Origin of the sequence: Stutzerimonas stutzeri, from assembly GCF_024448955.1 — a bacterium.
Classification (GTDB): Bacteria; Pseudomonadota; Gammaproteobacteria; order Pseudomonadales; family Pseudomonadaceae; genus Stutzerimonas; species Stutzerimonas stutzeri_AQ.
The window spans coordinates 56,810-113,638 of sequence record NZ_JAMOIH010000012.1 but is presented as its reverse complement, the minus strand read 5'-3'; the positions used below and the strand labels follow the sequence as shown (position 1 = coordinate 113,638).

Annotated in this window: 50 protein-coding genes and 1 riboswitch (1 of these 51 running past the window's edge); of the genes, 27 read left to right on the top strand and 23 right to left on the bottom strand. The window is 60.8% G+C overall.

The features are described from left to right. Positions 1-102: 102 nt before the first annotated feature. Positions 103-1,794, bottom strand: coding sequence for an extracellular catalytic domain type 1 short-chain-length polyhydroxyalkanoate depolymerase (locus NA645_RS14070; RefSeq protein WP_256049394.1), 1,692 nt, complete (start codon positions 1,792-1,794; stop codon positions 103-105). Between the two features lie 372 nt (positions 1,795-2,166). On the opposite strand from NA645_RS14070, the gene NA645_RS14065 reads away from it, so the two are divergent. Further along, positions 2,167-2,766: an exopolysaccharide biosynthesis protein gene (locus tag NA645_RS14065; RefSeq protein ID WP_256049393.1), complete on the top strand. Its 600-nt coding sequence runs from the start codon at positions 2,167-2,169 to the stop codon at positions 2,764-2,766. Between the two features lie 39 nt (positions 2,767-2,805). On the opposite strand, the gene NA645_RS14060 is transcribed toward NA645_RS14065, so the two are convergent. Next, the gene (locus NA645_RS14060) at positions 2,806-3,984 is read right to left on the bottom strand and encodes a DUF1615 domain-containing protein (protein ID WP_256049392.1); all 1,179 of its coding nucleotides are present in this window, start codon (positions 3,982-3,984) and stop codon (positions 2,806-2,808) included. Between the two features lie 247 nt (positions 3,985-4,231). Here NA645_RS14060 and NA645_RS14055 point away from each other — a divergent pair, with 247 nt between their 5' ends. Together NA645_RS14055 and NA645_RS14050 are read left to right on the top strand one after the other, a co-directional pair. Further along, a complete protein-coding gene (locus tag NA645_RS14055; protein WP_256049391.1) occupies positions 4,232-5,194 on the top strand; it encodes a hypothetical protein in 963 nt (320 codons plus the stop codon). 48 nt (positions 5,195-5,242) lie between these two features. Beyond that, the gene (locus NA645_RS14050) at positions 5,243-6,085 is read left to right on the top strand and encodes an AraC family transcriptional regulator (protein WP_256049390.1); all 843 of its coding nucleotides are present in this window, start codon (positions 5,243-5,245) and stop codon (positions 6,083-6,085) included. Between the two features lie 3 nt (positions 6,086-6,088). Here the strand turns inward: NA645_RS14050 and NA645_RS14045 are convergent, their stop codons facing one another. Next, on the bottom strand, positions 6,089-6,676 hold the full coding sequence (locus tag NA645_RS14045) for a LysE family translocator (RefSeq protein ID WP_131651650.1): 588 nt from the start codon (positions 6,674-6,676) through the stop codon (positions 6,089-6,091). A 311-nt stretch (positions 6,677-6,987) separates the two neighbouring features. Between NA645_RS14045 and NA645_RS14040 the strand changes: the two genes are divergently transcribed. From NA645_RS14040 to NA645_RS14030, 3 genes are all read left to right on the top strand, one after another. Further along, positions 6,988-7,656, top strand: a complete 669-nt coding sequence (locus tag NA645_RS14040) for an HAD family hydrolase (RefSeq protein ID WP_256049389.1) — start codon at positions 6,988-6,990, stop codon at positions 7,654-7,656. Between the two features lie 91 nt (positions 7,657-7,747). After that, positions 7,748-9,022, top strand: coding sequence for a DUF2254 domain-containing protein (locus NA645_RS14035; RefSeq protein ID WP_256049388.1), 1,275 nt, complete (start codon positions 7,748-7,750; stop codon positions 9,020-9,022). A 244-nt stretch (positions 9,023-9,266) separates the two neighbouring features. Next, a complete protein-coding gene (locus NA645_RS14030; RefSeq protein WP_256049387.1) occupies positions 9,267-10,670 on the top strand; it encodes a DegQ family serine endoprotease in 1,404 nt (467 codons plus the stop codon). Between the two features lie 102 nt (positions 10,671-10,772). On the opposite strand, the gene NA645_RS14025 is transcribed toward NA645_RS14030, so the two are convergent. Continuing rightward, on the bottom strand, positions 10,773-11,030 hold the full coding sequence (locus NA645_RS14025; protein ID WP_181104329.1) for a DUF1272 domain-containing protein: 258 nt from the start codon (positions 11,028-11,030) through the stop codon (positions 10,773-10,775). Positions 11,031-11,227: 197 nt separating this feature from the next. On the opposite strand from NA645_RS14025, the gene NA645_RS14020 reads away from it, so the two are divergent. Together NA645_RS14020 and NA645_RS14015 are read left to right on the top strand one after the other, a co-directional pair. Then, on the top strand, positions 11,228-14,341 hold the full coding sequence (locus tag NA645_RS14020; protein ID WP_256049386.1) for an ATP-binding protein: 3,114 nt from the start codon (positions 11,228-11,230) through the stop codon (positions 14,339-14,341). A 168-nt stretch (positions 14,342-14,509) separates the two neighbouring features. Then, positions 14,510-14,607, top strand: a riboswitch (glycine riboswitch). Between the two features lie 161 nt (positions 14,608-14,768). After that, positions 14,769-16,034, top strand: a complete 1,266-nt coding sequence (locus NA645_RS14015; protein ID WP_256049385.1) for a D-amino acid dehydrogenase — start codon at positions 14,769-14,771, stop codon at positions 16,032-16,034. 33 nt (positions 16,035-16,067) lie between these two features. On the opposite strand, the gene NA645_RS14010 is transcribed toward NA645_RS14015, so the two are convergent. From NA645_RS14010 to NA645_RS14000, 3 genes are all read right to left on the bottom strand, one after another. Then, on the bottom strand, positions 16,068-16,409 hold the full coding sequence (locus NA645_RS14010) for an FKBP-type peptidyl-prolyl cis-trans isomerase (RefSeq protein WP_131651643.1): 342 nt from the start codon (positions 16,407-16,409) through the stop codon (positions 16,068-16,070). A gap of 113 nt (positions 16,410-16,522) precedes the next feature. Further along, on the bottom strand, positions 16,523-16,822 hold the full coding sequence (locus NA645_RS14005) for a GNAT family N-acetyltransferase (protein ID WP_256049384.1): 300 nt from the start codon (positions 16,820-16,822) through the stop codon (positions 16,523-16,525). 78 nt (positions 16,823-16,900) lie between these two features. After that, on the bottom strand, positions 16,901-17,212 hold the full coding sequence (locus NA645_RS14000) for a hypothetical protein (protein ID WP_256049383.1): 312 nt from the start codon (positions 17,210-17,212) through the stop codon (positions 16,901-16,903). A gap of 252 nt (positions 17,213-17,464) precedes the next feature. On the opposite strand from NA645_RS14000, the gene NA645_RS13995 reads away from it, so the two are divergent. The 7 genes from NA645_RS13995 to NA645_RS13965 all read left to right on the top strand — a co-directional run bounded on the left by NA645_RS13995 (position 17,465) and on the right by NA645_RS13965 (position 25,850). Next, positions 17,465-18,652 carry an acetyl-CoA C-acyltransferase family protein gene (locus NA645_RS13995; protein WP_256049382.1) on the top strand — a complete coding sequence of 396 codons (1,188 nt, stop codon included), beginning with the start codon at positions 17,465-17,467 and terminating at the stop codon, positions 18,650-18,652. Positions 18,653-18,772: 120 nt separating this feature from the next. Next, positions 18,773-19,681: a chemotaxis protein CheV gene (locus tag NA645_RS13990; RefSeq protein ID WP_256049381.1), complete on the top strand. Its 909-nt coding sequence runs from the start codon at positions 18,773-18,775 to the stop codon at positions 19,679-19,681. 248 nt (positions 19,682-19,929) lie between these two features. Next, entirely contained in the window at positions 19,930-21,849 is a 1,920-nt protein-coding gene (locus NA645_RS13985; RefSeq protein WP_256049380.1) for a methyl-accepting chemotaxis protein, read from the top strand. Positions 21,850-21,978: 129 nt separating this feature from the next. Continuing rightward, a complete protein-coding gene (locus NA645_RS13980; protein ID WP_256049379.1) occupies positions 21,979-24,342 on the top strand; it encodes a DNA polymerase II in 2,364 nt (787 codons plus the stop codon). A 125-nt stretch (positions 24,343-24,467) separates the two neighbouring features. Beyond that, entirely contained in the window at positions 24,468-24,869 is a 402-nt protein-coding gene (locus tag NA645_RS13975) for an MbcA/ParS/Xre antitoxin family protein (protein ID WP_256049378.1), read from the top strand. After that, positions 24,869-25,549: an RES family NAD+ phosphorylase gene (locus tag NA645_RS13970; protein ID WP_256049377.1), complete on the top strand. Its 681-nt coding sequence runs from the start codon at positions 24,869-24,871 to the stop codon at positions 25,547-25,549. Before NA645_RS13975 ends, NA645_RS13970 begins: the two co-directional genes overlap by 1 nt. Before the next feature lie 91 nt (positions 25,550-25,640). Beyond that, on the top strand, positions 25,641-25,850 hold the full coding sequence (locus tag NA645_RS13965) for a DUF3079 domain-containing protein (protein WP_256049376.1): 210 nt from the start codon (positions 25,641-25,643) through the stop codon (positions 25,848-25,850). 32 nt (positions 25,851-25,882) lie between these two features. Here NA645_RS13965 and NA645_RS13960 read toward each other — a convergent pair whose 3' ends face one another. From NA645_RS13960 to NA645_RS13935, 6 genes are read right to left on the bottom strand one after another with little or no spacing between them, the layout of a single operon-like run. After that, positions 25,883-27,847 carry a response regulator gene (locus NA645_RS13960; RefSeq protein WP_256049375.1) on the bottom strand — a complete coding sequence of 655 codons (1,965 nt, stop codon included), beginning with the start codon at positions 27,845-27,847 and terminating at the stop codon, positions 25,883-25,885. Continuing rightward, complete coding sequence (locus tag NA645_RS13955; protein WP_423836464.1) at positions 27,837-28,709, bottom strand: sensor histidine kinase; 873 nt, start codon at positions 28,707-28,709, stop codon at positions 27,837-27,839. The genes NA645_RS13960 and NA645_RS13955 overlap by 11 nt, the downstream gene beginning before the upstream one ends. After that, complete coding sequence (locus NA645_RS13950; protein ID WP_256049440.1) at positions 28,702-29,712, bottom strand: ATP-binding protein; 1,011 nt, start codon at positions 29,710-29,712, stop codon at positions 28,702-28,704. Before NA645_RS13950 ends, NA645_RS13955 begins: the two co-directional genes overlap by 8 nt. Continuing rightward, entirely contained in the window at positions 29,709-30,113 is a 405-nt protein-coding gene (locus NA645_RS13945; RefSeq protein WP_256049374.1) for an ATP-binding protein, read from the bottom strand. Before NA645_RS13945 ends, NA645_RS13950 begins: the two co-directional genes overlap by 4 nt. After that, entirely contained in the window at positions 30,110-30,472 is a 363-nt protein-coding gene (locus NA645_RS13940; protein ID WP_256049373.1) for an STAS domain-containing protein, read from the bottom strand. The genes NA645_RS13945 and NA645_RS13940 overlap by 4 nt, the downstream gene beginning before the upstream one ends. After that, positions 30,472-31,323 carry an STAS domain-containing protein gene (locus tag NA645_RS13935; RefSeq protein ID WP_256049372.1) on the bottom strand — a complete coding sequence of 284 codons (852 nt, stop codon included), beginning with the start codon at positions 31,321-31,323 and terminating at the stop codon, positions 30,472-30,474. Before NA645_RS13935 ends, NA645_RS13940 begins: the two co-directional genes overlap by 1 nt. Positions 31,324-31,780: 457 nt before the next feature. On the opposite strand from NA645_RS13935, the gene NA645_RS13930 reads away from it, so the two are divergent. Then, positions 31,781-33,901: a putative bifunctional diguanylate cyclase/phosphodiesterase gene (locus tag NA645_RS13930; RefSeq protein WP_256049371.1), complete on the top strand. Its 2,121-nt coding sequence runs from the start codon at positions 31,781-31,783 to the stop codon at positions 33,899-33,901. 52 nt (positions 33,902-33,953) lie between these two features. Here the strand turns inward: NA645_RS13930 and NA645_RS13925 are convergent, their stop codons facing one another. Both NA645_RS13925 and NA645_RS13920 read right to left on the bottom strand, forming a co-directional pair. Then, a complete protein-coding gene (locus NA645_RS13925; RefSeq protein ID WP_256049370.1) occupies positions 33,954-34,628 on the bottom strand; it encodes a TIGR04211 family SH3 domain-containing protein in 675 nt (224 codons plus the stop codon). Positions 34,629-34,923: 295 nt separating this feature from the next. Further along, positions 34,924-35,232, bottom strand: a complete 309-nt coding sequence (locus tag NA645_RS13920) for a hypothetical protein (protein ID WP_256049369.1) — start codon at positions 35,230-35,232, stop codon at positions 34,924-34,926. A gap of 298 nt (positions 35,233-35,530) precedes the next feature. Between NA645_RS13920 and NA645_RS13915 the strand changes: the two genes are divergently transcribed. Continuing rightward, on the top strand, positions 35,531-35,857 hold the full coding sequence (locus NA645_RS13915; protein WP_256049368.1) for a hypothetical protein: 327 nt from the start codon (positions 35,531-35,533) through the stop codon (positions 35,855-35,857). Positions 35,858-35,888: 31 nt separating this feature from the next. On the opposite strand, the gene NA645_RS13910 is transcribed toward NA645_RS13915, so the two are convergent. The 4 genes from NA645_RS13910 to nirB all read right to left on the bottom strand — a co-directional run bounded on the left by NA645_RS13910 (position 35,889) and on the right by nirB (position 41,676). Beyond that, positions 35,889-37,610: a bifunctional protein-serine/threonine kinase/phosphatase gene (locus NA645_RS13910; RefSeq protein ID WP_256049367.1), complete on the bottom strand. Its 1,722-nt coding sequence runs from the start codon at positions 37,608-37,610 to the stop codon at positions 35,889-35,891. 235 nt (positions 37,611-37,845) lie between these two features. Beyond that, complete coding sequence (locus NA645_RS13905; protein ID WP_256049366.1) at positions 37,846-38,661, bottom strand: formate/nitrite transporter family protein; 816 nt, start codon at positions 38,659-38,661, stop codon at positions 37,846-37,848. A gap of 79 nt (positions 38,662-38,740) precedes the next feature. Further along, entirely contained in the window at positions 38,741-39,118 is a 378-nt protein-coding gene (gene nirD / locus NA645_RS13900) for a nitrite reductase small subunit NirD (protein ID WP_256049365.1), read from the bottom strand. Further along, positions 39,118-41,676 carry a nitrite reductase large subunit NirB gene (gene nirB / locus NA645_RS13895; RefSeq protein WP_256049364.1) on the bottom strand — a complete coding sequence of 853 codons (2,559 nt, stop codon included), beginning with the start codon at positions 41,674-41,676 and terminating at the stop codon, positions 39,118-39,120. Before nirB ends, nirD begins: the two co-directional genes overlap by 1 nt. A 635-nt stretch (positions 41,677-42,311) precedes the next feature. Between nirB and NA645_RS13890 the strand changes: the two genes are divergently transcribed. Both NA645_RS13890 and NA645_RS13885 read left to right on the top strand, forming a co-directional pair. Continuing rightward, positions 42,312-43,136 carry an aldo/keto reductase gene (locus NA645_RS13890; protein ID WP_336605266.1) on the top strand — a complete coding sequence of 275 codons (825 nt, stop codon included), beginning with the start codon at positions 42,312-42,314 and terminating at the stop codon, positions 43,134-43,136. A 176-nt stretch (positions 43,137-43,312) separates the two neighbouring features. Then, complete coding sequence (locus NA645_RS13885) at positions 43,313-44,659, top strand: esterase-like activity of phytase family protein (RefSeq protein WP_256049362.1); 1,347 nt, start codon at positions 43,313-43,315, stop codon at positions 44,657-44,659. 192 nt (positions 44,660-44,851) lie between these two features. Here the strand turns inward: NA645_RS13885 and NA645_RS13880 are convergent, their stop codons facing one another. Both NA645_RS13880 and NA645_RS13875 read right to left on the bottom strand, forming a co-directional pair. Continuing rightward, positions 44,852-45,886 (bottom strand): NADP-dependent oxidoreductase, encoded by a 1,035-nt coding sequence (locus NA645_RS13880; protein ID WP_256049361.1) that lies wholly within the window; start codon positions 45,884-45,886, stop codon positions 44,852-44,854. A 561-nt stretch (positions 45,887-46,447) separates the two neighbouring features. Next, a complete protein-coding gene (locus tag NA645_RS13875; protein WP_256049360.1) occupies positions 46,448-46,810 on the bottom strand; it encodes a hypothetical protein in 363 nt (120 codons plus the stop codon). A gap of 421 nt (positions 46,811-47,231) precedes the next feature. On the opposite strand from NA645_RS13875, the gene rfbD reads away from it, so the two are divergent. Continuing rightward, positions 47,232-49,313: a dTDP-4-dehydrorhamnose reductase gene (gene rfbD, locus NA645_RS13870; protein ID WP_256049359.1), complete on the top strand. Its 2,082-nt coding sequence runs from the start codon at positions 47,232-47,234 to the stop codon at positions 49,311-49,313. A 113-nt stretch (positions 49,314-49,426) separates the two neighbouring features. Then, complete coding sequence (locus NA645_RS13865; RefSeq protein ID WP_256049358.1) at positions 49,427-50,590, top strand: NAD(P)-dependent oxidoreductase; 1,164 nt, start codon at positions 49,427-49,429, stop codon at positions 50,588-50,590. A 45-nt stretch (positions 50,591-50,635) separates the two neighbouring features. On the opposite strand, the gene NA645_RS13860 is transcribed toward NA645_RS13865, so the two are convergent. Together NA645_RS13860 and NA645_RS13855 are read right to left on the bottom strand one after the other, a co-directional pair. After that, positions 50,636-50,830 carry a hypothetical protein gene (locus NA645_RS13860; RefSeq protein WP_256049357.1) on the bottom strand — a complete coding sequence of 65 codons (195 nt, stop codon included), beginning with the start codon at positions 50,828-50,830 and terminating at the stop codon, positions 50,636-50,638. A gap of 234 nt (positions 50,831-51,064) precedes the next feature. Beyond that, positions 51,065-51,433, bottom strand: coding sequence for a YgaP-like transmembrane domain (locus NA645_RS13855; RefSeq protein ID WP_256049356.1), 369 nt, complete (start codon positions 51,431-51,433; stop codon positions 51,065-51,067). A 153-nt stretch (positions 51,434-51,586) separates the two neighbouring features. On the opposite strand from NA645_RS13855, the gene NA645_RS13850 reads away from it, so the two are divergent. The 6 genes from NA645_RS13850 to NA645_RS13825 form a co-directional block, all read left to right on the top strand. After that, positions 51,587-52,495 (top strand): LysR substrate-binding domain-containing protein, encoded by a 909-nt coding sequence (locus tag NA645_RS13850; RefSeq protein WP_256049355.1) that lies wholly within the window; start codon positions 51,587-51,589, stop codon positions 52,493-52,495. A gap of 108 nt (positions 52,496-52,603) precedes the next feature. Beyond that, positions 52,604-53,527, top strand: coding sequence for a hydroxymethylglutaryl-CoA lyase (locus NA645_RS13845; protein ID WP_256049354.1), 924 nt, complete (start codon positions 52,604-52,606; stop codon positions 53,525-53,527). A 27-nt stretch (positions 53,528-53,554) separates the two neighbouring features. Then, positions 53,555-54,736, top strand: a complete 1,182-nt coding sequence (locus tag NA645_RS13840; RefSeq protein ID WP_256049353.1) for a CaiB/BaiF CoA transferase family protein — start codon at positions 53,555-53,557, stop codon at positions 54,734-54,736. A gap of 28 nt (positions 54,737-54,764) precedes the next feature. Beyond that, complete coding sequence (locus NA645_RS13835) at positions 54,765-55,289, top strand: gamma carbonic anhydrase family protein (protein WP_256049352.1); 525 nt, start codon at positions 54,765-54,767, stop codon at positions 55,287-55,289. Between the two features lie 105 nt (positions 55,290-55,394). Then, entirely contained in the window at positions 55,395-56,678 is a 1,284-nt protein-coding gene (locus tag NA645_RS13830; RefSeq protein WP_423836582.1) for an OprD family porin, read from the top strand. A gap of 46 nt (positions 56,679-56,724) precedes the next feature. Continuing rightward, positions 56,725-56,829, top strand: partial view of an MBL fold metallo-hydrolase gene (locus NA645_RS13825; protein WP_256049351.1) — the beginning only. 837 nt of this gene lie beyond the right edge of the window; 105 of the gene's 942 nt are visible here — the first part of the coding sequence; the start codon lies at positions 56,725-56,727; its stop codon lies beyond the right edge, outside the window.

The window sequence follows — 56,829 nt, the reverse complement described above, 5'->3', positions numbered from 1 at the left end:
AGGATTTGGCCTGTACGTTAAAGTTCAAAAGCTATTCTTGTTGCGGATGGCTGGCCACGTACCGTCCATGGCATCGCGGCCAGCCAGTTTCAGCGAGGTTTGTTACGGGCATTGGCCCGCTTCGTATAGACCTGGGCTGGATTCGCGAACCCAGGCATTACTGCCCGATATCTGACCCAGCGCGTCGTCACCACCGTGGGTGTAATACCCCATTTGGTAGTAGGCCCGGCCGGCTGACAAATGCTGAAGATTGGTGCTGTACCAGTCTTGGCAAGTGTGTCCGTCGTTCCCGCCTTCGCCAGCACGACAGGCTTCCGGTTCTGCGGCATACCACGTGCCCGGCTCGCCCTGGTACAGCTTGACTGACGTCCAGGTATCGAAGGAGCCACCGATGTCCTGCCGGTCGGTCAGCGACAGCGCACGCAGGCTGGAAATACCTCCGGCGACGGCACGGCCGGCGCTGATATGAGCGTTGGGCGACGCGCTGGCAACCTCGCAGGTCGCGGTCGGCGCATTGGGGTCGAACACCGAAACAGTGCGGGTCCGGGTGACGGTATTGCTATCCGTATCGGTCACTTCATAGGTGCAGCTGTAGTCGCCAACGGTGTTGGTATCTACGCTGGAGCAGTCGGCCGTAACCGTGAGGTCGCCATCTTCGCGGTCGGAGGCCGTAGCGCCCGGATCGATGAAGGACTGGCCCAGTGCGACTTTCAGCGGGTTGTCACCCAGCACGTTGATCGTCGGCGTACCGTTCTCGCCGCCGCCATCACGGGCGTGGCGACTGAAGAAGTCCCAGATGATGTCCGGATAGCTCGGGCCGGCGCGGACCGCCCAAGGGCCTTCGCTGCCGTTGGCTCCGCCGACCCAGTAATGTCCGTGGTTGGTATCGGTGGTGTTGGCCGTGTTCTGCGGGCCGTTGAAGAACACCGTCTCGACGATGGAGCGCCCGGTGCCGGACCCGTAGCGGGTGTGCTGGCAGTTGAAGTTGTTCTGATGGTAGGGGTTGCAGGCGGCCTGGCTCTGCTGGGCCTTGGCTGGTGTGTCGTGACTGGTGCCGCCGAATACTTTCAGATGGGCGTCGCGAAGGTTGCGGCCGGCTGGCTGGATGACGGTGCAGTCATTGTTGCTCTGCAGCACCATCAGCGGGATCGCGTAGGTGTCGTTAAGCTCCGCCCGCATGTCGTTGGCGACCTGGTCGACGTTGTGAAACGTCGCATAGCCGGGGCACTGACCGGACAACGAAACCGATGCGGCATCTTCACCGTACGGCAGACCGGCGGCGCTCGCCGCGGCGGCCCAGTACTCGTTATGCGTCGTCGCCGCCACGACCGCCATCGCGCCGCCAGACGACAGGCCGGTGATGAATCGCCGGTTGGTGTCGATGCTGTGCTGCGCCTCGACCGCCTGGGCGATTCTCACCAGATCCTGCGGCTCGCCTGCACCTTCATGCTGGTGCTGGTCGAACCAGAAGCCCCAGCAGTTCTGGTTGCGCAGGCCGTCGTAGCTGGTGATGAATGGCGTCACCAGAATGAAGCCATACTGGTCCGCCGCCGCCTTCAAACCCCACTCGTCGAGTGCATTGGCCTGGGTCTGGCGGCAACCGTGGAGCGCCATCACCATGGGTGCTGGTGTTGAGAGCCCGCTAGGGACATATACCTGATACTGGCGCTCCCGCGAACCGGGGTGACTGCCGGCCGGTAGCGAAGCGGAGGTGACGGTGCCCGCCTGTGCGGGCGTTACGGCGGTATTCAGGGCGATCGCTGCGGTGATCGCAAGCAAACCTCGGATCTTCATAGCTTTTCCTTCCATCTTGTTTTTGTAAGGAATCGCGCGGACGGAACATCCCGCAGCGAAGCGGGCCATGCGCATGTTGTGCCATGAACAGAAATCTTTGGAAAAACAAGGTGTTGCTATGCCCGCATCACGAGCGCGGCGAGCATGTTCCAGCAATCTGGACATCGATGGGAGCCGCCCCATGCGCGGATGGCCGATCTAGAGCCCGTCAGGCCATTTCATGGTCCGTCCGGATTTCCAGACACCGTCCGCTACGCTGGACAATTCAGCGCTAAGGCAACGAGCGGAAATATCCTGACAGCCAATGCCTTTTGAAAACGGCAGGGTTTATGAAACCTTACGGTGACATCTACGTAACGCAGAGAACCTTCTATGACTGAGGCCAAGCAGAACGGGCAGGCGGGTCTGGAGCAGGTGATCGACGGGATCATCGAGCTTGGCAAGAAGCAGGACAACGTCGCCATCAGCGAGATTCAGGACAGCCTCGGACGCCGTAGCTTCGGACCCTTTCTGTTCGTTCCGGCAATCATCGAAATCAGCCCGGTCGGCGGGATACCCGGCCTGCCGACGGTGCTGGCTCTGATCGTTGCGCTGTTCTCGATTCAGATGCTGATGGGGCGCGACCATTTCTGGATGCCGGCTTTCCTCGCCAAGCGCACGGTTAGCGGCGCGAAGCTCGACAAGGGCCTGAACAAGGTGCGCCGGGTCGTGCGATGGCTGGACAAGATCAGCCGCGCACGCCTCGGTTGGGCCGTCCGCAAGGGGTTTCTGCGCCTGATCGCGGTGCTTTGCGTGTTGCTCGCTACTTCGGTTCCGCCGCTGGAGTTGATGCCGTTTGCCAGCACGGCGCCATTCGCGGCGATCGCGCTGTTCGGCCTCGGTATCACCACGCGGGATGGATTACTGGTGATCCTGGGACTGATCGTCACAGTCGGCGCGTTCGTACTGGTCGGCATGGGGCTGCTGGGCTGAGCATGGCCACGACAATCCGATGTGCCGCGCTCGCATGCCTCAATTACGCGCGCGCCTCATACAGGCCAGGTGCCGGTCGTTGACCCGGTTGGCAAACCAGGCGGTGGTCAGGTTGCGGGTGATTTTCGGACTCTCGAGACGGATGCCCGGAAGCACCGCTCGTGGCAGCGGTTTGCCTGCGCGCTTCTCCGCTAGCTCGAACACGCGTTCGTAGAGCCGAGTTTTTTCGAAGCCGTGGGTATCGCCACGTTCCAGCGCGTTGCGTATCGCGGTTTCGCTCATGTCGAGTTTGCCCGCCAGTGAGCGCACCGCCGTCTCGGTCTGTCCAACCTTGCTAGAGCCGTGAATGATGAGGTCACCGTCGAGGGCCAGCTTGATGCCGCTGGCCCGCGCCACCGCATTCTGGAACGCGGCGTTGCGGCTGGCGTACCAGCCGGCATTGAAGTCGGCGAAGCGATAGAGCGGCTGCGTGTAGCTGGTGGGATAGTCCAGCAGGTGCGCGATCCCGAAGTACATGCCGCCACGCCGCGTGAACACTTCGTCGCGGATCGAGCCCTTGCGCTCGTAGGGATATTCCCTGCGGCGCGCTTCGGCGAAGGCGATGCTGACCTGCATCGGCCCGCCGGTCTTGACCGGGTTGAGTGTGCCGAACAATTCTTTGCCAAGCGGCACAATTCCGATGAAATCATCGAATATCGCACTCAGCTGTTCTTCCGTGCGCACTGCATCCAGGCGCTCGTTGTAGGTCTTTCCGTTGGGCGAGCGTACATCCAGCGCAGCATTCACTACGAAGCGCGGAACATGCAGGCGGGCGGCCCGGCGATAAATTTCTTCCCGCGAAATCTTGGCCAGACCGGGCACCGGAGGCGTGGCCTGAAAAGTGGACTCCTGCACGGTGACGGCGAGCACTGCACAGAGATTTTCATCGCTCGGCGGAATCTCCAGCGCATCGAATGCGGCGTAGATGTCGGTGGCCCAGCCTTGGCGATCCGGAATGTCGCCGGGCATCAACCGAACGATCTTCGCCCGTATCGCCTCGGGACGCTGGGTAGGTGTTTCCGGCTGCTGGCTGCCGCAGCCGGCCAGGCTCAACAGTACGACGCTGCCAATAACGGCGAGCGCCCTATGCAAGGCTGCGGTATCGACCCGCCGCACAAGTGCGGTTAGGGGTTCGATGCCAGCTGAAGCCTGCCGGTGAATAAGAAGGTGGAAAGCCATGCCGTTCCGTTTGTCTCGTGCTGTGGGGCTTGGACAATAAAACAGACGAAGCTGCTGACAAAGCTGCGCCGCAAAGGAAGTTTCCTACCAGCCGCTGAGGTTATCCTGAACCCGGCGGTGCGGCCCGCTAGGCATGCTGGCTCTGATTTCAGTCAGGTTTCTGCCGGAACTTGCCCTGTGCGCGTTGTCCCAACCTGACAGATCCGTCCGCACGCCGTGCCCGCACCCGTGCCAATAGAGCGTATTCATGAGCGAAAAGAACTTCGATACTCGGCGGCTTGAGCGCTACGGCAGCGATACCTGCGAGTACCTGCTGGCGATCATCACCGATGAGGACCATGCCTCTCTTGTGGAACTGGACGACGGTGGAACCGGCTGGCAGTCCACGCTGCGTCACGATCGAATCTACCGCGAGGTAGATCCTCATACCGGCCGGCCTCGTTATCGCTTCGAGGACATACCAGAGGATCAGGGCGGTCAGTATCGGCTGATCAGCCAGATCGCCGAAGGCGGGCGGGGCGCCGAGTTTTCCGAGCTCGTGATGTTCGGCAAACGCCTTGTGACCTTCGATGATCGTACTGGCCTTGTCTGCGAGATCCGTGATCAACGCCAGCTGGTGCCGCGGCAGATTCTGATGACTGGCAGCGGTGATGAGGCATTCAAAGGTTTCAAGAGTGAATGGGCGACGCTTTGGAATGATCGACTCGTCGTCGGCAGCCATGGTAAACGGCCGACTGAAGAGTGGGTGAAAATGCTCGACCGCAACTATGGCGTGCGCAGCGTCGACTGGGCTGAGCGCTACCAGCGCATCCGCGATGCGCTCGGAGTAGGGCCGGAGGGCTACGTCATTCACGAGGCGGTCGAATGGCATCCTTATCGCCGCGAATGGCTGTTCTTCCCTCGCAAGATTTCCACCTCGCCGTTCGATCAGGCGATCGACGAATGCGAATGCGGCGCCAATACCCTGATTATTGCCAACGAAGACTTCAGCGAAATTCGTACCGTGCAGGTAGGCGACTGCAATCCCGAACGCGGTATTTCTTCGTTCAAGATCCTGCCGGGGCATCCCGACGAATGCATCGGACTCAAAAGCGTAGAGATCGGCGACCGCACCGAAAGCTACCTGTTCTGCTTCAACCTCGACGGTGAAGTCTTGCAGGACGACATATTCATCGGTGATTACAAATGCGAAGGGTTAGAAATTCTCTGAACTCCGGCTACGCTGATGCTTCCCGAACCAGCTGCAACAGACCTGATCATGAGCCTGCCGAACCGAACGTCCATAGCACCCGCTTCCCAGTTCTGGCGGGACGCGGCGCTGCCGTTTATCGAAGCACGCACCGTAGCTGACGGACGCCGCGTCTGCTACGCCCGACACAGCCACGAAACCTTTTCCATCGGTTTGATCGATAGCGGCAGTAGCACCTATATCAACCGCCATCACCAGTGCCGTCTCGATGCAGGAACGCTGGTATTGATGAACCCGGGCGATGTTCATGCCTGCAATCCGATCGAGAACCAGCCCTGGGCGTATCGCATGCTGTACGTCGATGCCGGTTGGTTGGCTGGTCTGCAGGACGACCTGGGCATGGGCGGCACCGGCTTTCGCCGCTTCTCACCCATCCTGACGCGCGATCCGCTGCTCCAGACGGGGTTTCGCCATTTACATGGTGTCTTGACCGATGAGCTTGCCGAACTTTCACACAAGCACCGCGCCGCGGTGGAGTTCTTCAGCACGCTGCATGAGCGGCTGCGGCTGGACGGGGCCGCGCCGGTGAGCGACTCGAAGTTGCGGCGAGCTGCTGAGCTAATCGCTGACAATTATCAACGCCCGCTCAAGCTTGACGAGATCAGCCATGCGGCCGGGGTGTCTCCGTCGAGCCTGATCCGCTCATTCAAGAAACACTTCGGGATGACTCCGCATGCGTATCTGACCAATCGCCGCGTGCAGTTCGCCCGTGCCGAACTGCGACGTGGCATACCGATCGCCGAGGCGGCGCTGGCGGCGGGTTTTGCCGATCAGGCACATCTGCAGCGTGCTTTCAAACAGTTGCTGGCGGCCACTCCCGGGCACTATCGCTGTCTGCGTCGCGCTCGGTAGCGATCAAAACAACAGCAGATAAGCTGCGCAGCCCGCCAGTAGCGCGGCCATGATGCGGTTGAACAATCGCACCCGCGCGGCGTTGTTCAGGTAGTGCTGCAAAAAGGTCCCGGCATAGGCCCAGCAGGCCAGCGAGGCGTAACAGATCACGAAATAGATCGCCGCAAAGCGCCACACCGAGGGCGCATCGCCGGCCGCCGCGAATAAACCCATTCCAGCCACCGAGGCCAACCAGGCCTTGGGGTTGAGCCATTGCATCGCTGCGCCATAAAGCATGCTGGGGCGCACGGCCGGTTTGTCAGCGTTCAGACTCCCATCGTCGGTAGCCAGCCGAAACGCCATGTACAACAGAAACGCGACGCCGGCCAGCCGGATCGACTGGGTCAACCAGGGCCAGCGCAACAGCAGTTCGCTCAGCCCGAGGCCGATCAACAGCAGCAATAGGGTGAAGCCGATGGTCGCGCCACTGACGTGGCGCATGGCCTGACGCAGACCGAACTGCGCACCGGCACTGAGGGCGACGATATTGACCGGGCCGGGCGAGATGGAAGAGGCCAGCGCAAAGGCCGCCATGGACAGCAACAGACTCATCGGTAACTCCTAATTCACGCAGAGATGTCAGTGCGAAGGCTAGGGGTGGGCGTAGCGCTGGTATTGAACGAAATGCGCACGGTGCTCGGATGGTGGTGACTGGCGCGGCGAAGGGCGTGCTGCAAGCACATTTGGCCCGGCTACCGGGCGCCGGTCGTCATTGGGCTCTGCGCCGGTGCGGATTTGCTGGCATGCGCAACAGCAATGGTTGCGACGCGCAATTGCCATCGAAGCGGCGTAAAACTCGGCATGCTTGGCGCAGTCCAAGCTGGCGCGGCGCTATTGCCGCGCGTCAACCACCAGGAGATCCGATGGCCACTATCGACCTGCTGATCAGCGATTGCGATGGCGTGATCGTCGACAGCGAGATCATCAGCCACCGCGTGTTGTTCGAGGCGTTGAGCCTCCATGTGCCGGCGGACCAGCTGATTGAGGCATTGGATGGGACGTTCGGCCTGACGGTGCCGAGCATCATCGACCTCATCGAAAAGCGCTTCGATTTGAAGTTGCCGAAGACTTTCGATGACGATCTGCGGCGTCACAGCGAAAAAGCGGTAGCCGAGCAAGTCCAGGCCATCCCGGGCGTACGTGACGCACTGCTTGCCATCGATCTGCCGCTTGCGGTGGCGTCCAACAGCCGTCTGCACAATGTCGAGTCGTCGCTGCACCGCGCCGGACTGACCGAGCGGGTTGCCGGGAATATCTTCTGCGCCGAAATGGTGGCTTCGCCGAAGCCCGCGCCGGATGTCTATCTGCTGGCCGCCGAGCGCATGGGCGTCGCGCCGGGGCACTGTCTGGTCGTCGAGGACAGCCCGACCGGTGTCCTGGCCGCGCGCACTGCGGGCATGCAGGTGATCGGCTTTACCGGCGCGAGCCATATTCCCGCCGGGCATGATCAGGCGCTGCGGGAGCTGGGCGTGGCGACCGTGATCAACGACATGCGCGAACTGCCGGCGGCAGTCGCGGCGCTGGCGGGCTAAAACGAGACGGTCTGCGAAGAAACCCCGTTTTTTCGCAACGGTGCGATGACGCTCTTGTCTGTACTGAAACGGACCTGAGCGCGAGTCGCAGATGATCGAGCGTTGGAAGTGGTTTCTCATCCGCATCAGCAAGCGGCCCTGGTTCAGGGCTAGCCTGTTTTCTGTCTTGGGCATCGCGGCTGCGCTGGTGGCATTGGCGGTGGCGCCCTATATCCCCGACGATATCCCGACCAAGATCGGCTCGGATGCGGTCGATAACATCCTTGGTGTGCTGGCATCGAGCATGCTCGCGGTCACGACCTTTTCGCTGAGCATTATGGTGGCCGCCTACGGTTCGGCGACCAGCAACGTCACCCCGCGGGCCATCTCGCTGCTGGTGGAAGACCCCACGACGCAAAACACCCTGTCCACCTTCATCGGTTCGTTCATCTTCAGCCTGGTCGGCATCATCGCTCTGAGCACAGGGCTTTATGGTGATAAGGGCCGGGTCGTAATGTTCGCTGCGACCATCGTCGTCGTGGTTTTGGTGGTCTACGCGTTGTTGCGCTGGATCGATCAGCTGTCGGGGCTGGGTAGGGTCGCAGAGACCACGGCGAGGGTGGAGGACGCCGCAACCCGGTCGTTGTGCCAGCGCATGGAGCAACCCTATCTGGGTGGCTGCCCGCTCGAGGTTGACCCCAAAGCACTGCCGGGCGCGCGTCCGCTGTACGCCGGTAAGATTGGCTTCGTGCAGCACATCGACATGCCGGCATTGGGCACGTTGACCGAGTCGGAGAACAGCTCGGTCTATATCTGTGTGCTGCCGGGTATCTTCGTCGAGCCGACGCAGCCGATCGCCTGGTCCGTGGGTGTAGGCGAGGAGTGTGACGACGCACTGCGCGCGGCCTTCGTCATCGGCGCACAGCGAACCTTTGACCGCGACCCACGCTTCGGAATGACCGTCTTGGCCGAGATTGCGTCGCGAGCCTTGTCGCCCGGTATCAACGATCAGGGGACCGCAGTCGATGTAATCGGTCGCGGTCTGCGGGTGCTGTCGCATCTATCCAGGCCGACTCCACCGGAGGAGCCCAAGTTTGACCGGATATTCGCACCGGGGCTGAGCGTGGCGGACATGCTCGACGACTTCTTTACACCCATCGCGCGCGACGGAGCGGCGCTGGTCGAGGTGGGCATATGTTTACAGCAGGCGCTGGCATCGCTGGGGCGGCTGGGTGATGCAGCGGTCAGAATCGCGGCCGACCGACATATCGAGCTGGCGCTCAAACGGGCAGAAGCCGCGCTCGTTTTGCCCGAGGATCATCTGCGTGTATGCCAAGCGGCTGAACAGGCCGGGTTTGAAACGACCGGCCTGGATGCGATCAGATAAGCGATCCCTATCGGAAATTGCTGCGGCGAAACCTTACGGTTCCTTTACGTCCGCTTCACACGAAGCTGACTGTACAAGGCGTAGAGTTCTTCACAGGCTGACGGAACAGCTTGCTCCCTTGGGTGGGTTTGCCGTGGCCGGGCTGTTGAGCAGCATTCGAGCGCACGGCGGCCCGCTATTTTTTGGTCTGGATGGCCACACTCAAGTTCGTTTAACCAATTTTCATCGTGGGAGACCTGTCACCATGATTCTTCGTAAAGACCTTCTGGCAGTCGTAGCCGGCGTCGCGCTATTCGGGCAGGCGCTGGTCGCCTATGCGGATCTGCCAGATTTCACGCCGCTGGTCGAAGATGCCTCGCCGGCGGTCGTGAACATCAGTACCAAGCAGAACAAACCCGCGCGTGGCGCGCTGGCGCAGATGCCGGATCTGGAGGGCATCCCGCCCATGTTCCGCGAGTTCTTCGAGCGTGGTATCCCGCAACGACCCGAGCGCCGAGAGGCTCAGTCGCTGGGTTCGGGCTTCATCATTTCCGAAGATGGCTATGTGCTGACCAACAACCACGTGGTTGCCGATGCCGATGAAATCATGGTGCGTCTGCCTGATCGCAGCGAACTGCAAGCCAAGCTGGTCGGAGCCGACCCGCGCAGTGATGTGGCATTGCTGAAAATCGAAGGGGACGATCTGCCGACGGTCAAGCTCGGCAGCTCCGAAGCATTGAAAGCAGGCGAGTGGGTCGTCGCCATCGGTTCTCCGTTCGGCTTCGATCACACCGTGACGGCGGGCGTGGTCAGCGCGACTGGTCGCAGTCTGCCGAATGAGAGTTACGTTCCCTTCATCCAGACGGACGTAGCAATCAACCCAGGCAATTCGGGTGGCCCGCTGTTCAACCTCGACGGTGAAGTGGTGGGTATCAACTCGCAGATATTCACCCGCTCCGGTGGCTTCATGGGGTTGTCGTTCGCCATCCCGATCGACGTCGCCATGGATGTCGCCAACCAGCTGCGTGAAGACGGCAAGGTCAGCCGTGGTTGGCTCGGGGTGGTCATTCAAGAAGTGAACAAGGATCTGGCCGAGTCGTTTGGTCTCGAGCGTCCAGCCGGTGCGCTGGTGGCGCAGGTTATGGATGGTGGGCCGGCAGCCAAGGGCGGCCTGAGGGTGGGTGATGTGATTCTGAGCGTCAACGGCAAGTCCATTGATATGTCGGGGGATCTGCCGCACCTCATCGGTGCGATGAAACCTGGCACCACCGCCAAATTCGAGATCGTGCGTGACGGCGACCGCGAGACCTTGAGCATCGAGGTCGGTGCCTTGCCCGCAGACGGCGATTTGCTGGCCTCGTCTGGTGGCGCGGGCGGTACTACCCACAGCGATAACCGCCTCGGTGTTTCGGTGACCGAGCTGACCGACGCCCAACGTCAGGCGCTCGAAATCAACGGTGGTGTGGTGCTCAGTGAAGTCAACCAAGGCCCTGCGGCGATGATCGGCCTGCGTCCGGGTGACGTCATCACGCATCTGAACAACCAGGCCATCGACTCGGTAGAAACCTTCAGTCAGGTCGTCAAGTCGCTACCGAAGAATCGCTCCGTGTCGATGCGCGTGCTGCGTGACGGACGGGCCAGCTTTATTACGTTCAAACTGCCGAAATAACGGCCTAGCCCTGAACACGAAATCCGGCCCGCTTTGCGGGCCTTTTTTTGTACCCATCACTGTTGGGTTAGACGAGCGATGGCGAAGATAGGCCGTCGGGTCTTACCGAACGATAGGGGCCGGGCTGCACCGTTGCGGCTTATAAACGCGTTGTGTGGATGCCGGGTTATTAGCGAGCTTTGCAGCGGGGCGACGGGGGCGGGCCACCAGTTCGCCGCCGCAGTTAGGGCAGATGAAACCAAGTTTCGACTCTGCGCACTCCGTACAGAAGGTGCACTCGAAGGAGCAGATCAACGCTTGCGCAGATTCTGGCGGCAAATCAATGTTGCAGCATTCGCATCCAGGCCGAAGTTCTAACATGCAAATCTCCCAAGGATTCAATTATCTGGCAGCGCCTTGCCACCTGAAGATGTGAATGAACTGGTCCGCAGCAAGGACCCTCCAAGTGCTGATACTCGTTGCACGGATTGCTTAAACTAATGCGTGCCGCTCGGTGACGCACCGTTTCGCCGAGTTTTTACGCCTTGATTCTAATCAGGGTGTCAGGGGAAGAACTATTGAATCAGGCAAGAGCGAAACCGACCCGCTCGGTACCGTTGCGCAGCCGTCTGCTGACGATCGCGCTTGCCGGAATTCTGCCTCTGGCATTGGTCGCTGGGCTGGGTCTGGTATCGATAGTCAATGACCAGAAGCTGCTGGCGAAGCAGCGCAGTCTGGAAGCCACACGCCTGGCCGCCACGGCAGTCGAGGTCGAGCTCAGGCGGTCACTGGACGTGCTGCAGGCGTTATCGCAATCAACGCTGCTCGATGAGGATGATATCGACAGCTTCGCTGGTATGGTCCATCGCGTATTGCCCTCGGTGCCCAGCTGGTATGCCCTGCTCGTTATCACGCCGGACGGCCAGGTCATCCGGCGTATTTCGCGGCACGACTCGCCCGCATCCAAGGCGATTGCCGAGCCGCGCAGTTTCGCTGAACTGATGCGCACTGGTGAGCCGCAGGTCGGCAACATGGGGTTGGGCCCCGGCGGGGTGTGGGGGATTCCCATACGCGTGCCGGTCGATATCGAGGGGAACACTCGCTACGTCCTGACAGCGGTGCTCAAGCCTGAATCCATCGTCGAGGTCATCAGCGACCGCCGATTGCCGCCGGGCTGGATCACCACAGTGCTGGACGCCAGCGGCATGCGCATCGCACGTTCTCAGCGGCACCAGGAAACCGTGGGGCAGCTGGCGTCTCCGACGCTCCAGAGCATGCTCGTGGACAATCCCGCCGACGAAGGAGTGGGCATGGCCATGACGGTAGAAGGTGCTTCGGCGTACACCGCATTCGTCCGCCTGCGTCCCTCCAGGTGGGTTGTCGCCACGGGTGCGCCAACCGAAACGGTGGAAGCTGGCGCCGCTCGGGCTTTCACGCTCTATGGCGGCGGACTGTTGCTGTCCCTGATGTTTGCCGTCGCCGCAGCGTTGTTCGCGACGCGGCGAATCAACGTGCCGATGCGTCAGTTGCGCCGGGCGGCGCAGGCCATCGGTCAAGGCCAGTCGTTACAACAGGTACCGAACAGCGAAATCGAAGAAGTGCGCGAGGTTGGCCAGGCACTGGCTGCCGCTGCGCAGGCGCGTAGGGCGAGCGAGGCCGAACGTGACAGCATGCTGTCGCAGCTGGAACTGGCTCAGCAGGACCTGACCGAGCAGATAAGTGATCTGAATTCGCTGCACACGCTCGGCAATCGCCTGCAGCAATTGCCGACGCTGGATGCTCAACTGCAGGCGATCATCGATGTGTTGTGCGAGCTGCACAGTGCGACCCACGGTCTGCTGGCGCTTAGCGACGGCGGGTCACCCTTGCGCATCCATGCGTCGAAGGGGTTTTCGACAGCGTCACTTGAGCTACTGGACAACGTAGCGCCCGGACTCGGCGTTTGCGGCGCAGCGGTACAGGAAGGCTGTCGGGTGGTGGTGACGGACACCGAAACCGATCCGCGCTTCACTGAGTTTCGCGTCGTGTCCCGTATCGAAGGGTTCCGCTCCGCTCACAGCACGCCGATCCTGCATAGCGACGGCAGCGTCCTGGGCACTTTGACCGTGCAACTCAAAGAGACGCGGCCCCCGACCGAGCGTGAGATTCGCCTGGCCGATCTTGCGGCTGGCCTTGCTGCGGTATTCATCGACCGGGCACGGGCGCAGAGCAAGGCCGGCATGTTTGAGCGGCGACTGCAGGTGGCGCTGGATTCGTCCACCGTTCCGTTCGCCATTCTTTCCCCGCACCTCAATGCTGCGGGCGAGTTACATGATTTCCGGCTGGACTTCATCAACCCGACCGGTGCCGAGAGCTTGCAGGGAACGGTTGTTGAACTGACGGGGCGGCGCATCAGCGAAGTGCTCGGACCCAATGCCAATCCGCAAGCGATCGACACGCTGGTGGCGGCGGCGACGCAGCAACAGCCGCGTGACATAGAGATGCGCAGCACTGCCTTTGCCAGCGAGCGCTGGGTGCGCCTGATCGCCACGCCCTTCGAGCACAGGCTTGCCGTCTGGTTCGCTGACGTGACCAAGTCCAAGCGCCAGGAACAGGCGATTCTGGAGTCCGATCGGCGCAAGGATGAATTTCTCGCAACCTTGGCGCACGAGCTGCGTAATCCGCTGGCACCCATTCGCCTGGCCGCTGGTCTCTTCGGCTCTCCCTCTGCATCCGAAGCCCAGAAGTTGCGCAGCCAGCAAATCATCGAGCGGCAGGTACGACATATGGCCCTGCTGCTGGACGATCTGTTCGATATCTCCCGCATCACCCTCGGCAAGTTGATGCTGCGTAAGGAATCGCTGGTTTTGCGGACCGTGATCGAGGCCGCTATCGAGACCGCACGGGCCAAAATCGAGGCGAAACAGCATGAGTTGATTGTCGAATTGCCCGAAGAGCCGATCCTGCTCGACGCCGATCCACTCCGGCTCGAGCAGATACTGGTCAATTTGCTGAACAACGCCGCCAAGTTCACCGCTCAGGGTGGACAGATCCGAGTTCGCGCCGCGTTGAAAGAAGGGACGGCAACGGTGTCGGTGACCGATAACGGCTTGGGCATTGCTCGCGAGCATCTCCAACTGATTTTCGAACGATTCGCTCAGGTGCCAACGACCCAAACACAGGTCAATGCTGGCCTGGGCATTGGGCTGGCGCTGGCCAAAGGGCTGGCCACTCTTCATGGCGGCGACATTCGCGTCAGCAGCGAAGGGGTTGGGTTGGGGGCGGAATTCGAGTTGAGTCTACCGGCGCTGGCCCCACCGCGGCGCGAGGCGCAGCCTGTGAAAGCCGACGAGTCTGGGGCCCATACGCGGCGGGTTTTGGTCGCTGACGACAACCGGGACATCGCCGAAACCATGGCCGAAGTCCTCCGGCTGGAGGGCCACGACGTGCATCTGGCCTTCGACGGGGTCGAAGCCTTCGAGCGCTATCGGCAGCTCGAGCCAGAAGTGGTGTTATTGGATATCGGCATGCCTGGACTGCGTGGCGATGAGGTTGCTCGGATGATCCGCTCGTCGGATTCGCGTGTTCGGCTGGTGGCGATCACTGGCTGGGGGCAACCGAGCGACAAGGAGAATGCGCTGGCGGCCGGGTTCGATGTACACCTGACCAAGCCCGTCGATATCGCTCAGCTGATAGCGCTTGTGGGCTCCTGAAATCATGCCTGTAACGCCGGTGATGGTTTCATGGCGTGCCGCTGAAGCGATCGAATGCATCGTTCCTTAGTCGTACGGCAGAAAAAATTGTGTTGCAAAGGGGCTGTTTTCTGGCACCTTGAGCACCGACTGCATCACCGGATCGATTTCGATCGGTCCGGCATGAAGTATGTGGACTCGGGAGAGACTGCAGCGACATCGTCGCCGGCAGCGCCGAAGGAGCAACCGCCCCGGAAACTCTCAGGCAAAAGGACCGATTCCACAGGTTTGACTCTGAAGAGCCGTCGGGTGTCGTCGCCCGCCGCACCGAAGGAGCAAGCGAACTCCGCTCGTTGGAGCTCGCGAAACTCTCAGGTCCAGAACAGAGGGGGCGTCTGATCCGCATGTCGCGGACGGACTCTGACCCTTGACGTTCTGGAGCGACACAATGAAAACAATCGCTGTCATTGGTGGCGGTATTACCGGCATCACCACCGCCTATGCGCTGGCCAAACGCGGTTTCGACGTAACCCTTTTCGAAAAGCATCGCTACGCCGCGATGGAAACCTCCTTCGCCAACGGCGGGCAGCTCTCCGCCTCGAATGCCGAGGTCTGGACTCACTGGTCAACCATCCTCAAGGGCATGAAATGGATGCTCAAGAGCGACGCGCCACTGCTGGTCAATCCCAAGCCCAGCTGGCACAAACTGTCCTGGTTCGCCGAGTTCATCGGCTCCATCCCGCAATACCGTCAGAACACCATCGAAACCGCACGCCTGGCCATTGCGGCCCGTGAGCATCTGTTTGCCTGGGCCGAGGAAGAGGGCATCGACTTCGACTTGAAGAAGGCCGGCATTCTGCACATCTACCGTGACAAGGCCGGCTTTGAGCACGCTGGCACCGTCTCCACACTGCTGGCCCAGGGTGGGCTGCCGCGCCGCAGCGTGACGCCGGACGAGATGCGGGCCATCGAGCCAACGCTGGCGGGGCAGTACTACGGCGGCTATTACACCGAGTGCGATTCCACCGGCGACATCCACAGCTTCACCAACGGCCTCGCGGCAGCGGCCATTCGCCTGGGTGTCGAATGCCGTTACGGCCAGGATGTTAAAGCTGTGGCGACCAACGGCAGCCAGGCCAGTGTCATTCTCGGCACGCCAGGCGGCGACGAAACCCTGGAATTCGACGGCATGGTGATCTGCGCCGGTACGGCCAGCCGAGCCTTGGCCGCGCAATTGGGCGACCGGGTGAACATCTATCCGGTGAAGGGTTATTCGATCACCGTCAACCTCAACGACGAGGCCAGCCGTGTCGCAGCCCCGACCGTGAGCCTGCTGGACGACGAAACGAAGCTGGTAACCAGCCGCCTCGGCGACAATCGTCTACGTGTCGCGGGAACCGCTGAGTTCAATGGCTACAACCGCGACATCCGCGCGGATCGTATCCGTCCGTTGGTGGACTGGGTCAACGAATGCTTCCCAGGCGTCAGCACTCAGAGCGTCGTGCCCTGGGCCGGGTTGCGCCCGATGATGCCGAACATGATGCCCAAGGTTGGCCGCGGCAAATCGCCCTGCATCTTCTATAACACCGGCCACGGCCACCTGGGCTGGACCCTGAGCGCCATTACCGCGGACATGATCGGTGACGTGGTAGGGCAATCGCTGGGCTCACAGGCGCCCATATCCACCGGAACTGGACAGGCTGCATTGGCCTGACCCCATAGTGATAGTCGCGGAACGCCGCGACTATCACTCATCCCGAGTCAGCACTTCCAATAGCTCAATCTCGAACAGCAGGTTCGAGTTCGGCTTGATGTGTTCGCCGATCTGCCGTTCGCCGTAGGCGAGGTGGGCGGGGACGAAGAGTTTGCGTTTGCCGCCGACCTTCATACCCATCAGCCCGATGTCCCAGCCTTTGATGACGCGTCCGGTGCCGATCACGCATTGGAACGGCTTGCCGCGATCATAGGATGAGTCGAAGGTGGTGCCGTCTTCCAGCTGGCCTCGGTATTGAGTGGTGATGAGTGCGCCCTTGACCACCTCCTTACCGTCGCCGACCTGGATGTCTTCGATCTGCAGTTCGTTGCTCATCGCTCTCTCTTCTCATGCGCTTGAAGCAGCGCGGGGCGGGTGCCGAGTGATCGGCAGTTGCCGGTCGGGGCGGGCATATTACCCGTACGCATGGTTGCCGCCCATCAGTGCGCTCATTGAACGGGCGAATCGACAATGTCGTTCCAGTCCGGGTGCTTCTTTACATAGGCGGCGACGAATCCACACACCGGGACGATGCGCTTGCCGCGCCGGCGGGCATCGTCGAGTGACTGGCGAATCAGTACGCTGCCCATGCCCTGGCCTTCGAGGCTCGGATCCACTTCGGTATGAGAAAAGACCAGACGGTCACCGTCCTCCCGGTAAGCGGCAACGCCGAGTGTTTTGCCGTCGATGTCCAGCAGGTAGCGCTGTTGTTCTTCGTCGTGTCGAACCTTCGCGTTGTTCTCGCTCATCGGTGGTTTCCTTCTCATGATTGCAGGGCAGGGCGTGAGCCCGACCAATGTTCTCAGTGGTTCGCGCTTGGCGTTGAGCTACAGCTCATCGACCAGCTGTTTGCCCATTTCAGTGCCGCGCTCGAGCGCTTCGTCGAAACTGTGGTAGTGCTGCGTCTGATCGACGCTCACCGGGACGACGATCTCGCGATCTTTCACGACCTCCGCGCCCGCCGCCCAAAGCGTCTCGCCAAAGGTTTCGTATTCATAACCGGTGAGATGCACGATCACATCGTGGTCTCGATAGACCAGCCGGTGGCTATGCGGAATCTGGTGATTGCTGCCGTTGGGGATGTGAGCAGGAGTTTCGAAGTAGGGTTGTTCGGCGTCCGGTTTGACTGCCTTGGTCATCGCTGGGCCTCCCATGGGTTGTCTGGATTGGGCCCGATATCAATGTGCATCGTTCCATCGTGAGGAAAGCGAGCGACGGGCGCATCGCTCTGCCGGCGCCCCCCATCGCGGCAAGTGACCGATGAGTTCTGCAATAACGCATGAGCGATCTGCAGCTTTTCCCTGTTGTTCTGCTGATTCATCCGGTTAGCATCGGTTGAACCGCCGCGCCGGATTGGCCGGAGCGACCCCATTCAGCAGAAGAGAACCCCCATGACTGAACGCGAAATCGTCGTTGTCGGTGCGGTGCGCACGCCCATTGGCTCCTTTGGCGGCGCGCTGAAGGACATCGATCTGACCACCTTGGCGACGACCGTCTGCCGCGCGGCGCTGAAGCGCTCCGGCACGCCAGCGGACGCCGTGGGCCACGTGGTGATGGGCAACGTGATACCCACCGAGCCGCGGGATGGTTATCTGGCGCGAGTCGCTGCGGTGGACGCCGGCATACCGCTGGAAACCCCCGCGTTCAACGTCAATCGCCTGTGTGGCTCTGGCCTGCAAGCAATCATTTCCGCCGCGCAGTCGATCCTGCTCGGCGATACCGATGTAGCCATTGGCGGCGGAGCGGAGAGCATGAGCCGCGGGCCGTTCATTGTGCCGAATATGCGCTGGGGTGCGCGCCTCGGGGATGGCGCGGTGATCGACTACATGAACACGCTCCTTCACGATCCCTGGGGCAAATTCCATATGGGCGTGACGGCGGAGAACGTGGCCGAGCGCTACGCGATCAGCCGCGAACAGCAGGATGCCTTGGCCTTGGAAAGCCAAGCGCGCGCCGCCCGGGCGTTGGAGAACGGCTACTTTCGGGAGCAGATCGTTCCGGTTGAAATCCGCAGCCGTAAAGGCACCGCTTATTTCGATACCGACGAGCATCTACGCTCGGATCTCACCATGGAGCGTCTCGCGGCATTGAAACCGGTGTTCAAGAAGGAGGGCGGCACCGTGACCGCAGGCAACGCGTCCGGCCTGAACGACGGAGCCGCGGCGCTGATACTGGCCGAGGCGGGACGGGCGAAGGCACTCGGGCTGACGCCCATGGCGCGATTGGTCGGTTATGCCCATGCCGGTGTCGACCCGGCTTACATGGGCATCGGTCCGGTGCCTGCGGTGCGCAAGGTGCTGGAGCGCACCGGCATCAGTCTGTATCAGATCGATGTGATCGAGGCCAACGAGGCCTTCGCCGCCCAGGCCTGTGCGGTGATGCAGGAACTCGGCATGGACCCGGGGCGAGTCAATCCCAACGGCTCTGGCATCTCGCTCGGGCATCCAGTGGGTGCGACCGGCGCGATCATTACTGTCAAGGCGATCCATGAGCTGCAGCGCATCCAGGGCCGCTATGCGCTGGTAACCATGTGCATCGGCGGTGGACAGGGCATCGCGGCGATCTTCGAGCGCTGCTGACCGGGAGCGCGGCATTTGGCAGAAGCCGTTCAGCTGACTGAAGATTTTGCCGCGCCAGCCGACAAGGCTGTAGCGAGGTGATATCTACGCCACGAGACCGGCTTTCCCACAGGACCATCCATGAAGAACACATCCGCCACCGACGCCTTATCGCTTCTGCTGTTTACACTACGCAGCGGCAAACAGATGGCGATCAACCTGTTGAAGGTCAGCGAGATCATTCCGACCCCGTCGCTGACCCGGCTTCCCGAGTCGCACCCTCATGTGAAGGGCGTCGCCACGCTGCGTGGTCAGCCGTTGACGGTGATCGACCTGAGCCTGGCGATCGGCATGGCGCCGCTGCAGGACCCCAGGGGCGGCTGCCTGATCGTCACCGAAATCAGCCGCTCGAAGCAGGGGTTGCACGTTCAGGCGGTGGTGAAGATCGTCCACATCCAATCTTCGAAAATCCTGCCGCCGCCGTATGGGGCGCGTAACAGCTCCTTCATTACCGGCACGGCTGAGGTAGACGGCGAGCTGATCCAGATTCTCGATGTGGAAAAGGTGATCCACACCGTTGCGCCTGCTCCCGCAGAGGCCGACATCTCCGACCTGGATGATCAGGACGCGCAGCTGCTTACCGAAACCCGCGCGCTGATCGTCGATGACAGCCAGGTGGCCGTGCATATGTCGGTATCGGCCCTGAGCAAGATGGGCGTCACCTGTCATGCGGTGCGCAGCGCCCGAGAGGCTTTCGAGAAGCTCGATAGCCTGAAGGACAGCTACGAGGCGATCAACGTGGTGGTATCGGATATCGAGATGCCGGAGATGGACGGTTACTCCTTCACCCAGGCGCTGCGTAAGCATCCCGATTACGCCTCTATCTACGTGCTGCTGCATACCTCGCTGGATAGCACCATCAGTACCGACAAGGCAAAGGCGGCCGGGGCCAACGACATCCTTACCAAATTCTCCCCGCCGGAAATGGCCAAATGCATGTTGCGTGCGGCGCGGGTGATCCATCTGGGTGAGGACGTCGCGGCAGGCTGATCAGCCGTTCCTGGTGATGGCGCTAACGATGTATCCGTAGCCCACCGAGCGGCTTTACCGCTTCGGTGGGCTTCTCGTCAGCATCTGTCGTTCAATCCTCGGCATTTTGCGATGTATGAATCCTGCTCTGCGCTCAAGCTTCATGGCTGGGCGCCGATATGGTGCGCGCGGGACCCAGGCTGGCCGCAAATAAAAACAATCATTCAACCTGAAAGACCCCGAATCGAATCTTTGAATGGACGTTTTTAATGAACAGCTGGTTTGGCAACATCGCGATCAACAAGAAGTTGGGGCTGGGCTTTGGCTCGGTGCTGATATTGACTCTGGTATTGGCCTGGAACGGTTGGGGTAGCCTTGGCAGCGTCATCCAGCGTAGCGGATGGATGACTGAAATATCCGCCTTGAATGACACGCTTACCGGGCTGCGGATTGCCCGGCTGCAGTTCATGCTGGCCAACGGCGATCCGGTTTCTACCGAGCGCCTTGACGACAAACTCGAGATCTATCTGGCTCAGCAGTCGAAGCTCCTCGGCACCTTCAAGAACCCCATCAATGTGGAGATGCTCAAAGAGCAGAGCGGGTTCAACGACGACTATCAGCGTTCGCTCGACAAGATGCGCAAGGCCTACATCGAAGCGAACGCCGCGCAAGGAGCGGTCAACGCCGCGGTGGGCGTTCTGGAGGAGCGGACTGGCGCGATCTATCAGCGAGTGATCGGCCTGTCGGACTATGACAGTTCCCGTTTTGCGCAACTGCAAGGCATCGCGCGGATCAGAGAAGAGCTGAAGCAGGTACGGTACTTATTCAGTGCCTATACCGCCAAGCCTACCGCCCAGAATGGCGATGCCATGATCGCTCAGCTGGATGCCGCGCAGTCTGCCCTGACTCAGTACGAGCGGACATTGGACGGCAGTGCGAATGATCTGAATGTGATCGAAACGACGCTCGGGCAGTACCGCACGGCTCTGCTGAATTTCCGAACTGCGACCGACACGATTGCCGTTGCACGCCAGGAAATGACCGACGTTCAGGCCGAAATCGTCAGAATCAGCGACGCCTTGTACCAGTTTCAGCTGGATCGGCTAGACATCGAAAGCGGCGACGCGCGCACTCGCCTGATCGTCAGCACTCTGCTCGCGCTGCTGTTGGGCATCCTGGCGGCATGGGTGATCACGCGCCAGATCACGCGTCCATTGCAAGACACGCTGAGAGACGTCGAGCGTATTGCTGCGGGTGACTTGTCTGCGAGCGCGCCAGTGACGCGTCGCGATGAGATGGGGGCCCTGCAGAAAGGCATTCAACAAATGGGTGCGACGCTACGCGACCTCATTGGCGGAATCCGCGACGGCGTTACCCAGATCAGCAGCGCTGCCGAAGAACTGTCTGCCGTGACCGAGCAGACCAGTGCCGGGGTGAATAGCCAGAAACTCGAGACCGACCAGGTCGCCACCGCCATGCATGAGATGTCGGCGACGGTTCACGAGGTTGCCCGCAACGCCGAGCAGGCAGCGTTTGCCGCAACGGAGGCTGATCACGAAGCGCGAGCGGGTGATCAGGTGGTCGCCGAGGTCGTCACGCAGATTGAGCGTCTGGCGGCCGAGGTGATTCGCTCTACCGAGGCGATGACGGTGCTACAAGGCGAGAGCGACAAGATCGGAAGCGTCATGGGCGTGATCAGAGCGGTCGCCGAACAGACCAACCTGCTGGCGTTGAACGCTGCCATCGAAGCGGCCAGGGCCGGCGAGGCGGGGCGTGGTTTTGCGGTGGTGGCTGATGAAGTGCGCGGACTTGCACAGCGCACGCAAAAATCCACCGAGGAGATCGAAGGCCTGGTGGCTGGCTTGCAGAACGGCACCAAGCAGGTCGCGACGATCATGCTGAGTAGCCGTGAACTGACGGACAGCAGCGTGGCGCTTACCCGCAGGGCTGGCGAGTCGCTGGAGAACATCACGCGCACCGTTTCGAACATCCAGTCTATGAACCAGCAGATCGCCGCGGCCGCCGAGCAGCAGAGCGCCGTAGCTGAGGAAATCAGCCGCAGCGTATTGAATGTTCGCGACGTTTCCGAGCAAACCGCAGCGGCGAGCAACGAAACCGCAGCCTCCAGCGTGGAGCTGGCCCGTTTGGGTAATCATCTGCAGATGATGGTGAGCCGGTTCAGGATGTGACATCCGGCGTCGGGCCTGCTAGCGCCATGCTGTCAGGCCCGACGCGAGTGGCCGCGTCGATGATTCTCTAGGCATGTTTGCGAGCGTTGCCACGTAGAATGTTGCCTCGCAAAGATGAGGAGGCGAACGGTGGATTTACAGCAGGGCTTCGTCCTGGCCCGGCACTGGCGCGACACGGCGGCCGGGACCGAGGTGGAGTTCTGGCTGGCGACCGACGCCGGGCCGCGCCGGCTCCGCGTGCCGTATCAGCCTTCGGTGGCGTTCATTCCGGCGACGCAACAGCGCAAGGTCGAGATACTGATCAAGGGCGAACGCGACGTCGAATTGCGACCGCTGAATCTGACCGATTTCCGGCATCGGCCGGTGCTCGGGCTCTATTGCAAGCAGCACCGACAGTTGATGAACCTGGAAAAGCGCCTGCGCGCGGCTGGGCTCGACGTCTACGAAGGCGACATTCGTCCGCCGGAGCGCTATCTGATGGAGCGCTTCATCACCGCGCCGGTCAGCTTTATTGGCCAGGCGAATGCGCAGGGCGTGCTGGTCGATGCACAGCTGAAGCCCGAACCGAACTATCGCCCGCAACTGAAGCTGGTCTCGCTGGACATCGAAACCACCATGCGTGGCGAGCTGTATTCCATTGCGCTGGAAGGTTGCGGGCAGCGCCAGGTCTATATGCTCGGGCCGGCCAACGATGACGCCAGTACGGTGGATTTCCAGTTGGAATACTGCAACAGCCGCAAGCAGCTGATCGAGCGGCTGAACGACTGGATGGCGTTGCATGATCCGGATGCAATCATCGGCTGGAACCTGGTGCAATTCGACCTACGGGTGCTGCGCGAACAGGCCCAGCGTTATCAGGTGCCGCTGCGGCTGGGGCGTGGCGGCGAAGAGATGGCCTGGCGCGAGCATGGTAGTCGCGGCAATCATTTCTTCGCTGCTGCGGCGGGCCGGCTGATCATCGACGGCATCGAGGCGCTACGTTCGGCGACCTGGAGCTTCCCCTCGTTCAGCCTGGAAAATGTCGCGCAGACGCTGCTCGGCGAAGGCAAGGCGATCGACACGCCGTACCAGCGCATGGATGAAATCAACCGCATGTTCGCGGAGGACAAGCCGGCGCTTGCGCGCTACAACCTCAAGGACTGCGAGCTGGTCACGCGAATCTTCCAGGAGACTGAAGTGCTGACCTTCCTGCTCGAACGCGCCACGGTTACCGGTCTGCCGGCCGATCGCAGTGGTGGCTCGGTGGCCGCGTTCGAACACCTCTACATTCCGCTGATGCACCGCCAAGGCTTCGTCGCGCCCAACCTAGGCGAGCGGCCGCCTGAGGCCAGCCCCGGCGGTTTCGTGATGAATTCGCAGCCGGGCCTGTACGAATCCGTGCTGGTGCTGGACTACAAGAGCCTTTACCCGTCGATCATCCGCACCTTTCTCATCGATCCGGTGGGGCTGGTCGAAGGCATGCGCCATCCCGAGGACAGCGACTCGGTGCCGGGCTTTCGCGGCGCGCGCTTTTCTCGGACGCGTCATTGCCTGCCGGCAATCGTCGAGCGCGTCTGGGAAGGGCGTGAGACGGCCAAGCGCGAGGGCAACAAGCCGCTTTCGCAGGCGCTGAAAATCATCATGAACGCCTTTTACGGCGTGCTCGGCTCCAGCGGCTGTCGCTTTTTCGATGCGCGGCTGGCGTCGTCCATCACCTTGCGTGGGCACGAGATCATGCGTCGCACCCGCGAGCTGATCGAGGCCGAGGGCTACAGCGTGATCTACGGCGATACCGACTCCACCTTTGTCTGGCTCAAGCGCGCCCACGATGACGAGGACGCGGCACGCATCGGCAAGCACCTTGTGCAGCGGATCAACGACTGGTGGCGTGACCATCTGCAACAGGAGTACGGCCTGCAAAGCGCCCTGGAATTGCAGTTCGAGAGTCACTTCAAGCGCTTCCTGATGCCTACCATTCGCGGCGCGGAGGAGGGCAGCAAGAAGCGCTACGCCGGGCTGGTCACGCGTCCCGATGGCAGCGATGGGCTGGTGTTCAAGGGGTTGGAAACGGTACGCACCGACTGGTCGCCACTGGCCCAGCAATTCCAGCAGGAGCTGTACCGGCGCATCTTCAACCGCGAGCCCTATCAGGATTATGTGCGCGACTATGTACACCGCACGCTGGCTGGTGAGCTGGATGAGTTGCTGATCTTCCGCAAGCGATTGCGCAGACGGTTAGATGACTACGATCGCAACGTGCCGCCACATGTGCGAGCCGCACGGATCGCCGATGACTACAACCTGCAGCAGGGCCGTCAGCGGCAGTACCAGAACGGCGGCTGGATCAGGTACCTGATCACCGTGGCCGGGCCGGAGCCGCTCGAGGTGCGGCGTGCGGTGATCGACTACGACCATTACGTGACACGCCAGCTGCTGCCGATCGCCGATGCGATCCTGCCGTTCGTGGGCGACAGCTTCTCAGCGCTGATTGACGACCAGCTCGGACTGTTCTGAGTTGCGCTCTATCGTGGTCAGCAAAGCCAGCTTAAGGACAGATAATCCGTATATGAATTTAATAGTTGAAATAATACATATGCGGAGTAATCTGTTGGCTATGCGATAACCAGGTAGAAGTAACGATGAAAACCGAACAGGCGATAAGCAAGCCGGACATCCATTCACCCGATGCGGGGCGAGTTGCGCTGACGTTCTTCTTCAACCTCATGCGACTGTGGGATTGCAGTGCCGAGCAACAGCGCGTGCTGCTCGGTTCGGTGGGCAACACGACCTATTTCAAATACAAGAAGCTCCCCGAAGTTCGTTTACCGCGCGATACGCTGGAGCGGATTTCCTATCTGATGGGCATCCACAAGGCGCTGCGGATCATCTTCAGCAACCAGGCGGAGCGCGCATACGAATGGGTGCACAAACCCAATGACGCCGCGCCATTCAATGGCACGAGCGCGCTCGACTACATGCTCGGTGGGCAGGTGGTCGATCTGGCGGACGTACGACGCTATCTCGACGGGGTTCGTGGTTGATGGCGTGGCCGGAGGTGTTGCCAGCTTGGCGGAAGGCGTATCGCATCATCAACAGCTCGTTTCCACCGTTGACGGTGTTCGAAGACACGCTCAGTCCGGATGATCTGGAAATCGCCTTTGCGCTTGAGGCCATGACCAATGATCGTTTGCGCGAAGAGGCGGGGCTATTGCGGCGCGTGGCGCCCGGTGATCGGGTCAGCGGGCCGGGCTCGACGCCAGTGATGGCGGCCTTCACCCATATCGGTAATGCCAGCCGGTTCAGCGATGGCAGTTACGGTGTCTATTACTGCGCCAGTTCCATCGATGCGGCCATCGCCGAAACCAAGTTCCATTTGGAGCGTTTCCTGGCGGCCACGCGTGAGGCGAATGTCGAAATCACCATGCGCGCGTACGTGAACAAGATCGTCAAGCCGGTGATTGACGTGCGCGCCATGCCTGAGTTGCATCAGCCCGATCCGGCCGCCTATGGCAACAGCCAGGCATTTGCCCGCGAGCACCGTGACGGCAAGGCCTGGGGCCTGCTTTACCGAAGCGTGCGGCTGGACGGGCATGAGTGCGTCGCTGCATTTCGCCCGCAAACGGTCTCGCTGCCGGTGCAGGGCCCGCATTTTCGCTATGTGTGGGATACGCGTGCGGGCGCGATCACCCACATTCTGCAGATCAGCGAAGTGCTGGTTTGAGCCTCCAGCGGGGCGTTGTTGATCATGATCAAGTCCGCGCGGGGGGTGGCCGAGTAGCCTGAGCGCTCAGCTAGCGCACAGAGGCCCGAACATGGCCAAGAAATTTCCGATGAATCCACCCCATCCCGAACGTATCTGTTGGGGCTGCGACCGCTATTGTTCGGCGGACTCGCTCGCCTGCGGCAACGGTGCCGGTCGTACCCAGCACCCGGCGGAAATGATGGGGGACGATTGGTACCTGTACGGCGATTGGGGTTTCGATCTGATCGCGACCGACAAGCCGGACGAAAAGGCGGGTTGAGCGGCCGAGCGAGTCGTGTCCAGATTGTCGGCCTAGTGACGATTGAGCCGATTCGCCGAGGCCGTATCGAGCACTTGGCGCACCTTGGCAAGTAGCTCGCTGATTTGAAACGGCTTGACCACCATATCCATACCTTCGGCCAGAAAACGGTCGCGACGCACCGCATTTTCCGCATATCCGGTCATGAACAGCACCGGCAGGGCGGGACGATGGGTCCGCGCAACATCAGCTAGCTCGCGCCCCGAGAGCTGTGGCAGGCCCACATCTGTCAGTAGCAGATCGACGCTTGGATCGTCCTGCAACACCGATAACGCCGTCGCGACATCTCCCGCCTCGCTGCAGCGATAACCCGCTTCGCTGAGCATCTCGACTACCAGCATGCGCACCGCCGGCATGTCTTCGACGATCAACACGTGCTCGCTATTGCCCTTTGGCGTGTCGCCGACGGGTGCTGCGGTGTGGCCGACATCAGTAGCCGCGGGCAACACCAGCGTCACTTCGGTGCCCTGGCCAACGACACTATCGATCCGCGCCTCGCCACCTGACTGACGGGCGAAGCCATAGATCGAAGACAGGCCCAGGCCGGTGCCTTGGCCGAGTGGTTTGGTCGTGAAGAAGGGCTCGAATACCTTGCCGATGAGCTTTGCGGGGATCCCTGCGCCATCGTCCTTCACGCTCAGCGCGACGTAATCACCATCGGCCAGTTCGGTATTGCCGGTGGATCGCATGGATGTCGTACGGATGACGATATGGCCGCCGTCAGGCAATGCGTCCCGTGCGTTGATGACCAGATTCAGCACAGCGCTTTCCAGCTGATTGGCATCCACCTGTGCGATCGCACCTTCCTCGCAGAGGTCGAGCTTCAGCTCGATGCGCTCGCCAATGGTGCGCTGCAGCAGCTCTTCGAGGGAGCGAATCTGATCGTTGATATTGGCGGGGCGGGCGTCCAGCGGTTGTTGGCGGGCAAAGGCCAATAGCCGATTGGTCATCGAGGCGGCGCTGCGTGCGGAGCTCAAGGCGGTGTCGGCGAAGCGTAATACCGCGTCGCTGCGGCCTTCCTGAAATCGCTGTTTGAGCAATTCGATGCCGGTGATGATGCCGGTCAGCAAGTTGTTGAAGTCATGAGCGATGCCTCCGGTCAGCTTGCCCAGAGCGTCCATCTTTTGTGCCTGCATCAGCTGCGCTTCGGTGCGCACACGTTCGGCTACCTCGCGTGCGAGTTCGCTGTTCACGCTGTCGAGTTGTTGCAGTTGCGAGCGTTCGCGTTGGCGTTGCTCGGTGACGTCCTCGACGAACACGAGGCCAAGGTCGACGGCGCGATAGGGCGAAACCTGCCATTTGGTTTCACGCAGCTGACCCGCGACGTGCATGCTCAGCGTGCCCTGCCAGCGAGCACCGCTGGCCAGGCTCTGTCGAAGCTGCTGCAGCTTGTCTTCCTGATTATCGGCAAGGCGGGCAAGCAATGCCGAAGCACCGTCACGATCCCCCAGCAGCAGTTCGAATGCCGGGTTGCATTCATGGATTTGCAGCTGCGCATCGATCACGACAATCGGTGCGGCCACGCTGGTAAAGATCTCACGAAAGCGCGCTTCGCTTTCGCGCAGCGCGTGCTCGGTGTCACGGACGCGCAATAGCGTGCGCAACGTGGCGAGCAATACGTCCGGGTCGACCGGATGAATGAGATAGGCATCCGCCCCGGCATCGAGCCCGGTGATGATGTCTCCGGTCTGGATCGACGCGGCAGAAACGTGAACCACGGGCAGCAACTGGGTGCGCTCGTCGGCACGCAGCTGCCGGACGATATCGAAACCGCTCATGTCGGGCAGGTTCACGTCGAGAATCAGCGCATCGATTGCTTGCTCGGCGATGAGTGTCAGGCCTTCGTCGCCGGTTCCGGCTTCGAACACGTCGTAGCCGTGCCGCTCCATCACTCGACGTATCGCGTAACGCGTCGCGGCGTTGTCATCGACCACCAACAGTTTGCACTTACGCTCCATCGACCGGCTCCGTGGCAATAGATAGCGGAATGATGACGAAGAAGGTCGAGCCGATACCCGGAGTGCTTTCCACTCCGACACGCCCACCGAGCAGTTCGGCGAATCGCTTGCACAGCGACAGTCCCAGACCGGTGCCGCGCAGACGCTTCTGCAGAGGCGTGTCGATCTGCACGAAATCTTCGAACAGGTTGCCGTGCAGGCCATGCGGTATGCCGATACCGCTGTCGGTGACGGCGAAACAGACTTCGTGCTCGCCTTCGCGGCGTGCCGAAATACGTACCTCTCCGCGCTGCGTGAACTTCAATGCGTTGGAAATGAAATTTCGCAGAATCTGAGCCAGCTTCTTGTCATCGGTGTACAGGCGCGGGATGTCTTGTGGCTCTTCGAAAATCAGGTCCACCGTCTCGGCATCGACGATGGGGCGAAACATGCCGCGCAACGCGGCGAACAGATCAAACATGTCGAACCACGCTGGTGAAATGCTGATGCGACCCGCCTCGATCTTCGCCAGATCGAGCAGATCATCCACCATATCGCTCAGTTCAGAGGCGGCACCACTGATGAACAAGACCTGCTTGTGCTGCTCCTCGCTCAGTGGACCGTCCAGCTCGTCGCTGAGAAGACGCGTGATGCTGCGAATCGAGCCCAGCGGCGTGCGGAACTCGTGGCTCATGTAGGACAGAAAGCGGCTTTTGAGATCGGAGGCCTGGCGCAGCTGCTCGGCTTGAATGTCGAGCTCGGCATACAAAGCAAGAACGCCCTGATTGGTTTCGTCGAGCTCGGCGCGTAGCGACTCGTTCTCGCTGCGCAGCCGTTCCAGCTGGCTGAGGTCGGTATCGTTAACACCGTTCGAATCAGTCACGCGTTGCCTCCAGAGCGATTACCAGAACGGTCGCATCGTCGCGTCCGCGACAATAATCACGGTGCAGCACTGCGGCAATAATAGCGGGGTGGCGATGCACCAGCCCCGGGTAGTCACGCAGGGTCCAGCGAGATTGCAAACCATCGCTATACATGACTAGTAATTGATGTTCTTCAACCGGGTAGTCGAATGCGCGCGCTTTGCGAAATTGCGATCCAACGATCCCTGGATGCGAGGCGAGGCCCCGACTTTTTTCCACGTTGAGCAGGCTGGCGCCGATGTTGCCAATTCCGGCAAAGCGCAATACCCCGACGCGGGGATCGAACACCGCGACGGCTGCAGCGCCGCCACGGGTTCCGCACATCGCCTGATGCATGTCGGCAATGCTGGTTTCCGGGTCGGCGAAGGGGGCTGCGGCGAATGCGCTGGCACCACACTTGGCGGCGTGCTCCGCATCTTCGCCGTGGCCGATGCCGTCGATCACCAATGCGCTGATCCGTTGCTTATCGCAGGCCATATGCCAGACATCACCACATGCCGGGTCGTTATTCAGCGAATGTTGGCTGACGCCAAAGCGCAGAAACGGAACTGCAATGCCGCGTCGAAATAACTGCACGAGTACGACCGAGCCTTTGTCGTCCGAGTAAGCGTCGAATACCTGTGCCTGGCGCCTTAGTGCACCCAGCCCTGTTCCCTGGGTACCACCAGTGGAAAACCCATCGGCCAGGCATTCGTTGAGGTTGAAGCCCGGCCCGCTATCCACAGCGACGATCTCGACACCGCTTCCGGTTTCTGCCGCGATCGAACGCAGGTGCAGGGAGCCTTGGCCTGCGTGCTTGAGCAGATTGGTGGCGAGCTCGGTAGTTGCCAGGGCCACGCGTCCGGCATCGGTTTCGTCGAAACCCAGTTCCGTAGCCAGGCGTTGCGCAACGCGGCGGGCGTGGCCTACCTGGCTGCTGTCGTCGATGGGTAACACCTGCGTCATCGAGCCGGGGATATTCATGCCCATCGGACGATACTGATTCGGGTACCGATGCCTGGCGTACTCTCGAGTTCAAACTCATCCACCAGCCGTTTCGCGCCGGTCAGTCCAAGACCGAGCCCACCACCCGACGTCCAGCCATCGGTCATGGCCAGCTTGATATCCGCTATTCCAGGACCTTCGTCACGGAACGTCAGGCGGATACCGGTGCGGGCGCTTTGCTCGATGACCGCCCAGTCCATGTCGCCACCACCGCCGTACACCACCGTGTTACGGGCCAGCTCGCTGACGGCGGTCACCAGCTTGGTCTGATCGATCAGGCGCATGCCGCAATCCTGCGCGATGCGGCGGACTGCCTGGCGCGCCAGTACCACATCCTGTTCGATGCGTACCGGCAGGCTGCCACTTTCGCGCACGGTCATTTTTCGGCCATCCGTTTATGCAGCAGCTGCATCCCTCGTTCAACGTTCAACGCCGTGCTGACGCCTTGTAGTGTCAGACCCAGTTCGACCAGCGTGATTGCAACGGCCGGCTGCATGCCGACCACGACGGTCTCTGCGTCCATGATGCTGGAAAGGCCGGAAATCGAGCTGATCATCCGGCCGATGAACGAGTCGACCATGTCCAGTGCGGAGATATCGATCAGTACGGCACGGGCCGAGGTCGCGCTGATGCGCTCGGCGAGGTCGTCTTGCAGGGTCATGGCCAGCTGGTCGTGCATGTCGACTTGAATGGTGACGAGCAGAAAGTCACCCATTCGCAATATAGGGATGCGTTCCATCACACCGCCTTGGTTACAGTCAGGCCGGAGCGGCGCAACGCTAATGCCAGTGCGTCGGCGAGGGATGCCTTAGTGACGATGCCTTGCAGATCCAGGCCGAGATGAACGATGGTTTGGGCAATCTGCGGACGTACGCCGCTGATGATGCAGTCAGCACCCATCAGGCGGATGGCCGTGACGGTCTTGAGCAGATGTTGCGCCACCAGCGTATCGACGGTAGGTACGCCGGTAATGTCGATGATGGCGATTTCCGAACCTGTGTCGACGATGCGCTGCAGCAACGATTCCATTACCACCTGAGTCCGCTGCGAATCCAGCGTGCCGATCATGGGCAGCGCCAGTACGCCATCCCACAGTTTGACCACCGGCGTGGACAACTCGAGCAGCTCTTCCTGCTGACGCTTGATCACCGCCTCGCGGGACTTCTGGAAAGTACGCACGGTATACAGACCGAGGTCGTCGATCAGTTCGGACAAGGCCCAGAGCTGCTCGGCCAGCAGCGCCGGCTCGTCGGCATATTCGCTCTGCAACAACGGCATCAGCGGGCGTTTGAGCGAAAAAATGAAGCCTGCGGTCTGCTGTGAATCGAAACCTAGCTGCACCCGGCTATGGGACAGCTTTTCCAGGTACTGACGCATCTCGTCCCAGCTGGCTGCCTTGACGTCACCCGACTCGGTTCTGCTGGCACCGGCGATCAGCAGACGAATGAATTCTTCGGTTTGCTGGCGAAAATCTTCGGTCTTGATAGTGCGGTACAGACCGCTGGATTCCAGTTCTGCAGTCCATTTGTTGAGCAGCTCTGACTGATTGCTGGCGATGACGTTGAACGTGCGTTGTTGCAATAGAGCCATTGGCGCTGATTCCTGAGTAGACGCATGCTGGGACGGCTGGGCATGCGGATATGATTCGAATGGATTGCTGGCGTTCCGGGCAGCGCGAGGAGTTCTGCCTCAGCGCTCGAACCACAGCGAGCCTTAGTCTGAAGGACCCTTCGAAACGCCGAATAGCCCGCATTTCGCCTCAAGTTGTGCACTGGGTCAAGGAATTTACACCCCTGATCTTGAGCGGAAGGCAGGGTGTGTTTGTGCCAAGCGCAAATGGGGGCTCGAGGTTTGTACCGAGGCCTATCAGATCGCCGGAGAATGTCGATTGGCCTAACAACCGCAGCAGCAGGGCTTGCATCGGTCTGACCGAGGCTATCCGTTCGGCGGATATGTGTTGTCCGCTCTTTAGAAAACGTCCCAGCGAGCGATGAACTGGCATAGCGACAAAGTCAGTACAACGCAGCCCTTCGCAGGAACCCAAACCATGCTGGTTGGTAGCTATAACGAAATTCTAGTGTTCTTCTCGTTCCTCGTTGCTGTGCTTGCGTCCTACACCGCACTCGACATGGCGGGGCGCGTTGCGACCGCTCAAGGTCGTGCGGCGCGCCTATGGTGGTTCGGTGGCTCGTTTTCCATGGGGCTAGGCATCTGGTCGATGCACTTTGTCGGCATGCTGGCCTTCAGTTTGCCGATTCCGCTTGGATACGACCCCTTGATCACTACGGCCTCGTTGGTCATCGCAATCGCTGCGTCTGCCTTGGCGCTCTGGCTGGTGTGCCAGCAGACGCTGCCCTGGCTGCGGCTCGCGCATGGCGCGGTTCTGATCGGCTGCGGTATCGCGGTCATGCACTACAGCGGCATGGCGGCGCTGCGAATGCAGCCGGGCATCGTGTATGACATGGGATGGTTGAGCGCTTCGGTGGCCATCGCCATCCTGGCCTCGGCCGCTGCGCTCTGGCTCGCATTTCGCCTGCGTGCGAACGTTTGTCGCGTACGGTTATGGCGGGGTATCGCCGCATTGATCATGGGGCTGGCGATCGCCGGCATGCATTACACCGGCATGGCAGCGGCGAGCTTTCCGGACGGGAGCTTCTGCGGCGCGTCCAATACCGGTCTGGATACCAACTGGCTGGCTCTGTTGGTGATCATGTTGACGCTGGCGGTCCTGGCGATCGCACTGATTGTCTCGATACTGGACGGCCGCATGCAGAGCCGTACCTCGTTGCTGGCCAGTTCGCTGGAAAAGGCCAACAGTGAGCTGATCCAGCTCGCCCTGCATGACAACCTAACCAGATTGCCCAACCGTCTGTTGCTCGAAGATCGGCTAAGTCAGGCGCTCAAGGTTGCCCAGCGGGAGTCGTCCACGTTCGCCGTGATGTTCATGGACCTGGATGGCTTCAAGGCGGTGAACGACGCCTTCGGTCACCATATCGGTGACGAATTGTTGATGAGCGTTACCGAGCGGCTGCGCTCGTGCATTCGGGCCCAGGACACGTTGGCGCGGTTGGGTGGGGATGAGTTCGTGCTTCTAGCCGTCATCAGCGGGCCCGATGATGCCGCGACGCTGGCCGACAAGCTGGTGCAATGTATTGACGAGCCCTTTGCGCTGTCCCGTTATGAACTGCGGGTGTCGCTCAGCGTCGGCATTGCGGTGTACCCCAGCGATGGTGAAACCGAGCGCGACCTGCTGCTGCATGCCGATGCCGCCATGTACCACACCAAGAGTGCCGGCCGGAACGGCTACAGCTTCTTCGAAGCCTCGATGAACGCGAATGCGGCCGAGCAACTGCAATTGCTTCACGATCTGCGCATGGCCGAAGAGCGGAATGAGCTGCGCCTGCTTTACCAGCCGAAATTCGAAGTGCCGACCGGGGATGTGCAAGGCTTTGAGGCGTTGCTGCGTTGGCAGCATCCGACGCGTGGCTTGCTCTCGCCCGACGTTTTTCTGCCGCTGGCCGAGAAAACCGGCTTGATCATACCCATTGGGAATTGGGTGCTGGCCGAGGCGTGCCGCCAATTACGCGAGTGGCATTTGCAGGGGTTCAGCCATTGGAGTATCGCGGTCAATCTTTCAGCCGTGCAGTTCGAGCAACCGGGCCTGCTGGAAGTGGTGGCCGAGGCGATCGACCGCCATTGCATTCCCGCAGCGAATCTGACGCTCGAAATCACTGAAACCGTAGCCATGCGCAACGCGGAGGCAACCATCGAAACCTTGAGGAGCCTTACCGAATTCGGCGTGAAAGCCTCCATTGATGACTTCGGTACGGGATATTCGAGCTTGCTTTATCTGAAGAGACTTCCAGCTAGCGAGCTGAAAATTGACCGTGCGTTCGTCAAGGAAATGAGCGTTGGCAATGAAGACTCGGTGATCGTTTCGGCAATCATTGCGTTGGGTAAAGCGCTGGGCCTGGAGATTGTCGCGGAGGGTGTGGAAACAGCGGAGCAGCGAGCGTTTCTCACCGAGCTCGGCTGTGAAACGCTCCAAGGCTTTCTGCTCGACAGACCTATGGCCCCTGAACAAGTCCTCGAGCGCATGACGCAGGCAAGACCGGGTTGGTCATCGTCCGTAGCAGGCGCCACGAAGCGGATATCCGAACCCGGTTAGGTTTGGGCTAGGGTCTGTTACCGTTTCGGTCGCTACGAAAAGCCGACAGGCCTTAGAACCACCGGTCGTTGCGCTTGCGACCGCGCGTCATGGCCGGAATGATCAGTCCGGCCAGCAAGCCCGCGCCAGCGATGCTGCCGCCGTAAACCATGTAGCGCATCAGTACCTGATTGTTCTCGTCACCCAACCGAGCCTGGGCGTCGCGCAGTTCCGATTCAGTGGCCGTAAGTGCTTCGTCGAGCGCTTTGCGGCGCGCTTCCAGTTCGTCGATTAATGCCTTGCGCGAGTCCAGAGTCTCTTGCATGCCCTGAACTCGGGCCTTCCAGTTGTCATCGATTGTCTTCAGTTCTTCACTGAGCTCGGCAACCTGCTGTTCGAGCTGCGGTAAACGCTCGGCCTGGCCGGGAATTTCCTGCAGATCACTGCTGCGAATCCAGACGCGATCGCCGTTCTCGCCGCGAACCTGGCTGTAGTCGCCCTGGGTATCGAGTAATTCGACCTGCTGCCCGGACGTAAGACTGCCGACGATGCGATAGCCGTCGGTTGGACCGCTTCGCACGTAGGTGCTTAATGTGTCGCTGACCCAGCGATCATTGGTCGCTTGCTGGGCATGGGCCGGTGCGATGACGGCCAGCAAGGTGCCGAACAGACCGGCACGAACGGAGTTGCGTTGAAAGGTCGACCAGGTAACACGGGAAAGAGCGAGAAGATGACGAGATAAGAACATGGTGGTCTTCGCGTTGAAAAAGATGAAGGCCCAGTGAACAGGCCGAAAAATAAACGACCCGAAGCTGGCGAGTCGGCCAAAAAATGCCGGGATGGGCGACAGCAGGCGTGCGGATGTGCCGATTGGGAGGTTGTCCCAGGGGTTGGGCCACGACCTCAGTAGGCTGCAGACTGGACTGACAGCGGGACGCCCTTAGGGTTCATTAAATTTTCATCATTTCATGCAGCGCCTGGCGCGACCCGGCATGACGTTCGGCTCTGACTTTAACCAAGCGGTGGGAGGAGGCTGAACACCGTTATAGCCGCTCGACCGGATGCGCCTGAATCAACACCTGCTCCTGACGAAAGCGAGTTTCCAGCGAAGCTCGATAATCGTTCCACCAGTCGCGATTAAGCTCGGACGCCAGCCCTTCGTAAATAATCAGGTCGTCGCGCACCGCCGAGTTGTCGTCTTCGCGCCACAGTCCATTGACTGGCGCGCGTGTGTGAGCGGTCAGGCCGCCGAACTGTTGCATGAGTTCGTCGCGCACCTCGGCGAACAGTGATCTAGGCAAGGCTTGCCCGTCATTGTCGTAAAGCGGGAGCAGTAGTTGGATCAGGTGCATGGGGCAGGTTCCAATGCGTAAGAGGAGTATCGGTACGACCGCCGAGAAGTGGTCGGACCTGGCCGCCAAAGATGAGCGGAAGGCAGCTAGACGCAAACCCAGCGCTGTTCATCATCTGGCAGCCCATCGTGCGCGGACGTTCCGGCCAGGAGCCGAACGGCAGTCGTCCTTAGAGGTTCGATGGCCTGGAATCGCCGTCAAATGCCCTACCAGCGGCGCTGCGGTCTGATAGGCGGAAACGAATTCACCGTCGCAGCCGGACTCCAAGCTAGACAAAATCCGTTGGAGGAGCCTAAAAATGGAATCATCTAACCCCTCGGTGACCGCCTTGCAACAGGCTCAGGACATCACATCGCGCTGGTCGGACGGGGAGTTGGGGGCCGAAGAAGCGCAGCAAGCCCTTAAGGCCGTATTCGATCACTGGCAACCCGGTGACCCTACGACCCAGGCCGAGCACGTTACGGAGGCGGCGCTGTCGGCCGCGCGGATCGCTTTCCAGGATTGGTTGCAGCGCGGCGAAAACTGCGAGGAGCTGGTCACCCAACTGCGCTGGATTCTCGACCCGTCGAAAGACGGCGTCACTGATCCCGAGCTCAACGTCTACGCGCCGCAGCGCTCCGAGTGAAGCGTCGCAACGGGCAGAAAGTTTGCAGACCTCAACGCACCATCAGCATGACGACCGTTATTGCCAACACCAGCGAAACGCCTTTCCAGAACAGCACCGGGTTGCGCTCCATCAATGGTGGCCGCGCCTTGTTGAGAAATGCCTGGTTGGGCTGGCGCAACTCGAAGACGAACTCGGACAAGTCCTCGTAGCGCTTGTACGGGTCGGGATGAAGCGCCTTGCGTAGCACATCATCGACCCACACCGGGATGCCACGGTCGTGTTCGCGGATCGGTTGGTAGCTGAGTTTGTTCTGCGCAGCGCGGGTGCGACAGCGGGCGACCTGGGTGCCGTAGGGCAGATGGCCGGTGAGCATCTGATAGGTAATGACCGCCAGTGAGAACATATCCGAGCGAGGCGTCCCGCTTTCGCCGAGAAAATATTCCGGCGCGGTGTATTGAGCGGTGCCGAGCAGATCGCCGCGTTCGATGGGTGACTCGATTTCCATGATGCCAGCGACACGGGTCGAGCCGAAGTCGATGATTTTCACTGTACCGGTGGCGTCGATCATGATATTCGCCGGGCGTAAATCCTGATGCAGCATTTCCAGCCGGTGGAAGGCGCGCAGCCCTTTGGTTATCTGCTCGATGAGGCCGCGTACCGTTTCCAGGTCCGGTCGCGGGTTGTCGATCATCCACTGGGCCAGCGTCTGGCCTTCGATAAATTCGCTGACGCTGTATAGGTAGTTGCGCTTGCGCGTCTGCAAACATGGCTTGACCACATGGGCGCTGTTGATGCGCCGCGCGACCCATTCTTCGGTGAGAAAGCGTTCGAGGTATTGCACGTCCCGCTGCAGGTCGATTGACGGAGTCTTGATGATTACCGGCGTTTGGCTGCCGTTGTCGGTCGCGAGATAAACGTGACTGCGGCTACTGGCGTGCACTTCGCGAACAATGGTGTAGCCATCGAACTCGGCCCGCGCCTCGAGAATGGGCGGGAAGGGCAGTTCGGTGAGTTGCAGGTAGAGTTCGTCCGCCGCCCGGATCGGCAGCTCATCGACGCGCATTATCTGTACCGTGAGGTTGTCGTCGCTGCCCTGTTGCAATGCTTGGGCGACAATTTCCCGAGCGGCTGCATCGAGATCATCCGAGCTGCGCGCGATGGCCTCGAGCATGAACGACGCACTGACGAATTCGTAGGCACCATCGGTTGCCAGGATAAAAGTGTCGCCGACCTCAACCTGTTCGGCGCGATAGTCCAGATCCAGCTGCGGCTGAATGCCTAGCGCCCGGCTCAGATGGCTCTTGTCTTCCGAAACCCACATCCGATGATCATTGGTCAGCTGTTCCAGCGCCTTGCCCTGGACCCGATAGATGCGTGAATCGCCGGCATGGAAAAGGTGCGCTGTGGTCGACTTGATGACCATGGCGCTGAAGGTGCAGACGTAGCCGCGGTCCTTGTCGTAGCGGTACGGGCTCTGCTGGCTTTGCGCGTGCAGCCAGGAGTTGGTGGCCATCAGTACGCATTGCGCCGAGGTTTTCACGGACCAGGAATCGGAAGTGCAGAAATAATCAGCGAAAAAGCCGGTGACCGCCGATTCGCTGGCGATGTGGCTGACGGCGCTGCTGCTGATGCCATCCGCGAGGGCGATAGCGATGCCCTTGCTGCTTAGTTGGGGCTCTTTGGGGATGTAGACGCCGTGGAAATCCTGATTACTTTCCTTGCATCCCTTGTCGGTGTGCTGGCCCACCGAGACCTTGAGTTGACTGCTCATCTGCTTATGAATCGGTGGGTTCTCGAGTGTAGGCAATCCGCAGCGGGGGACGCCGAGTTCTTGCTCGGCGTTATGCCGCGTTTGGTACAGCGATCGCGAGCAAGCTCGCTCCTACAAGAGCTGTGGCGCAAGAAACTTTGCGGCAATCGACAGCCAGCTTTTGTAGGAGCCAGCTTGCTGGCGATCCGTGCGTGAACGATCGCAGCAAGACCCCTGGCTCCAACAAAGGGCCGGATCAGCGCACCAGTGCGCGCTTCGCGCCAGTCTTGATATGGGTGGTGTAAAGCGTCAGGCCGGTGAACGCCAGACCACCTACCAAGTTGCCCAGCGCGGTCGGGATTTCATTCCAGATCATGTAATCCATGACCGAGAAGTCGCCGCCCATGATCATCGCCGAGGGGAACAGAAACATGTTCACCACCGAGTGCTCGAAGCCCATGTAGAAGAACAACATGATCGGCATCCACATGGCGATGGCCTTGCCGCCCACAGTGGTGGAGATCATCGCACCCACCACACCCATCGACACCATCCAGTTGCACAGCATGCCGCGCAGGAAAATGGTCGCCCAGCCGGCCGCGCCAAACTCTGCATAGCCCAAGGTTCGCGCTTCACCAATGTGTGAAATTTTTTCGCCGATTACGCCTGGATCGCTCGAAAAACCGGTGGTGAAGACGAAGGCCATCATGAACGCCACTGTCAGCGCCCCGGCGAAGTTGCCGACGAATACCAAGCCCCAGTTGCGCAGCACGCCGTTGACGGTCACGCCTGGACGTTTGTCGAGCAGGGCCAGTGGTGCCAGCACGAAGACGCCGGTGAGCAGATCGAAGCCCATCAGATAAAGCATGATGAAGCCGACCGGGAACATCACCGCGCCCAGCAATGGCGAGCCGGTCTGGACGGTGACGGTAACCGCGAACACCGCGGCCAAAGCGAGGATCGCACCGGCCATGAAAGCCCGGATCAAGGTGTCCCGCGTGGACATGAATATCTTGGACTCGCCTGCGTCGACCATCTTGGTGACGAATTCCGAAGGAACCAGGTAGGACATTTTTCGATTCTCTATGGTGTTGGCAAAGCAGGTCGGAGCCTGCCGTTGGTGTATCGCTACTTGTTGTGTTGGGCGACGCTCATGCCGCAGCTATTTCCACCGCATCGCCGTTCAGGCGCACCGGCCACACCCGCAGGCGCTGCTCGGGATATTCCAGGCAAGTGCCGTCGGCTAGGCGGAAGTGCTGCTTGTACAGCGGTGAGGCGATCACCAGGTCGCCCTTGAGCTGGCCGAGAATGCCGCGGCCGATGACATTGGCGCCGGATTTCGGGTCCTTGTTGGCGATGGCGAAAACCTGTTCGCCGGTCTCCGTATCAGGCAGGTGAAACAGCGCCACCTGTTCCCCGTCGACCCAGGCGACCACGCCGGAATTGGCCACCAGATCGCGGCGGCTGCACAGCGCCCGCCAGCTGGCGGATTCAGTCGATTGCATGCGTACGGCGTTGGTATGGCTCATCAGAGCACCTCCTCGGTTACGGGAATCAGGTGAAGTTCGGATGCGTGCACCGGGCGGCGCTGGCCGCGTTCCTTGACGAAGTGGATGTCCGGATCGCCGCGCTGGTCGTTGACGAAGGTGCGGAAGCGCTTGAGCTTTTCCGGGTCCTTGATGGCGTTGGCCCACTCGCATTCGTAGCGATCGACCACCAGCTGCATCTGCGCTTCCAGCTCGGCGGCGAGGTTCAGGCTGTCGTCGATGATGACGTCCTTGAGGTAATCGAGGCCGCCTTCGAGGGATTCGCGCCACACGGAGGTGCGCTGCAGCTTGTCCGCGGTGCGGATGTAGAACATCAGGAAGCGGTCGATGTAACGGATCAGGGTTTCGTCATCGAGGTCTGTGGCGAACAGCTCGGCGTGGCGCGGACGCATGCCGCCGTTACCGCTGACGTAAAGGTTCCAGCCGTTCTCGGTGGCGATCACGCCGATGTCCTTGCTCTGCGCCTCGGCACATTCGCGGGTGCAGCCGGAAACACCGAATTTGATCTTGTGCGGCGAGCGCAGGCCTTTGTAGCGGTCCTCCAGGCGCAGCGCCATGCCGACGCTGTCCTGTACACCGTAGCGGCACCAGGTGCTGCCGACGCAGGATTTCACCGTCCGCAGGGATTTGCCGTAGGCATGTCCGGTCTCGAAGCCGGCCTCGATCAGCTCGCCCCAGATATCGGGCAGTTCGTGCAACTGGGCGCCGAACAGGTCGATGCGCTGGCCACCTGTGATCTTGGTATAGAGGTCGTATTTCTTGGCGACGGCGCCGAGGGCGATCAGCTTGTCCGGGGTGATTTCACCGCCGGCGATGCGCGGTACCACGGAGTAGGTCCCGTTCTTCTGCATGTTCGCCATGAAGGTGTCGTTGGTGTCCTGCAGCGGAATCAGCCCAGGGTCGGTGATCGGCTTGTTCCAGCAGGAGGCGAGGATAGAACCCACCGCCGGCTTGCAGATGTCGCAGCCGGTGTGGCCGCGGCCGTGCCTGGTCAGCAGCTCGTCGAAACTGATGATGCCCTCGACGCGGACGATGCCGTACAGCTCCTGGCGAGTGTGGGCGAAGTGTTCGCAGAGGCTCTTGTCGACCTCGACCCCGCGGGCCATCAGCTCGTGCTCGAAGACTTGCTTGAGCAGCGCACTGCAACCGCCGCAGCCGGTGCCGGCCTTGGTGGCAGCCTTGAGCTCACCGAGATCGGTGATACCGGCGTCGACCTGACAGCACACCGCGCCCTTGCTGACGTTGTGGCAGGAACAGATGATCGCGGTGTCGGGGAGGGCATCGGCGCCCAGAGTCGGTGCGCCATCGGACAGCGGCAGAATAAGGCTGGACGGATCGGCCGGCAGCTTGATGCCGTTCTGCGCGTATTGAAGCAGCGTGTCGTAGTAGCTGTTGTCGCCGATCAGCACCGCGCCGATCACTCGTTTGCCGTCGGCGGAAAGCACCAGGCGGCGGTAACTGGCATTGGTCTCGTCGATGTAACGGTAGCTCTTGGCACCGGGCGTGGCGGCATGGGCATCGCCGATGGAGCCGACATCGACGCCAAGCAATTTGAGCTTGGTCGACATATCCGCGCCGCTGAACGGCTGATGCGGCTCGCCGGTAAGCAGGGCGGCGACGTTACGCGCCATGGTGTAGCCGGGTGCGACCAGACCGAAGACCATACCGTTCCAAGAGGCGCACTCGCCGATGGCGAAGATGCTCGCGTCGCTGGTGCGGTAGTCGCCGTCGATCACCACACCGCCGCGCGGCGCGATCTCCAGCTCGGCGCTGCGGCCCAGGGTGTCCTGCGGACGAATGCCGGCGGAGAAGACGATCAGGTCGGTTTCCAAGAACTCGCCGTCGTTGAAGTTCATCCGGTAGGCGTATTCCTCGCCGATGACGATCTCCTGCGTGGCACGCGACAGGTGTACCCCGACGCCTAGCGCTTCGATACGGGCCTTGAGCGCGGCGCCGCCTTCCTCGTCCAGCTGGACCGGCATCAGGCGCGGGGCAAACTCGACCACATGGGCTTCGAGCCCGAGCGATTTGAGCGCATTGGCCGCCTCCAGGCCGAGCAGTCCGCCACCGACCACCACGCCGCGTTTGGCGTTACTGGCGGCGGCGCGGATTGCATCGAGGTCGTCAAGGGTGCGATAGACGAGGCGCGAATTGCCTTCAGCGCCCGGAATTGGCGGTACGAATGGATACGAGCCGGTCGCCAGGATCAGCTTGTCGTAAGCCTGGCGGCCTTCGCTGGTGACCACTTCCTTGCGTTCCCGGTCGATCTCCAGCACTTGCACGCCGAGATGCAGGTGCACGCCATGCGTGGCGTAGTAGTCGGCTTCGCACATGGCGAGGGAGTCGGCATCGCGGCCACCGAAGTATTCGGACAGATGCACCCGGTCATAAGCGCGCTGGCGCTCTTCGCCGTACACATGCAGTTGGTACTGGCCCAGAGCACCGCGCTCGATCAGCTGCTCGACGCAGTGGTGACCCACCATGCCGTTGCCGATGATGATCAGTGTTTCGCTTTTGATCGGGGTGACGATTGCGTTCATGACCGTTTGTCCTCAGTCGAAGCCGTTGCGAGGCGCCGCCAGCAAAAAAGCAAAAAAAAGCCTGGAGCTGTCTGCCAGCTCCAGGCGCCTTTGCCTGGTATTCAGAAAAATGTGGTGGGGTGATGGCCCGAGCCGCGTTGCCCGGTTCACCCGTCCCGTGCCGCTTGCGGCTAATGATCTACGTTGACCTGCGGGACGCTCTGCCGAATCGATCGGCAGGCTTTGCATGTGACATAGCAGATTGCATGCCAGCGACGTGTAAGGTGTCAGGACGGAGGCAGCCGCTGCCAAAGTGTTGGTGGGCTGAAGCCCACCCTACGGCAGTGGAAGGCTTATGCAGGGTGGGCTTCAGCCCACCGATAGCGCTAACGGCAGACACGTCAGGTTCCGCTTGCCAAAGCGCGGCGCTGACCCACAAGGGTGCGGTGCACGCTCCACATTCACTTTTTTGGGGCGATACGTAAGGCATTGTCATGGCGCCAAGCTAACTTGGGTTCGGACCGAACCTTGCGATGCAGGCTCGGTCAGTACATCCACTTCCAAAGTCCGGCATCTACGCTACTGCCGCACTCTTCAGTCCCATCAATCGTGGAGTTCACTTGAACAAGGTCGTCGAACAACCCTTGCTGCTGGGCATGATGCGTCTGATGCAATACCCCGACCTGGCGCAGCCGAAAGCATTACTGAGCTTTCTCGAGCGTTGCGTCGAGCGTGGCGTGAGCGCTTTCGATCACGCTGACATTTATGGCGGCGGCGCATGCGAGGCGCATTTTGGTGCCGCTTTGAAATTACGCCCGGCGTTGCGCCAGCAGATTCAGTTGATTGGCAAGGCCGACATCGTGCCGGCAGCGCAGGACCGGTCGCGCTGGGGCGTCAAGCACTACAACACCCAAGCTGCGTATCTCACCGAGGCGGTCGAGGGAACGCTGAAGCGTTTGGGCGTCGAGCGTCTGGACGGCTTCCTGCTGCATCGGCCGGACCCTTTGCTGCAGGTCGATGAGGTTGCCCGGGCGCTGAACGACCTGGTCGGCAGCGGCAAGGTTGGTTGGCTCGGCGTATCTAATGCCGAGTTGCTGCACTGCCAGACGCTGGCGCGCGAGCTGCCCCTGCGCTGCAACCAGATCGAGCTGTCGCTGCAAGCCCAGGAAACCGTATGGGACGGGCGCCTGCATGCCATGGAAAGTGAGGGCCTGCATGTGCTGGCATGGTCACCGTTGGCAGGCGGCCGTTTCAGTCCGGCGCTACAACAGGCGCTTGAAGAGGTCGGCGCGGCATTGGGCGCTACTGCTAATCAGGTCGCGCTGGCCTGGCTGCGCAAGTTACCCGGCAAGCCAGTGCCCATCCTCGGCAGCCTGCGTTGGGATCGAATCGAGGAAGCGCTGCAGGGCGCCGAGCTGCGGCTGGATACCCAGGCCTGGTTCTATCTCGCTCAGGCGGCACGTGGACACGAGGTGGCCTGAGACGCCAGCTTGAGGCCGAGTTGCATCATGTAATTGAGTGGTCTAGCGTCAGCTTGCCGACGCTGCGTCAGTTTTAGCCATATTCCTGACACAGTCGTTTCCTAAGGTTGTTCTCCGATGCCAGAGCGTCGTGCATGCCGCGCGGCCTGGCTCCGCCCGGATGGAGACACTGACTCATGCGAATCCCGAAGCCGCTGGTCGTGGCGCTTGCCGCTGCGATCTCCGCCCCTGCGATGGCCACCAGCAACACCCTGGTAGGCTGGGCGATGATGCCCGCCGACACCTTTTCCGACGGTCCGACATCGGGTCAGATGGCTAGCGCCAACCCTTACGGCACCTTTGCGCCACCGTATGAAGATCGCCAGCCGGTGCAAGGCTTTTCCGCAGTTCTGCCGGGCGCGGATGAAAACAGCTTCATATTCATGACCGACAACGGCTTCGGTGGGCAGACGAACTCCGCAGACACGCTGTTGCGGCTCTACAGCGTGCGGCCTGATTTCCGTACGGCCAACGGCGGAAGCGGGAAAGTCAGTGCGAGCGACTATCTCAGCGGTGCGCCGCTGGCTCGCTTCACCCACACGTCGCGCCTCACGCTAAACGACATCAACCAGAAGCTTGAGCTACCGATCCAGGCCGATTACCGCTTTTATTACAACGACGGCTCCAAGCCACGTGTCGACAGTGCAATCGGTTTCGGCCGCCTGCTGACGGGCGCTGACCTGGACATCGAATCGGTGCGCCGAGACAAGAATTGCGCGATGTGGTTTGGCGACGAGTTCGGGCCTTACCTGATCAAGACCGATGTGTCGGGCACCGTCACTCGCAGCGCCATTTCACTGCCGGGTGTCTACGCGCCGCAGCATGCCGATGTGATGGCGGGGCGAGCCATCGCCAACTTGGGCGGGTCCGGCGGTTTCGAAGGCATGGCGATCAACCCGCGCGGGGACCGGCTGTACGCGCTGCTGGAAAAGGCTGTCAGCGGTGATGCGGCCGGTACCTTGCGTATCAACGAGTTCGACATCGATCAGGAGCGCTACACCGGTAAGGTGTTCTTCTACCGCCTGCAGGAACCCGAACACGCCATCGGTGACATGACTGCGATCGATGAGACGCGCTTCCTAGTCATCGAGCGCAATAACGCAACCGCCACCAACGGCACCCCGTTCAAGAAAATCTACCTGATCGAAACCCGCGGTGTCGCCAGTGGCGGGGAAGTGCACAAGACTGAAGTTGTCGACCTCATGCAACTGGCCGATCCCGATGATCTGAACGGCGACGGGCAACGGACATTCACCTTTCCCTACGTGACCATTGAAAGCGTGTTGCCGCTGGATTCCCGCACCTTGCTGGTGACCAACGACAACAACTTCCCGGGCGGCGGCGGGCGAGCACTGGCGGCGGACGTCACCGAGTTTCTGAAGATCCGTCTGGCCAGCCCCATCGCTGGCGTCCGTCCGCCGCACCAGCAGCAGGCCAGAGATGCACGCCGTTGTGAAGTATCGACCGGGCTGAGCCAAAGCTGACTATCGACCAAAGTCTGTGCGAGCCAGGAGGGACGTCAGGCGTTGCTGGCGAACGGCACAGTTAGGCGGGCAGTCGAAGGCCGTGTGGGCCTCGCTTCGCCAGCAAGCTGGCTCCTACAAGAGCGTAGATCGCGCACCGTCCGTAGGAGCGAGCTTGCTCGCGAATCATGCTGTCGATGCCACACCCAACCTTCAGGCATCGCCCACCTGCACCACCAGCTTGCCGAAGTTCTTGCCTTCAAGCAGCCCGATGAGCGCCTCGGGTGCATTTTCCAGCCCTTGCACGATCTGCTCGCGGTACTTGATCTTGCCCTCGGCATACCAGGCGCCCATGTCGCGGGCGAACTCGTCATAGCGGTGGCCGTAGTCGTTGAAGATGATGAAGCCCTGCATGCGCATGCGCTTCTTCAACAGAGTGTCGAGCAGCAATGGCAACCGATCCGGCCCATCCGGCAGGCCGGTGCTGTTGTACTGGGCGACCACACCACAGACCGGCACCCGCGCGCTGGTGTTGAACAATGGCAGCACCGCATCAAACACCTTGCCGCCGACGTTCTCGAAATACACGTCGATGCCATCTGGGCATTGCTCGGCCAATTGCTGAGGGAAGTCCTCGGCGCGGTGATCGATGGAGGCATCGAAGCCGAGGGTTTCGACCGCATGACGGCATTTGTCTGGACCACCAGCGATGCCCACCACACGACAACCCTTGAGCTTGCCGATCTGGCCGACCGTGGCGCCCACCGGCCCGGTGGCCGCCGCAACCACCAGCGTTTCCCCAGCTTTGGGCTGGCCGATATCCAGCAGACCCATATAAGCCGTGAATCCCGGCATGCCCAGCACGCCCAGTGCGTGGGACGGATTCTTCATGTCGCGGCTGAGCTTGAGCAGCCCTTCGCCGCTAGAAAGGGCATAGTCCTGCCAGCCATTACCGCTGAGCACCCAGTCACCTTCCTGATAGTCCGAATGACGGGACTTGACGACCCGACAGACCGTACCGCCGACCATCACATCGCCGACCTCCATCGGCGGCGCGTAGGACGGCCCGGCGCTCATCCGACCGCGCATGTAGGGGTCCAGCGAGAGGTAGACGGTGCGCAGCAATAGCTGGCCGTCTTCGGGGCTCGGTACCGAGCTGGTTTCCAGGCGGAAATTGTCCGGCGTGGGCGCGCCCTGAGGGCGTGAGGCGAGACGAATGCTGCGATTGTGTTGCGACTGCTGTGTCATTGAGGTCTCCCATGGATCAGTCAGAGGCGTATCAAGGTGGGAGCGTGCCAGGCGCTTGGCGTTCCATAAGTGTTGGGACTGACAATACGCAGGCAAAGGAGGCGGGTTTAAATTCCCGTTACATACGCCAGCGCATACGAGCATAGGCCGGCCGAGCAAGCACAACGACTTACGGGCCGATCAGGTTGATCGTATTGTTGACGCGCATATCTTAAGCAGCCGGCATGGAGCGGCTCATTCAACTTTTTTCTTTGACATTCGGTTCGCTTAAGGCAAGTGGGTATCGAAGCGGCCCTAAGTCTGTCAGCTATTCGATTTCTCCCGGTGTCGCAGCTTCGTGTGGCGGGTCATCGGTCACCGTTTCTTGTTCGGTGCGGTGCATGTTTCGGTTAGGCACTGAATCATTCTCGGGCATGCCTTTAATCACGCGACCGTCCTCGGTGACGATCCATTGACGTTAGAAACGGTCTGCGCATGACGTTCTCCTGATTTTCGATTTGCCGATGAGCCGGCGCGTTGGTGCCAGCTTCATTCATCAGGAAATTCGGCTGCGATCTAGGATCAGCGTTCCGGGACGCCTTCCGGTTCGCACACCAGCAGCGCGATTGGCCCACCGGCAGAGTATTTTCCAGGCACCCGCATGACGACTTGCTCGTTGGGATTTACCGAGAACGCTGGTGTCGCCGTCATGACTGTTTCCTCGGGCAATGCATGAAATTGGCACGACGCAATCTCGTTGCTGCGGTTGGTTACTTTCACCGCTGGCACGCCGACCAGGTCCACCTTGCTGGACGAGGCCTCTGGCACGCCGAGCGGCACCACCTCGATGTCCATTCCATTCAGCCGAGTGGATACCTGCACGTCCTGCCCAAGGGCCGGGAGTGCAAACGCCAGAGTGACCAGCGCCAATAACGATGTTTTCATTCTGATTCTCCGTTGTGGCTTCTGAGCATGTGAACAGGGCTGACCGGCTGAGTTCGGAGTTAGCCCATTTCAACGGTGCGCTGTTGTTGCCATGCTTGACGCGGAAACCGGGACACGTGCACTTGGAGAATCTTCGTTGCCACGGGATAACGTGCTCGTATCAGACTTTCAGACGCAACAGCGAATGACAGGCTGAAAAGACGGGCGCTGCGGTTGCTGTGTATCGAGAGTCAGCGTCCGATTTCGCCACATTTCGTTGCAAATCACTGAACCCCATTCGTCTTCCTGGGTCGGAGCTGAGCGCTGTGGATAAACCATGGCGTTGCCGCAGCGGCGCCCCGACGCCAACCACGTGACCAATCGCTGGGCGACTGCTGGGCTTGGATGCCACCTGCCTTCTCGATCAGAGACCGAGCGACCAATGGATCAGATATACGCAGTCGTACTGTCGTACAAACGCAAGGATTTGCTCAAACGCTGCCTCGATGGGATCAACGCGCAAAGCCGGCCGTGCGATGGGGTCATCGTCATTGATAACGCCAGCAATGACGGGACCGAGGAAATGTTGCTCGAGTCGCAACTACCAAACCTGAAGGTGTATGTGCTGTCGCACAACACGGGCGCATCGGGTGGGTTCAGCGCCGGGTTCCGTATTGCCTACCAGCTTGGCGCCGATTTCGTCTGGATGATGGATGACGATGTCATTCCCGAGCCGGACGCGCTACAGAAGCTGACCGAGGCCGGCGAAAAGCTTCGAGCCCAGGACAAGCCGCATTCTTTCCTCTTATCGAGGGCCTATACCGAAGACGGTCTGCTGACCAACGTTCCGCGCATCGACGAACGCACCAATGCCATTGCCTATGAGAACTGGCCGGCACTGCTCGATCTCGGAGTGGTCCCGGTGCGCCCAGCGACATTCGTTTCAATCCTGGTACCGCGCGCTTCGCTGCAACGCTATGGCCTGCCGATCGCATCGATGTTCATGTGGGGCGACGATACCGAGTTCACCTTACGTATCAGTCAGGAGGCTCCCGGGTATTTAGTGGCTGCGAGTAAGGTGCTGCATATGCGGCGGGTCAGCGGCACTATCGACATCCAGCGCGAGACCGACCCTAACCGGGTCGCGTTGCATCGGCATCTGGTGCGCAACGAGTTGTTCGTGGCGCGTAAATACTTTCGCAAGCGTCGCGTCCTGGGCTTGTTGTTTTCCCGCTTGGGGCAGGTGGCTCGCATGTTTCAGCGCGGTCAGTTCGCCAAGGCGAAGATCGTGGCGAAAGGTCTGCTCGAAAGCTTCCGCTTCGCACCGGAGCCGGAAGCCGCCGACGCGCCGGTGGAAACGCTTGGCGTCACCGTACGCGAGTTGATTCCAACGCCGATGACCGCTACGTCGAAGGTCGTCAAGGTTCCGCCGCTTCCAGCCGTTGAATCAGCCGATGCTGAGGGCGGCGCAATGCAATCAACCGATGCTGAATCGAGACAGCCTCGTTCGCTCAGGCCGAACATGCGCGTGCTGGTATGCGGCGCAGGCGGGCAGGTGGGGCGCTGCTTGGTCAATCAGGCGCCAAGTTTTGGGCTGGAAGCCATCGGCCTGCTGCATAAAGACGTCGACATCACATCAACTGAGCAAATTGCCCAGGCGATCGAGCACTACCGGCCGGCGCTGATCATCAACGCGGCGGCCTATACCAATCTCGATCATGCCGAGGCGGAGGTCGCGCATGCCGAAGCGGTTAATCGCGACGGCGCTGGAAATCTCGCCCAGGCCGCCAAGCGGTTCGGCATTCCGCTGTTTCACCTGTCCAGTGAATATGTCTTTTCGGGTGATGGCTCGCAGCCTTATCGAGAGACCGACCCGGCCCTGCCGATCTGCGTCTATGGCAAAACGCGGCGGGCGGGGGAGGTCGTCATCAGCGAAACCCTGGATCGATATCTGATATTGCGCACCAGCTGGATCTACGGCGAGCATGGCAACAACTTCGTGCAGACGATGCTTAATCTCGGCCGCAAAACGAACGAGATATCTGTCGTAAGCGATCAGGTCGGCTGCCCGACTCGCTCACGGAGCGTCGCCAGGGTGTTGATCGAGCTCGCGCTGCGCTATTGCCGCGATGGTGATTTGGAGTGGGGGCTGTACCACTACAGTGGATTGTCGTCGTGCTCGTGGGCCGAATTCGCCGTCGAGATTTTCCGTGAAGCGGAACGGACCGGCTTGATAGACAAGGCGCCGCAGGTGCTGCCGGTGACGAGCGGAAGCCTGCCGCGCGCCGCGGCCCGGCCGGCCTGGTCCGTGCTCGATTGCAGTCGGATCGAGGACACCTTTGGCATCAGGCCCAAACCATGGCGCGACGAGCTGCGGCATGTGATCAGACATATGAGCGACGTGCCAGCGACGCCTTTCGGGCCGGCTCCAAGCCGCGTGCCGTTCCGGACTCACCCACAAAACGAAGGAGCTGGGCCATGCCTGACTCGCTTCGAGTGCGCGCAAGGGGCAAGCCAGCGGTGAAGCCATCCATTTAAACTTTTTCCAAATGTAACAGTCTGAGCTTCACGCAAACCAAAGGGACTTTCGTTATGGGCGAATCAGCAGTTAGACGAGTGGGTGTTTCAGGCACAGGGATGATTTCGCATTGCTTCGTCCGGCTGATCATGCAGCACTACAAGGATCTGCAGATCAGTCGGGTTCTGACTCGCAGGAACATTGGAACGCTGAGCGACTTCCCGCTGCGAGATACGTTAACCAACTCCGTTGATGAGCTCATTTCGAACTCGGACATCATCGTCGAGTGCACGGGCGATGTGTTCTTCGGAACGGAAGTCATCGAGCGTGCATTCGAAGCCGGGTTGCCGGTGGTCACGGTCAATGCCGAGCTTCAGGTCACCACCGGTTCTTATCTATCAGGCAAGGGGTTGCTGACCGAAGCCGAAGGTGATCAGCCGGGCTCTTTAGCGGCGTTGCGAGAAGACGCCTTGCAGATGGGCTTCAAGCCGCTCGTCTACGGCAACATGAAGGGCTATCTGAACCACAACCCGACACCCGAAGACATGGCTTACTGGGCCAAACGGCAGGGCATCAGCATCGAGCAGACCACATCCTTCACCGATGGCACCAAGGTGCAAATCGAGCAAGCGGTTGTCGGTAACGGTTTCGGCGCGACCATTTCTCGCCAGGGGCTGGAAGGGGTGGCATCAACCGACCTGAACCTCAGCGCAAACGTCCTCGGCCTGATTGCGGACGGCATAGGGCAGCCCATCGTCGATTACGTCGTACCTAGCGGTTATCCGGCTGGTGGGGTGTTTCTGGTGTGTCGCCACGATGAGGTTCAGGCACCTGCGATCGAGTATTTCAAACTGGGTCCCGGTCCGTATTACGTGCTGACGCGTCCTTTCCATCTCTGCTCGCTCGAAGTCGGAAAAACAGTCCGTCGAGTGCTGGCCGGAGGCGGCGTACTGCTGAACAACGCGACCGAACCGACCCTGGGCGTCGCGGCGATAGCCAAGCGGGTCATGAAGTCGGGCGACGTGATTGGTCGTGGTATTGGAGGCTTCGATGTGCGTGGCGAAGCAGTGCGGCTCGCCGATGAGCCTAACCATGTCCCCATCGGTTTGCTCCGCAACACGGTGCTCAAAAGAGCCGTCGAGCCTGGGCAGTTGATTACCTTCGACGACATCGACATTCAACCCAGCCGTGTACTGGATATCGTGCTCCAGCAGCGCGAGAAAGTGATTCAGCGGATCGATGTATCGCCCGTGGTGGATGACATCCAGCAAGCGCTCAGATGAGCAGAATGGAAGACGGAGCGCGCTGACTGATCGGCAACTGACCGGTTAGCTCGGCGCCGTTACGTGGGCCGCGCAAAGTGCGGTCCAGACGCTTAGCGCAATCTGAACGGCCGCACCGCCAAAGCAAGCGGCTTCGTTCTGAGCATCTTGCTCGTTATCGAACACCGCTAATACGCTGCCATAGGAATAAACCACTCCCCAGTGTCCAGCTTCTTCGCCGTCGAGCTTTATAGCGTCCATGGGTGTCATCCTGAGAGTTTTACGAAATGTGACGAAATCACGTCGCATAAATACCATGCCGCCAAAATGCCGACAATTGCCGTTCGGCGGCGCTCTCGAACGCACTTGGCGCGAAGCGGATTGTTGTAGCTTCAGTAGAACCGCACCTCCAAGTCGAGGACCCGTCCTGCGACAGCAAACCGGTCCATCTACTTGAGCAGGCAGTGAATAACGAGCAACGCTACCTGCGTCGCTTTAGCTGGTGCGTTGCTTATCCGGGTGAGTTTCATGCCCCATCGGGGTGGTGTCCGGTAGCTTCACTTCGGGCTCTGCGAAGTCGGGGCTGTGCACTTCCGAGTCGAGCGGCATGTGGCTATAACGCTGCTTGTTGGCCAGATCTTGAATGCGATGCGGCTGTTCGGTCTCGGTCAGTATGCGCTTGGCCTCGCAGCGTCCGCTGATGCCACGTGCCAACGCCATGCCGCCCATTGCGAGCTGCAGCAAACCGCTGATGCCGCCGCGACGCAGCCCTTTGCCCAACAGCATCAAGCCGCCCGCCACTGACGCGGTGCGCTCCCAGCCATGCACGTTCTGCGGGGCGGTCTTGTCGAAAAGCCGGTTCATGGTGATCTCCTTTTGCTCATTGTCTCGTTGTGCTTTCGGCAACGCTGCTCGGCGATTCGTTCTGCGCGGCGGATGAAAGGCTCGAGCATTAGCGAAAGAGCAGCCCGATCGCTTTTTCGGTAGGCTCTCGCCACCCATTCAGGATGATTCGACATGTGGCATATCGATCCGGTATCGCTTCGGCTGTTCATCGCGGTGTGCGAAGAGGGAGCCATCAGCAAAGCCAGCGAGCGGGAGTTCATCGCGCCCTCGGCCGTCAGCAAGCGAATCGCTGACATCGAGGCGGATATCGGCACGCCGATGCTGTTGCGCAGCAAGAAAGGCGTGGTGCCGACCCCTGCCGGACAGGCGCTGCTGCGGCACGCCCGGCAATTGCTGCGCAGCATGGAGCGCCTGCAGGGCGAGCTCAGCGAGTACGCCGAGGGCGCGCGGGGGCATGTGAAGATTCTCGCCAACGTGTCTTCGATCATCGAGTTCCTGCCGGAGGAACTCTCGGACTTCATGTTGGAAAATGCGCATATCCATGTCGATATCGAAGAGCGCTTCAGTCCCGACGTGGTGCGTGGTGTGGCGGAGGGGCAGGCGGACCTCGGCGTGTGCCGCAAGTCCATGGTTTCCGGCGATCTGGAATTCATCGACTACCGCAGCGACCATCTGGCCGTCGTCGTCAACGGCGATCATCCCTTGGCCGGTCGCACGCAGATCGCCTTTGCCGAAACGCTGGATTACGATCACCTCGGCCTGTCCGCCTACGCCACGCTGAACGCCTACATGCAACGGGCCGCCGCCCAGGCCGGAGGCGAAGTGCGCTTTCGCACGCATGTGTCCTCGTTCGATGCGGCCTATCGCCTGATCCACGTGGGGCTGGGGCTTGGCATCTTTCCGAGCGAGGCGGTGAGTCGCTACACGGACCTGTTCGATCTGAAGGTCATCCCGCTGACCGATGACTGGGCGCTCGGCCAGTTCGTCATCTGCGTCCGTGATGCCGAGGCGCTGTCGCTGTCAGCGCGTCGGCTGCTCAATCACCTGTTGGCACGGGTGCCTGCCAGCAGCATGCCCTAAACCTATCCCTCGTGGTTGGCGATGGATAGGTACTTGAATAACGTCTTTTCGCGGCGCGGCTGGCTTCTTAGTCTCTCCCTCAAGCGACATGCCCTTGCGAGAGACCTCATGATAAAAATAATCATCAATGAGGTGGGTTTGCGGGATGGCTTGCAAAGCCTCCAGCGCATCATGCCCACCGTCGACAAATGCAAGTGGATCGATGCGGCCTACGCCGCTGGCGTTCGTCACATGGAGGTTGCCTCCTTCGTGCCGGCCAAGCTGCTGCCACAGATGGCCGACGCCAACGAAGTGGTGGCGCACGCACTCAGTTATTCCGATCTCAACGTTACCGTCCTCGCGCCCAATCTGCGGGGTGTCGAGAACGCCTTGGCCAGCGGCGCGCACCGCATCGTCGCGCCGATTTCGGTCAGCGCCGCCCACAGCCTCGCCAATGTACGTCGCAGCCCGCAGGAAATGGTCGAGGAATTCGGCCGCATGTGCGATTTGCGCAGCAGTTCGGGGCGTAAGGTGGTGATGGTCGCCGGTATGTCCACCGCCTTCGGCTGCACCCGCCAGGGCGAGGTGCCGCTTACCGATCTTTGCGAGCTGGTTCGTCTGGTACTGGAAACCGGTTGCGATCAGGTTTCGCTGGGCGATACCACCGGTTACGCGACGCCGGGACAGGTAGGTGAAACCATCAACGCCGTTCGAGCCATTGCCGGCGACAAGCTGCAAGCCGCGCATTTCCACGATACCCGCGGGTTGGCGCTGGCCAACAGCCTGGTCGCCGTGCAGCACGGCATCGGCGAACTCGATGCCTCGCTCGCCGGACTCGGCGGCTGCCCGTTCGCGCCGGGCGCTTCGGGCAATACCGTCACTGAAGACATGGTGTTCATGCTGCAAAGCATGGGTTTCGAGACCGGCATCGACCTGCAACGGCTGATCGAGTCGCGCGCGGTGCTCGAGGCCGCATTGCCCGGGGAAGCCCTGTACGGCTACATCGCCCGCGCCGGTCTGCCGAAAAACTTCGTGGCGCCGCCTGCCGCCTGATCGCGCTTTCACTGCTGGAGTAAAGAAATGTCGAGTCTTCCACTTGACGGGATTCGTGTTGTCGAAATTTCCCACATGGTCATGGGCCCCACCTGCGGAATGATCCTGGGCGACCTAGGCGCCGAGGTGATCAAGATCGAGCCCACCAAGGGCGACGGCACCCGGCGCCTGCTGGGCGCTGGCGCCGGGTTCTTCCGCACCTTCAACCGCAACAAGCAGAGCATTGCAGTTGATGTCGACACACCGGCCGGCAAGGACGCGGTTCTGAAGCTGCTCGACAGCGCCGATGTGTTCATCGAGAACTTCAAGCCTGGTCGGATGGATTCCCTCGGCTTCGGCTACCAGGCAGTCAAGGCGCGTAATCCGAAGATCATTTACACCAGCCTCAAGGGCTTTCTCGCCGGCCCTTACGACAAGCGCCTGGCCCTCGACGAAGTGGTGCAGATGATGGCCGGCCTGGCCTACATGACCGGTCCGGTCGGACGACCCTTGCGCGCCGGCAGTTCGGTCAACGACATCATGGGCGGCATGTTCGGCGCCATCGGCATTCTTGCCGCGCTCAACGAACGCCAGCGCACCGGGCTGGGTCGTGAAGTGCAGAGCGCGCTTTATGAAAACTGCGTACTGCTAGCCGCGCAGCACATGCAGCAGTACGTGGTCACCGGCGAAGCGGCGGCGCCGATGCCCAACCGCATCAGCGCCTGGTCGATCTACGACGTGTTCACCTTCGCCGGGGGCGAGCAGATGTTCGTCGCGGCCACTGGAGATGGCCAGTGGCGAGCGCTGTGCAATCTGATCGGCCAGCAGGCTTTGCTCGATGACCAGAGCCTGGCCACCAACAACGACCGCGTGCTGCAGCGCCCGCGGCTGCTGGCGCATCTAGGCGAAGTCTTCGCCACCCTTGATGCACAGACGCTAGTGCCGCAACTGGAAGCCAACGGCATTCCCTTCGCACCGATTCGTAAGCCGGAAGAACTGTTCGACGACCCGCATCTGATCGAAAGCGGCGGGCTGGCGAAGCTTCAGATCGAAGACGGCTCTTACACCGATATGCCGCTGTTGCCCGTCTCCCTCGACGGCCAGCGCCTGGGGCCGCGCCGCTCCATCCCGCGCATCGGCGAAAACACCCGCGAAATTCTGCTCAGCCTGGGTTATGGCGACGCGCAGATCGACGAACTGCAGCAGGCCGGCGTGTTCCGCGGCGAATGACTACCGCCGAGAAGGCAAGGAGAGAGACATGGCGATTTACCAATTCGAAGGCCAGCGGCCTGAAATCCACGACAGCGTTTACGTGGCCGAGGATGCCACGGTGATCGGCAAGGTCGCGCTGGGCGAGGGGGCCAGCGTCTGGTCCCAGGCGGTGCTGCGCGGTGACAACGAGCTGATCGAGATCGGCGGCGGCAGCAACGTTCAGGAAGGCGCGGTGCTGCACACCGATCCGGGCTATCCGATGCGTATCGGCAGCGACGTGACCATCGGCCACCAGGCCATGCTGCACGGCTGCACGGTGGGTGAGGGCAGCCTGATCGGCATCCAGGCGGTGGTGCTCAACGGCGCCAAGATCGGCCGCAACTGCGTGGTCGGTGCTGGGGCGGTGGTGACCGAGAACAAGGAATTTCCCGATAACTCGTTGATTCTCGGCGCGCCGGCCAAGGTCGTGCGCGAGCTGACCGAAGAAGCCGCCGCTGCGTTTCGCCTCAATGCCAAGGAATACGTCGCCCGTGCGCAGCGACACAAGAACGGGCTGCTGCGCATCGACTGAAATAAGCGGGCCTGGCTGCCAGGCATGCAGGGCTGCTCTCGTTGCGTTGAGAGCAGGCAATGCGTCCTTCGGGACGAACCAATAATAAAAACGGGTTACACAACAATGATAAGAAAAGTGTCTCTACCTACCGGTACCTTGGTGCTCTCAGCAATGGTCGCCGCGCCGTCCGCCTTTGCCGATTTCATTGGCGATGCGAAAGGCAGTCTGGCCACCCAGAATTTCTACTTCAGTCGTGATTTCCGCGACGGCGCGGGACAGAACAAACGTGAGGAATGGGCCCAAGGGTTCATCCTCAAGCTCGAATCCGGTTATACCGAAGGCCCCATCGGCTTTGGCGTCGATGCCCTGGGAATGCTCGGCATCAAGCTCGACTCCAGCCCGGATCGCGCCGGTAGCGGGCTGTTGGAGCGCGGTTCCGATGGCCGCGCCGAGGACGAATATTCAAAGCTCTCCGCTACCGCCAAGGCCAAGATAGGCGAGACCGAAATGCGCTTGGGCGGACTCAGTCCAACCCTGCCGTTGCTGCTATCGAACAATAGCCGTCTGTTCCCGCAGATTTTCACGGGCGCGCAGCTTTTCTCGAACGATCTGGATAAGTTCACCTTTCATCTTGGGCAGGTACGCAAAGTCAAACAGCGCGATTCGGACGAGTCCGTTGACCTGACGACCATGAGCCAGTTTGGCGCGTACGACGATTCGGTCACCAGCGACAGCTACACCTACGGCGGTGTCGACTTTGCGGTGACGCCGCAAACGAAGCTGAGTCTGCATGCCAGTGAGCTGAAGGACCTCTACGGACGGCAATACCTGGGATTCAAACATACCCAGCCATTGAGCGAGGACAGCTCGGTGTTCGTTGAGCTTCGCTACTTCAACGCCTCGGAAACGGGCGCCGAGCGCGTGGGTGAGGTGGATAACCGCGCACTCAGCACCCTGTTCGGTTACCAAACGGGCGGACACCGCATCAGCGGCGGCTACCAGAAACTCTGGGGTGACAGCCCGTTCCCTCTACTTAACGGCGCTGATACCTATCTTTTTGCCCAGCAGAACACCAGCCTGTTCGCCCAGGCGAATGAGCGGGCGCTGCATGCACGCTATGACTACAACTTCGCCGCCATCGGCGTTCCCGGGCTGACGTTTACCCTGCGTTACGTCAAGGGTGACGAGGTCGACCCCGAAAACATCGCCACGCCACAAGCCGCTGCACTGCGTGCGGCCGGTGAAGAAGGGCGCGAATGGGAGCGCACCACCGATATCACTTACGTGGTGCAAAGCGGACCGATGAAGGACGTCAGCCTGCGTTGGAGAAATGCCTCCAATCGCACCAACTACACCCGCAGTAACGACGAGAACCGCGTGATTATCGGGTATGCCTTCAAATTCTGAAGATGAGAAAGGCCGCGTTCATGCCATTGCGTACTTGGAACTCACTATGAAAATCATAAAAGAATGCTTGCTGGCGGTTGTCGTGGGGTCCCTCGTTGCGGTGCCCGTCGTCGCAGCAGAACAAGATGAAGCGAGCGGTACTCGCGTATAT

What these genes read in the sequence shown, in the direction of transcription:
- NA645_RS14070 (WP_256049394.1), bottom strand. Translation starts at nt 1,794, where the DNA reads ATGAAGATCCGAGGTTTGCTTGCGATCACCGCAGCGATCGCCCTGAAT.
- NA645_RS14065 (WP_256049393.1), top strand. Translation starts at nt 2,167, where the DNA reads ATGACTGAGGCCAAGCAGAACGGGCAGGCGGGTCTGGAGCAGGTGATC.
- NA645_RS14060 (WP_256049392.1), bottom strand. Translation starts at nt 3,984, where the DNA reads ATGGCTTTCCACCTTCTTATTCACCGGCAGGCTTCAGCTGGCATCGAA.
- NA645_RS14055 (WP_256049391.1), top strand. Translation starts at nt 4,232, where the DNA reads ATGAGCGAAAAGAACTTCGATACTCGGCGGCTTGAGCGCTACGGCAGC.
- NA645_RS14050 (WP_256049390.1), top strand. Translation starts at nt 5,243, where the DNA reads ATGAGCCTGCCGAACCGAACGTCCATAGCACCCGCTTCCCAGTTCTGG.
- NA645_RS14045 (WP_131651650.1), bottom strand. Translation starts at nt 6,676, where the DNA reads ATGAGTCTGTTGCTGTCCATGGCGGCCTTTGCGCTGGCCTCTTCCATC.
- NA645_RS14040 (WP_256049389.1), top strand. Translation starts at nt 6,988, where the DNA reads ATGGCCACTATCGACCTGCTGATCAGCGATTGCGATGGCGTGATCGTC.
- NA645_RS14035 (WP_256049388.1), top strand. Translation starts at nt 7,748, where the DNA reads ATGATCGAGCGTTGGAAGTGGTTTCTCATCCGCATCAGCAAGCGGCCC.
- NA645_RS14030 (WP_256049387.1), top strand. Translation starts at nt 9,267, where the DNA reads ATGATTCTTCGTAAAGACCTTCTGGCAGTCGTAGCCGGCGTCGCGCTA.
- NA645_RS14025 (WP_181104329.1), bottom strand. Translation starts at nt 11,030, where the DNA reads ATGTTAGAACTTCGGCCTGGATGCGAATGCTGCAACATTGATTTGCCG.
- NA645_RS14015 (WP_256049385.1), top strand. Translation starts at nt 14,769, where the DNA reads ATGAAAACAATCGCTGTCATTGGTGGCGGTATTACCGGCATCACCACC.
- NA645_RS14010 (WP_131651643.1), bottom strand. Translation starts at nt 16,409, where the DNA reads ATGAGCAACGAACTGCAGATCGAAGACATCCAGGTCGGCGACGGTAAG.
- NA645_RS14005 (WP_256049384.1), bottom strand. Translation starts at nt 16,822, where the DNA reads ATGAGCGAGAACAACGCGAAGGTTCGACACGACGAAGAACAACAGCGC.
- NA645_RS14000 (WP_256049383.1), bottom strand. Translation starts at nt 17,212, where the DNA reads ATGACCAAGGCAGTCAAACCGGACGCCGAACAACCCTACTTCGAAACT.
- NA645_RS13995 (WP_256049382.1), top strand. Translation starts at nt 17,465, where the DNA reads ATGACTGAACGCGAAATCGTCGTTGTCGGTGCGGTGCGCACGCCCATT.
- NA645_RS13990 (WP_256049381.1), top strand. Translation starts at nt 18,773, where the DNA reads ATGAAGAACACATCCGCCACCGACGCCTTATCGCTTCTGCTGTTTACA.
- NA645_RS13985 (WP_256049380.1), top strand. Translation starts at nt 19,930, where the DNA reads ATGAACAGCTGGTTTGGCAACATCGCGATCAACAAGAAGTTGGGGCTG.
- NA645_RS13975 (WP_256049378.1), top strand. Translation starts at nt 24,468, where the DNA reads ATGAAAACCGAACAGGCGATAAGCAAGCCGGACATCCATTCACCCGAT.
- NA645_RS13970 (WP_256049377.1), top strand. Translation starts at nt 24,869, where the DNA reads ATGGCGTGGCCGGAGGTGTTGCCAGCTTGGCGGAAGGCGTATCGCATC.
- NA645_RS13965 (WP_256049376.1), top strand. Translation starts at nt 25,641, where the DNA reads ATGGCCAAGAAATTTCCGATGAATCCACCCCATCCCGAACGTATCTGT.
- NA645_RS13960 (WP_256049375.1), bottom strand. Translation starts at nt 27,847, where the DNA reads ATGGAGCGTAAGTGCAAACTGTTGGTGGTCGATGACAACGCCGCGACG.
- NA645_RS13950 (WP_256049440.1), bottom strand. Translation starts at nt 29,712, where the DNA reads ATGAATATCCCCGGCTCGATGACGCAGGTGTTACCCATCGACGACAGC.
- NA645_RS13945 (WP_256049374.1), bottom strand. Translation starts at nt 30,113, where the DNA reads ATGACCGTGCGCGAAAGTGGCAGCCTGCCGGTACGCATCGAACAGGAT.
- NA645_RS13940 (WP_256049373.1), bottom strand. Translation starts at nt 30,472, where the DNA reads ATGGAACGCATCCCTATATTGCGAATGGGTGACTTTCTGCTCGTCACC.
- NA645_RS13935 (WP_256049372.1), bottom strand. Translation starts at nt 31,323, where the DNA reads ATGGCTCTATTGCAACAACGCACGTTCAACGTCATCGCCAGCAATCAG.
- NA645_RS13930 (WP_256049371.1), top strand. Translation starts at nt 31,781, where the DNA reads ATGCTGGTTGGTAGCTATAACGAAATTCTAGTGTTCTTCTCGTTCCTC.
- NA645_RS13925 (WP_256049370.1), bottom strand. Translation starts at nt 34,628, where the DNA reads ATGTTCTTATCTCGTCATCTTCTCGCTCTTTCCCGTGTTACCTGGTCG.
- NA645_RS13920 (WP_256049369.1), bottom strand. Translation starts at nt 35,232, where the DNA reads ATGCACCTGATCCAACTACTGCTCCCGCTTTACGACAATGACGGGCAA.
- NA645_RS13915 (WP_256049368.1), top strand. Translation starts at nt 35,531, where the DNA reads ATGGAATCATCTAACCCCTCGGTGACCGCCTTGCAACAGGCTCAGGAC.
- NA645_RS13910 (WP_256049367.1), bottom strand. Translation starts at nt 37,610, where the DNA reads ATGAGCAGTCAACTCAAGGTCTCGGTGGGCCAGCACACCGACAAGGGA.
- NA645_RS13905 (WP_256049366.1), bottom strand. Translation starts at nt 38,661, where the DNA reads ATGTCCTACCTGGTTCCTTCGGAATTCGTCACCAAGATGGTCGACGCA.
- nirD (WP_256049365.1), bottom strand. Translation starts at nt 39,118, where the DNA reads ATGAGCCATACCAACGCCGTACGCATGCAATCGACTGAATCCGCCAGC.
- nirB (WP_256049364.1), bottom strand. Translation starts at nt 41,676, where the DNA reads ATGAACGCAATCGTCACCCCGATCAAAAGCGAAACACTGATCATCATC.
- NA645_RS13890 (WP_336605266.1), top strand. Translation starts at nt 42,312, where the DNA reads ATGATGCGTCTGATGCAATACCCCGACCTGGCGCAGCCGAAAGCATTA.
- NA645_RS13885 (WP_256049362.1), top strand. Translation starts at nt 43,313, where the DNA reads ATGCGAATCCCGAAGCCGCTGGTCGTGGCGCTTGCCGCTGCGATCTCC.
- NA645_RS13880 (WP_256049361.1), bottom strand. Translation starts at nt 45,886, where the DNA reads ATGACACAGCAGTCGCAACACAATCGCAGCATTCGTCTCGCCTCACGC.
- NA645_RS13875 (WP_256049360.1), bottom strand. Translation starts at nt 46,810, where the DNA reads ATGAAAACATCGTTATTGGCGCTGGTCACTCTGGCGTTTGCACTCCCG.
- rfbD (WP_256049359.1), top strand. Translation starts at nt 47,232, where the DNA reads ATGGATCAGATATACGCAGTCGTACTGTCGTACAAACGCAAGGATTTG.
- NA645_RS13865 (WP_256049358.1), top strand. Translation starts at nt 49,427, where the DNA reads ATGATTTCGCATTGCTTCGTCCGGCTGATCATGCAGCACTACAAGGAT.
- NA645_RS13860 (WP_256049357.1), bottom strand. Translation starts at nt 50,830, where the DNA reads ATGGACGCTATAAAGCTCGACGGCGAAGAAGCTGGACACTGGGGAGTG.
- NA645_RS13855 (WP_256049356.1), bottom strand. Translation starts at nt 51,433, where the DNA reads ATGAACCGGCTTTTCGACAAGACCGCCCCGCAGAACGTGCATGGCTGG.
- NA645_RS13850 (WP_256049355.1), top strand. Translation starts at nt 51,587, where the DNA reads ATGTGGCATATCGATCCGGTATCGCTTCGGCTGTTCATCGCGGTGTGC.
- NA645_RS13845 (WP_256049354.1), top strand. Translation starts at nt 52,604, where the DNA reads ATGATAAAAATAATCATCAATGAGGTGGGTTTGCGGGATGGCTTGCAA.
- NA645_RS13840 (WP_256049353.1), top strand. Translation starts at nt 53,555, where the DNA reads ATGTCGAGTCTTCCACTTGACGGGATTCGTGTTGTCGAAATTTCCCAC.
- NA645_RS13835 (WP_256049352.1), top strand. Translation starts at nt 54,765, where the DNA reads ATGGCGATTTACCAATTCGAAGGCCAGCGGCCTGAAATCCACGACAGC.
- NA645_RS13830 (WP_423836582.1), top strand. Translation starts at nt 55,395, where the DNA reads ATGATAAGAAAAGTGTCTCTACCTACCGGTACCTTGGTGCTCTCAGCA.